Raw genomic sequence first — 47,553 nt, forward strand, 5'->3', positions numbered from 1 at the left:
ACCGGAAAACATAAGTTAGCCTTACTTTTTCCGGTAAATTAATCAGATTATATTCTTTCTGAATACCAACTTTCAGGGGGTAGTTGCATTAACTTATGCAAAGTTGCGTTTAGTTCTGCAACTCACCAGCAGATAGAAAATCTTCTCCATGTCATACTCGATCTTCAAGCCCCTGGTCTGTCTCCTCCAGAATTCATCAAGTCTTAACTCTTTATAGATCCGTTTGAACGCAACATAACCGATATTCCGAACTGCAGATTCTCCAAGGCCGAGCTGCTCATTCAGATTGAGCATGATCGATACCGAAGAAGAATCGCTTTTCAGAGCATCCAGCTTTTCCTGTGCTTTCTGCTTCTTCGTTTCTTCTTTATAGAACTGCCTGAAATGGGCAACAGGATCCTCATACTGAGGAAAGTCACTGACAAGGCCGAGAAACTGAGCAGGCATATTGACCCATCTGCCGTCCTTATACTGTTTACCACGAAGGAAAATAGCGACCTCTCCGTTGGCGTAGGTGGTGGTTTCTACGTACATAAAGGGACCTCCAGAGAAATTATATCATAACTGGGAATAACTGGGAACACAGAATATATAAACTGTTGACAATATAAAAGGCGATATCATCGCCAAAATCCGAATCCTATTGATTATCTGGTATTAAACTCAGGAGGAGCAGGACAGACCGAGTGAAAATTTTCACGGAAAACATTCTGCAAAGCTGCTTGCAATTCCTCCGGAGGTCTGATACTATAGGTAGGCACTGAATTTGATGTGCACATGCGCCGATAGCTCAACTGGATAGAGCATTTGACTACGAATCAAAAGGTTGCGGGTTCGACTCCTGTTCGGCGCACCATTATCGGGATGTAGCACAGCTTGGTAGTGCACTTGATTTGGGATCAAGGGGTCACAGGTTCAAATCCTGCCATCCCGACCATATGCTATGGCGAGGTAGCTCAGTTGGCTAGAGCAATCGGTTCATACCCGGAAGATCGTGAGTTCGAGTCTCACCCTCGCTACCATTCCTGAGTCAGGTTTCAATCGATTGGAACCTTAGCTCAATCGGTTAGAGCTGTCGGCCCATAACCGACTGGTTGCAGGTTCGAGTCCTGCAGGTTCCACTGGACTGGAGGAATACCCAAGCGGTTGAAGGGACCGGTCTTGAAAACCGGCAGGTCATGCAAGTGGCGCCTGGGTTCGAATCCCAGTTCCTCCGCCATCGATTCTGTTACATCCTGATTCAAGTTTTATTTCACATCGCGAGGTAGAGCAGCCTGGTAGCTCGTCGGGCCCATAACCCGGAGGTCGTTGGTTCAAATCCTTCCCTCGCAACCATTGGTCCTGTAGCTCAGTCGGTAGAGCACGGCACTGAAAATGCCGGTGTCGGCAGTTCAATTCTGCCTGGGACCACCATCAGAAAAAGCTGAACATGCATGAAGATGCAGTTCAGCTTTTTTGACACTTCCGGATTTCTGCCTGGAAAAACGTTTCTTGAACCGGAAGATTGCATTCTATAATAAGTAACATGAAAAACGTACTGATGATCGGCGCATCGGCTGCAGATCTTGCAGCTTCGGTAAAGGCGCTTCCGAAAGGCAATGAAGACCTGAATGCAGAAAGAACCTGGCTTAGGGCAGGAGGAGAGGGATATTGTGCGGCAGCAGTATTTCAGTCTCTGAATATGCCATATACGCTCCTTTCGTCTGCAGGAGAAGGGCAGTATGCAGACTTCGTGAGAGAATCCCTCAAAGCAAGGGGAATCACTCCGCCTCTGAAGGTTTCCGGCATCACCGGATGCACGTATACCATGATTGATCCGAAGGGAAATACCGGCATGATGATGGTGCCTGGTTCCGAATACAGCTTTGATGCTTCGGAACTGGAAGGAATTGATGAAAGTGAGATTTCCTGGCTGTATGTAAGCGGGGATCTCTTTGCGCATGAAAGGAAAGACGAACTGTTAAAGGTGCTGAAGAATTGGCGTGGAAAGATCTTCTTAAGGCTGGGCGAGCAGGGTGTGATGATTGATCTTCTGCTCATGAAGGCATTGTATGGGCTGCATCCGGTCATGCATCTGACAGAAGCAGAAGCCTGGACGCTGGCAAGAGGACAGGGAGACAGCCTGATTGCGATCGTGCAGTCGGTGACGAAGGAAACCGGAAATACGGTCATCGTCTATCTGCAGAATGGGGGCTGCCTCTATGCAGAGGGACGTTCCTGCATCTCGATTCCTGCTCCGAAGACGATGAATGACAAGGATCTCTCCGGCAGCGGAGCTGCTCATGCTTCGGCGTTTCTGGCAGCGGTGTGTGCAGGCATGAAGCCTCGTTCTGCTGGCTCATTTGCGGATCTTTATGCCTCCGAAGTAAGATCCTGTGAAGAGAATGTACTGCCCTCAGAAAGCGCGGGCAGAATGCGCCGCAGGATGGCGGAAATGATACTTGGAAAAGAGGTAGCTGATCCGGAATGAGCAGAGGACTGACTCAGAAGGAAGCAGATCGGCTTGCATCAGAAGGAAAGCTGAATCAGTCTCCGGAGCGGATGACAAGAACGTATCCGCAGATTGTGAAGGGCAATGTATTCACGCTGTTCAATCTGATCAATACGATTCTATTGGTTCTGGTTCTCATTACCGGACAGATTTCTAATGCGCTGTTTTATCTGACGATCTGTGCCAATGCCATCATCGGAACTCTGCAGGAATTCAAGGCCAAGCAGGTCATGGACAAGATGTCCCTGCTGGTGGCTGCCGAGATTGAAGTATGCAGGGATGGAAAATGGATCGTGCTTCGTTCAGACCAGCTTGTACCAGGCGATGCGATCCGTCTGAAAAACGGCATGCAGATACCTGCTGATGCAGTTGTGGAAGAGGGCTACCTGGAAGTCAATGAAAGCATGCTGACGGGCGAGTCGAAAGCTTTGATCCGCAAGCAGGGAGACCTGCTCTATGCGGGCACGATCATCACGTCCGGCTCGGCCGAATGCACGGTTCTTCATACTGGCAAAGACAATGCGAGCGAGACGATCATGAAGGACGCCCGCAAGTACAAGCCAGCCAGATCCATGCTGCAGGAAGAACTTCAGAAAATACTGCAGGTGATCACGGCTATCATCGGACCGGTAGGCGCAGCTTTGTTTCTGATTCAATACTTCGTGCTTCATCTTTCGTGGTCAGAGGCGATTCTGAAAACCGTATCCGCATTAGTCGGCATGATTCCGGAAGGACTGGTTGTCTTAACGAGTGTTGCGTTAGCAGTCAGCACGATCCGGCTGAGCCGGAACCATGTACTGGTCCAGGATCTTTATGCCATTGAATCTCTGGCCCGAGTCGATGTACTCTGCCTGGATAAGACCGGAACCCTGACCCAGGGAACCATGAAGGTCCAGGATGTGATTCCGCTGGAAGACGCAGATCTGAATCATATCAATTCCATCATGGGCAGCTATGTCCGGGTATTCTCGGAAGGAAATGCGACCGATAAAGCTCTGCATGATCACTTTGCTGAAAATAAGCTGTATGCAGAAAAAGATATTCTTCCGTTTTCTTCCGATCGCAAATATGCAGGCCTGGTGTTTGCAGGAGAAGGAAGCTTTTATCTCGGGGCTGCAAATTTCCTGTTTCCGGAGGGAATTCCGTCTCTGAATCATCGGCTTGAGGATTTTGCTGCGGCAGGATGCCGGGTTGTGATTCTTGCTCATTCCGTGGAAGACACCATTTCAAAAGATTCCCTGCCGAAAGATCTTGAACCTGTGGCCATGATCACGATCAGGGATGTGCTGCGCCCGAATGCAGAAAAGATCATCCGGTATTTCCATGATCAGGGCGTCAGCCTGAAAGTCATCTCGGGCGATGATCCGAGAACTGTTTCTGCCTTAGCACAAAGCGCCGGCATCGACCGGGCAGACCGCTATGTGGATATGAGCCAGAACCGCCATCGCAATATGAGCGGACTGACGGACTTCACGGTATTCGGCCGAGTGCTTCCGGAGCAGAAGAAGGCAATGGTGAAAGCTCTGCAGGAACAGGGCCATACGGTTGCCATGATCGGCGATGGTGTCAATGATGTGCCTGCCCTCAAAACTGCAGACGTCGGCATCGCAATGGCAGCAGGTTCTTCTGCCGCAAAAGACAGCGCCAACATCGTCCTTCTGACCAGTGACTTCGGTACTATGCCGGACATCGTCAAGGAAGGCCGCAGAGTCATCAACAACATCAGCCGGGCAAGCTCCATGTATCTGGTCAAGACCGGCTTCTCAGTACTGCTGGCAGTGCTTTATACGATCATCGGCCATCAGGAATATCCATTCCTGCCGATTCATCTTTCTCTGATCAGCACCTTCGGAGTCGGCGTCCCGACGTTCATCCTGCAGATGGAACCATCGTTTGAACGCGTGAAGGGAAGCTTTCTTTCCAAAGCATTCCGCAATGCCTTTCCTTCTTCGATTACCGTATTCCTTTCTGCCGTTCTGGTTTCTCTGCTTTCCGATGTATTCCATATGCATGAAGCAAGAGCGGATATGATCTTTGTCCTGCTGACCTGCTTCACGTATCTCTATACCCTGTATAAGGTCTACTATCCTCCGACAAAGCTCAGAGTCGGAGTCATCTGGACGATGGGGGCACTGATCCTGGTCAGCCTCATTCTGTTCCAGGATGTCCTGCAGGTGCAGGCTGAATGGATTGACCTTCTGATTGTCATTCCGGGCGCAATCCTGGTGCCGGTCCTGACTGCTGCAATCAGCCGTGCCTATGACTGGACTGCATCGAAACTGAAACTGCTGAAGAGGAAGAGATGAATCACGTTCTGTTTGCCTATCACATCCGCCATACCATGCGCAGATCGCAGAAGCAGAATACCGGCATCCGCTATCTGTTTCTGGACTTTGACGGCGTCGTGAACGTTCCGCCAAAACCGGATACCGAAGAATTTCAGAAAGCCATCGCAGAGAATCGCTTTGAATTCTTCCGCCCGGAAATTGTTCAGAGAGTCGGACGGCTGTGCCTGGAGTATGATCTCTCCATCGTGATCGCTTCTTCCTGGCGATTCCTCGGCGCTGAAGCATGCATGCAGAAACTGTATGATGCAGGTCTGGACAGATCGGTGAAATCAGCCGGCACGACCCAGGAAGAAGATGCTCCGAGAGAGCAGGAAATCTCTGCCTATCTGGAAGAACATCCGGACTATGAAGCATTTCTGATCCTCGATGATATTCCGATGACGTACCTGAAGCCGTGGGCAATCTCAGTCATCAGCGAAGAAGGATTCACCGAAGCAGATGATCAGAAAGCCAGAGAACTTCTCAGTGATATGCTGAAGCAGAAATGAACTGAGAAGCAAAAGTGTGATACATGCATGAATCAGCCTCTGAATGAACCTCCTCAGAAGCTGATTTTTCTGTGCTGGATGCTCATATCAGAAATCATCTAATAAAGTTAGTCTAAACTGACATTTACATCGCCTGAAGCAGACTGCCGTGGCAGCTTATTTATAGAATCACTTTTTATGAAAGAGAAAAGCGGGAAATCCGGAAATCAGAAAAGAAGAATTCATCCATGCCGCAGAGCAGTTATTCCTGGAGAAGGGGTATGAGCATGTCTCGATCCGCAATGTGCTGGATGCGGTAGGGAATAAGACTGCTTCGCCAAGTGTCTTCTACTATTACTTTTCGTCCAGGGATGTTCTCTATCATGCATGCATCGAAGCAGCTGGGATGCTTATCTCTCGGAATGGAAAGAAGCTTTCTGCAATTCTTCCGGAACCATGGAAGATCTGCTGATTCAGATGACTCTGCTGATGGAGAAGAGCCTGAAACAATACAGCCGGTTTCTGCCTTCAGGAGCTGCTGCTATGGATCGTCTGTTCATCCTGGACGTGCGCAGCCAGGTGACCAGTGCGATGGCAGAGCTCTGGGCAGAATTTCTATATCAGAACGGAATCTGTCCCGAAGCAGAGTATCTTACCCGCGGACAGTTTCTTGCCGGCGGGATCGGGGAACTGATCTTTCAGAATCTGACGGAAGAACAGCAGGATGAAGCATTTCTTCATGCAGTAATGCATTCGATTATCTTCTTTGTCCTTTCGGCCATGAACTTTTCTGAAGAAAAGAGAAGGATGTTGCTTGTAGAACTGGAGAAGAAAAGACAGCTATGGCAAGTCTGACAGAATTTCCGCCGCCGCAAGCCAACGTATTTCAATCGTTGGTTAGGCGGGATAAAATTTGTTAACAATTTAGCTTTTGATAGCATATTACAGCTACATGGCATGCTATACAGAATATATGAAAAAAGACGAATACAGACGCACAAATACGACAGTTTCGCTGCTGAATTATCATTTCGTTTTCTGCCCTCGCTATCGCAGAAAAATATTCGACCTTGCGGACGTAGAAGAATACTTCAGAAACCTGGTGGCAGAAGTGTGCGGGCAGCACGATCTTCAGATCCTTGCAATGGAGTGCCATCACGATCATGTGCATCTGTTTGTTTCTGCTCCGCCCACAACGGCGCCTTATGAAATCATGAAATGGATCAAGAGCGCGACTTCCCGCAAAATCAGAATGCAGTTTCCTGCATTGAAATCGATGTCCGCCTTATGGACGCGAAGCTATTTTGTCTCAACAGCAGGAAATGTGAGTTCTGCCGCGATACAGAATTATGTAGAGACGCAGAAGACAAGACCTTAGGAGAGAGCATTTATGTTCACGGTACGGATTCCAATTGATACAGATAAATCTGCAGAAGCGCATTTCAATAAATGCTTTTTCTATGCATGGAAATCCAGCAATCTCATGGTCTGTTGTGCACAGCAGAGGATGAATGCGCTGAATTCTGATCGTGCCTATCGGAATGCAAGAGAAGAATACGGGCGCAGATTCTCAGGGAAGAAGACAGAAGACCTGAGCAAAGCTCAGAAACGCCGGAAGAAAGAACTTTCTGCGCTAATGCAGGAAAAGCAGAAATCATATGGCCTCTCCAAAACAGATTTTGAAAAATACCTTTCTGTTCAGCAGCACAGATACAGTGCATGGCTTACTTCCCATCAGATGCAGGCGATCGCCGACCAGGTATGGAAAGGAGCTGAATCCGTTCTCTATGGCAAAGGCAGATCCCTGCATTTTAAGAGGCTTACGGATATGGATACCATTCCCCAGAAAGACAATAATGGGATTCGCCTGAACGGATGGAATGATCTTGTGTTTATGAAACGTCACTATGCACTGAAGGCTCCGGATTCGGCATATTTGCAGTCTGTCAGGGACAAAGGCGCCCGGGTGCGCTACTGTTATCTGAAGCGGATCGAATTCAGCAGCGGATGGAAATATTATGCCGTCATTGTATTGGAAGGCGACCCTCCGCATAAAGAAAAAACCAGACAAGGGCACAGAGTCGGCATTGACATTGGGACTTCAACGGTTGCCGCAGAATCGGAAGAAAAAGTGATGCTGGAAAATCTGGCACCGGATTCCATCCGCTATGAGAAAGAGGTCCGGCATCTGCAGGCTCTTCTTGATCATAAGATGCGAATGGCAAATCCGGATAACTATGCAGACGACGGAACTGTCCGAAAAGGTAAAAAGAAATGGCACATCTCCCGGCAGGCAAATCGTCTGAAAAAGAGAATTCGTGTTCTGCACAGAAAAGAAGCTGCTTATATCCTCTGTTCTCATCGGCGGCAGATCAACCGCATTCTGAGCAGCGCGAACGAAGTGATCGTTGAACCGGTCAGTCTGAAGGCAATGCAGAAAAGATCGAAAAAGACCGAACGGAGCGACAGGGGAGCTGCAATAAACGGAAAGATTATCCATAAGTACAAGCGGAAGAAGCGATACGGTCATTCGATTAAAAATCACGCTCCAGGCAGATTCCTTCTGGAGCTGAAGAGAAAAGCAGAAGTTATGGATATCCCGTACTATGAGATTCGGACTTCTGCCTATAAAGCGTCTCAATTCCATCACGATACCGGAGAATATATTCCGTCTCCGGTGAATGAGCGATACAAGATCATTTCCGGTATCACAGTACAGAGGGATCTGTACTCTGCATTCCTGATCCGGCATACGCTTGATACGCTGAATGCGCCGGACATCGATGCATGTATTAACGATTTTGAGAAGTTTGCAGACATTTCCAACCGTGAGCTGGCGGCTATGAAGGCAGCCGGCATAAGCAATCAAGCCTGCTGGGGCTTCTGAATCCAGAAAGATCAACCGTTCCAGACATCGGACGGGCCACACGAAAGTACGCACAGTGTGCGGAAATCCGGCGAAGCCGACTATCTGCGGAGCCTATATGCGACTGGGCGTATGTGAGATATCAAGTGCATACAAGCGGCGCTGAATACTCTGTAAGACAAGACTGTGCAATCTTGATCCGCACAGCAGGAATCCCACGAATTCTATTCGTGGGAGGATGTCAAGGAAGCAGGCTTCCATGATATCCAGACAGATACGAAGAATATCTGGCTGTGCCTGAAAGCAGTGAAGTGACAATACATGCATGAAAGAAGAACGGCCGGGAAAATGACACCGGATCATAGAAGAAAGCACTGAAGACGATACTGTTCATCAGTGCTTTTTATCCGGAGAATATAACAAAAGAACGGCTTATTCAGCCGTTCTCCTATGGTGCGGACAACAGAATTCGAATCTGCACGAGTTTCCCCACTGACCCCTGAAATCAGCGCGTCTACCAGTTCCGCCATGTCCGCATTGCGTTATTTATATTACAACAACAAAAAGAAAAGTCCAGTACTTTTTTTGCATGAGATTTTTAGAAACGAGGGAAAGATATTTTCTTGAGCAGACACGGGACCAGGCCTGCGGTACAATAGCGGCAGAAAACGAGGGAAAATCATTTATGCAGCGCAGTTGCGGAGTTCTTTATCCGATTTCATCTCTGCCGTCTCCTTACGGAATTGGCAGTTTTTCAGAAGAGGCCAGAGAGTTCATCCGGTTTCTGAAACAAGCAGGCCAGAGTGCCTGGCAGATTCTTCCGATCGGTCCGACCGTGTTCGGAGATTCTCCATATGCTTCCATTTCCGCTTTTGCGATCAATCCGTACTTCATCGATCTGGATCAGCTGAAAGCAGAGGGACTGCTTTCCGAAGGAGAACTGCAGGAACGTTTCTGGGGCAGCGATCCGGAGTCTGTGGATTACGGAGCGTTATATCAGAATCGCTATCTGGTTCTGAAGATTGCGGCAGACCGCTTCTTTGAACGAGGCATGGGTCAGCAGGAAGACTATCAGTCTTTCTGCAGGAAAGAGCAGTACTGGCTGGAAGACTATGCACTGTTCATGGCGATCAAGCAGCTGGAACAGGGAAAGAGCTGGCAGGAATGGGATCTGCCATTCAAGACCAGAAATAAGGACGCTCTGGAGCAGGTAGAAGAAGAACAGAAAGAACTGATTTCGTTTATCTTCTTTCAGCAGTTTGAAGCAGAGAAGATGTGGAACAGCCTGCATGAATATGCTGGAGAACATGGCATCGATATCATCGGAGATATGCCGTTCTATGTATCTCTCGACAGTGCAGATGCCTGGGCTCATCCGGATGTCTTTGCGATGAAAAAGGATAGAACGCCCATGGAGGTGGCGGGCTGTGCGCCGGATGCGTTCAGCAGCACCGGCCAGCTGTGGGGGAATCCGGTTTATGACTGGAAGAAGCCGGATCATGCAATGAGCTGGTGGATGCTGAGAATGAAGCGCAGCATGGAATTCTATGATGTGACGAGAATTGATCACTTCCATGGCTTCTCGGAGTATTACGCAATTCCGTATGGCGAGAAGACGGCAGAACATGGAACGCTCCGGAAGGGACCTGGCATGAGCTTCTTCAGGAAACTGAAGGAGGAATGTCCTTTGATTCGGCTGATTGCTGAAGACCTCGGCAATGTGACGGAAGAGAATACGAAGCTGCTGAATGATACCGGGATTCCGGGCATGAAGATTCTGGAATATGCCTTCACGTCCTGGAACAGCATCTATCTGCCGTACCGGTATGATCATCATTGCGTCGTCTATACCGGAACGCATGACAATCCGCCGGTACGGGCATGGATTGAGGAGCTGAATGACGGATCCAGAGACTTCTTGCGCAGGTATCTGAATTCGATGAATTCGGATTACGGCCAGCTGACCTGGGATCTGATCCGGGAAGCGTATCGCAGCACGGCAGATCTCTGCATCATTCCGATCCAGGACTATCTGGTCAAGGGCAGGGAGGCTCAGATGAATGTGCCAGGCACCTCCGGAAACAGCTGGAGGTGGCGCGTGCTGCCGGGGTTCCTGTCAGACGATCTTGCCGGGAGTATGCATGACCTGTCAGCCCTCTACGGAAGGCTCGGATCTTCGGAAAAATAGACGAAAATTGGCCCGGAATGCGGAAAAAGCGTGTCATTTGGGGGTAAATAAGGTAAGATATTCATTGGTTGCGGAGGAGATAGTATGGATTGGAAAGCAATGCTGCCTGGTTTTGATGAGAAATATGCGAAGGTGAAGATTCGCCCGCATAAGAAGTTCGGCGGAAAGGTATATGAAGTGATTTACGGTGCCGTCGACGAAGCTCAGAATCCGGTGATGGCAAGTGAAGAGAAAGAGGACGGACATGGAAGATGGTATGGCATCGAATGCGATGGTACCTTCACGATGTTCTCCTGGAAACATCCGGCATGCGAGGGCGGAGCTCTGGAATACGGAACCGAGTTCAAGGATGATGCACTCGATCAGCTGGAGAATGGAATTGATGCAAAGCAGGAACTCTGCCGCGAAGCAGAAGCAGCTGTGAACAGCAATGCAGCAGATGCAGAAGCGAAGCTGGCAGATCTGAAGGCAAAGTATGATGCGATGCATGACTTCGGAACGCCGAAGGAAAAGGAAAGCAACGAGCGCTTTGCAAAGGCCTGCGAGCAGTTCGGCGTCAGAGCTGAGGCTGCCAAGGCAAATGCGGCTGAGAAGCAGAAGCTGGTCGATAAGGCTGCTGAGCTGAAGGAATCCACGAAGTGGAAGGATACACAGCAGGCATTCCGCGATCTGCAGGATTCCTGGGAGCAGATCGGTTCTGCCGGTGCCCAGGATGATGATCTGTGGCAGGCATTCAGCTCAGCTCGCAGAGAGTTCAATGATCGCCGCAGAGCTTACTTTGACAACCTGGATACCGTCAGAGCAGAAGCGAAGCAGAAGAAGGAAGCGCTGATTGAAGAGGCTAAGAAAGTTGCTGCGAATGTCACCAGCTACAAGGCTGCTGCAGATCAGATGAATCAGCTGATGGACAGCTGGAAGGCTGCCGGATCTGCTGGCCATGATACGGATGAGGAACTCTGGAAGGGCTTCAACGAAGCTCGTCAGGTGTTCTATGATGCGCGCCGCAAGTTCTTCGATGAGCGTGAGGCTGCCCGCAAGGCAAGTGTCGCTGCCAAGAAGAGCCTGATTGCTGAGGCAAAGGAACTGACTTCCAAGGGTGACTACTCCAAGGAGATCACCGAGCGCATGAAGCAGCTGGACAAGGAATGGAAGGCTGCCGGATACTGCGGCAAGGAAGAGGGAGACAAGCTCTGGAACGAATTCAAGACCGCTAAGGAAGCGTTCTGGGATGGCAAGCATTCTGACAGCCAGAAGCGTTTCCAGGATGCCCTGGCCCGCAAGGAAGCCAAGATCGAAGAGACCCGCAGCGAGATCAACAGCCTGCAGGTGAAGTCCTTCGAGACGGAAGATTATGACCGTATTCACAGTCTGGAACGCCAGATTGAAGCGAAGAAAGCTCTGATGGAAAACCTCAAGCAGGATGTCGAGGAACTGAAAAAGAAGATCGAACCTGCTGATGAATCCAGCGACAGCGAAGAAAACTGAAATTCCAATCCGAACCGATAGTGAAAGCCGCAGAATATCTGCGGTTTTCTTGACTGAAGGAGAAGAGATGAACGAATATTTCCGAGAAATAGCACATACGATGAAATACGGCAATGCCGTGAAAGCTGCTGAGATCCAGGAAGAACTGAAGAAACCGGTTCCCTCGTGTCCTGAGCGGAATGCAGTGCTGAACCAGGCGGTATCTGAGCACTGGTCTGCCGTCCGGACTGATCAGGTGCTGAAAGCGAATGATCTGGATCTGCTTGATCCGGAACAGAAAGAAGAAGCGCTGCTCAGAACTGCCCTGGAAGAAGGATGGAGCCGAGATCAGCTGGAATCCTGGAAGCAGAAGCTTTCCGCCCCATCGGATCTTCTGCTGAAGACCAGCAGCGTCCTGGCGATTCCGGCAGAAGGAGCAATGCTGAACTTCCTGTATAAGGCAGAAGCGGAAGTTGAAACAGAGGGAAAGACCTGGTTTCTAAAGGAGATGGTGATTCCGAATACCGTTCCTGTCTTTTCGGCAAGTTCGGTCTACGAAGGACAGGAACCGGGCAGAAAGCCTGAAGAATGCTGGCATTCGCTGATGGAAACTCTTGATAGTCCGTTTGCAGAAGTCTTTCTGCTGATGGATCAGCGCATGGATGAGAAAGCCTCTGGAGCACTGAATGCCGTCTATGACACAAGAGGCTTCGGAACGAGATACGGATTCCGCTATCAGAAAGATGGCAGTGTACTTGGCTACGCCGAACAGTATCGCATCGAAGGAGAGAATCGTCTGTATCTTCAGGTGATCATGGACCATGGCTCCATGCGCTATGAGCTTTCTCATGCGACAAGATTCCTCGGCTTTGAGCTTGGTGATTCGTATCGTCTCTACTGCAATGAAGACGTGCCTGAGGCAGAACAGTCGGAGGCTTCTCCGGAAGCCTATGATGACATGCGCTGCTTTGCTTTCCGGAAACTTGCCCATGAATTATTCCTTGAAGCAGGCAGAAATCAGATCGAGCTGCCGATTCCAGACGATACTGTTTCGCCGATTGAAGTGACGCATGTGCGCATCGGCGTATTGAGAAACGATGAAGGGGTCAGGCATGTTGCGGAAGCAGAGTTCACGGAAGATGGCATGACTTTATATGCAGCAGTCGAGGACCTGAAAGACGGATCCACGATCTGGACCGTGCAGGGAGACAGTGCCTATGACGAAGTCTTCCATGATGCGCCAGAAGAAGCGTATGACCGGATTCTCGAATGGAACCAGTCGCATCAGGAGTCCAGAATGTCCCGCTATGGCGATCTCTTTGCACTATTGGAGAATACTGCCAGAAAGGTATTCCGGAACCAGCAGGACTTCCTGGACTGGAAGCCGGGAGAGGAAGATCTCTATGGCATTATGGGGGGAAGAGAAGAAAACTGATCCTTCTCTGCATGCATGACTCCTGAAAATATCCATTTCGGCCAATCTGTGCATCGGAATTTCCGCTCTCCTGATTATAGTGAAATCAAACACATTCAGAGAAACGGAGGAATTCAATGACTGAAGCATGCTATTTTCATGAGAACACCTGCATTATCGACTACAGCGCGGCCTATATCACCAATGCCCATCAGCTGGTGGATTCCGAGGCATTCACGGAATTTCTGAACCGTTATGTCGTGTATCTTTCTGAACATCACCGGGATCTGTACCACTTTCTGATCAAGGACCACCCGGATCAGGAAAGCATCGTGAAGGATCTGAAGTCCGTGCTCAATCTATTGCTGATCATGAACTTCGACCAGGTCGATGTGCCATATGTGAAACTGCCTCATGTATTCCTGGAAATCGTCGAGGAAGGATATCACTACTGGCGCAGCCTGCAGCGGTATTCTCTGCTCCATGCGAGCCGTTCCAGCAGCTACCGGATTGATGCCTTCATCGATGCGGATAATGAGATCAATTCCATCGCACTGCAGTTCTACCGGGCCATCCAGGAGAAGGTGCAGGGCGGATATTCCAATGTCTACCGCCAGCTTCAGGCCGGCACCAATGCCAGCCTGCTGCTGGAAAGCTATGCATGGCCGATTCCGGAAGGGTATGAAGTGTTAAAGGACATTCCGTTCATCTCGATGGTCATGCTCAGAACTCCGCTGCTCCTGCATCCGAAGTCCAGCAAGCGCACGAACAAGTTCATCGATGCAGACCATAATCCGATTGAAGACTTTTCCGGGCAGAAGAACGAATGGATCTGCTATCCGGCCAGTGTCGGCGAGATGCTGATCTACTGCTACTTCCATCGCAGCTACATCACAAGTGCGGTGAGCTGTTCCAATCTCTTCGCGCTGGCCAGACCGAAAGACTGCATCGGAAAGAAACCAGATGCGATCCTGCTGTTCGGAAACCAGGATGGAACAAAAGACACCGTATTCTATGAAGACAAAGATGCCGGAATGTGGGTCGGAAAGGTCAGCGATGCCCTGGAGATTGATTATTTCGGCTATACGAAGAAAGCAATCCTGACCCTGCATAATCTTGCGATGATGGAGAAGGGCTGGCTGCCGATTCATGGCGCTATGGTCAATCTGTATCTCAAGGACGGAACGAAGAAGGGACTATTGTTCATGGGCGATTCCGGGGCAGGAAAGTCGGAGACGATCGAAGCCCTCAGCATTGCCGGAAAGTATCTGATTGATCATCAGGAGACGGTGTTTGATGATATGGGCACGCTGCACCTCGATGAACATGGCGAAGTGCGGGCCGAAGGAACCGAAATCGGTGCGTTTGTCCGCCTGGATGATCTGGACCGGGGAACTGCCTATAAGGATCTCGATCGTTCGATCTTCTTCAATCCGGAGAAAGCCAATGCAAGAGTCGTGCTGCCGGCTGCTCCGTATTCCGCAATCACGGAAGAACATCCGATAGACTGCTTCCTGTATGCCAATAACTATACCGACAAAAGAGGCCTGGAATGGCTGGATGGCAGCGTTGCGGAAACCGAGAAGCCATTTGTCGAGGGCAAGCGGTTTGCCTTAGGCACCACCCAGGAGAACGGCATCTCCACCACTTACTTTGCCAATCCGTTCGGACCGATGCAGCGGCAGGAAGAATGCCAGCCGATCATCGATAAAATGTTCACGGCCATGAAAGAACAGAATATTCCGATCGGTGAGATCTATACATGCCTTGGTCTTCCGGGGAAAGGAGATCATGGCATTGAAAAAGCAGCGGAAGCGCTGCTTGACTTTGTGATTCATGGAAGAGAAGAGAGCTGATCTCTTCTTTTTTACAGATTGAGATAGCTGCCGCTGAACAGGGAACGGATCATATCAGCGAGGAATTCCTGTGTCGCACTGGCTCCGCTGCTCAGGTAGCAGGACGTGATCGAAGAAAGACCGCCCGCCACAAAGCAGGCAAAATAGCTGCGCTCGCTTGGTCTTAACTGTTCCATGAAGTCCGGACAGTTCATGAAATCCTGATACTGCATCTCCTCGAGGACCCCGAGCAGATGGTTCTGATAGAGCAGCTGAAGCAGTTCCCGGTTGTCGAGAATGTATCTGCTGTAATGTTCTGACAGGGAGTAGAGCGGATTGTCCGAGCAGGAATGCTGGTCGCAGTCATAGCAGCACACGCGTTCCAGCTCATAGCGGATGACGTTTTCCTTGTTCTGAAACAGCGAATAGAAGGTCTGCCTGCTGACGCCTGCTTCCAGACAGATCTCCGATACGGAGATTTCTTCAAACGGGGTTGTTTTCAGGAGGTTCAGAAAAGCATCTCCGATCAGTTTCTGATTTGCAAGGGCAGTCGTATTGGATCCGCAGTACATGTCTTTCCTCCCGATTCCAGATTTTTTATACTATTATGCTTGACAACTGTCAATGTTGGAATCATAATACGGATACAAACTTGACAGGTGTCAAGCGAGTGATCGAAGGGTTTCCTGCTTATTTTTTTACCTTCGATTTAGCACTCTGATTGCTCGAGTGCTTGAAAAAGGAGGATATTACTATGACAGTATTACCAATTCTCAATTCGGCAGTACTTCCGGATTCGCTCATGTTCTTCCCTGCGGATTACTATAAACAGATGACCGGAGCAGACCCTGCGGTCAATGACCGGGTGATCTTCCTGCTGGTCCGGGATGGCCAGCAGATGCCATGGAAAGAAGACAGCTTCTATCCGATCGGCGTAACCGGCGAGATCCGGGAAGTCAATCCGGGCGGATATCTGACGATCCAGAGCGGACCGCGGGTATCTATTGAAGCTGTGACAATCCATGCTGATCACTCTCTGACCGTGAATGCTGCGAGAATGGCAGACGTCGATGATCTCGACGAAGCTGAGGAGCAGAAACAACTCGAGGGCATCAAGAATCTTGTCCGCCAGTATATGTCGAAGTTCCAGTGGGGCAAGATTGCTGAACCGTTCGTGGACGTATGGCACCATGTCAGCGAAGTGCTGGCAACCATGAGCTACTGGATGAAGCTGACTGGAGAACAGCGCTTCCAGCTGCTGCAGATGGACAGCAAGAGAGAGCGCATGGATAAGATGGAATCCATGCTGTATGAGTATCTCGAAATGGCAAATGTCTCAGCCGAGGCAAATACCGCAACCGAAGAAGACTATCAGAAGTCGTATCGGGAAGCTGCGATCCGCAAGCAGATCGACTACCTGCAGAATGAGCTCGATGAGATGCATCCGGAGAATGTCAGCGATGTGCAGCGCTTCGAGAAGAAGATCCGCGAGAGCGATATGAACGACGAAGCCCGCCGCGAAGCCGAGAAGATGCTGAATCGCATGAAGCAGGAGGGCAAGAACAGCCCGGAATACGGAACGCTCTATGACTATCTGGACTTCGTGACTTCGCTTTCCTGGAAGGCACCGGAGGCAGAGACGATCAACCTGAAGAAGGCTGAGAAGATCCTGAATGATCAGCACTATGGCCTCGATAAGGTCAAGCAGCGGATCATCCAGCAGATTGCGGTCATGAATCTGAAACATACGCAGTCTGGTTCGATCCTGCTGTTTGTGGGTGCTCCTGGTACCGGCAAGACGAGCATTGCAAGCTCCATTGCCAAAGCCCTGGATCGTCCGTATGTCAGAGTCGCACTGGGCGGTGTCAGGGATGAGGCAGATATCCGCGGCCATCGCAGAACGTATATCGGCGCAATGCCTGGCAGAATCATGGATGGCATCTCGAAGGCCGGAGCCTCCAATCCGGTCATGGTGCTGGATGAGGTAGATAAGCTCGGGGCTTCGTATAATGGCGATCCGGCTTCGGCTCTATTGGAAGTTCTTGATCCGGAGCAGAATAAGAACTTCACGGATCACTACATGAATGTGCCGTATGATCTCAGCAATGTGATGTTCATCTGCACGGCAAATACGACAGATACGATTCCGGAGCCTCTGCTGAACCGGATGGAGGTCATCCCGTTCAGCGGCTATACCCCGAATGAAAAGTTCGAGATTGCAAGAAGACATCTGCTGCCGAAGTCTCTGGAACTGGCAGGTCTTACCAAGGATCAGCTTTCCATCACCGATGAAGCGATGAAGACGATCATCAGCGACTACACGATGGAGGCTGGTGTCCGCGGTCTGAAGAAGCGCCTGGATACGATCGCAAGAGTCAGTGCGGTCAAGGTTGCAGAGAATCCAGAAGAATCTTTCCGGGTTACTAAGCGCAATCTGAACGACTTCCTCGATCAGAAGCCGATCCATCATGAGACAGTGCTGGAAGAGAAGAAGCCAGGTATTGTGACGGGTCTTGCCTGGACGGCAGCGGGAGGCGAGATTCTCTATATCGAAACGCTGTTCACGAAAGGGAACGGAAAAGTCATCGTGACGGGTCAGCTTGGCGATGTCATGAAGGAATCCGTGCAGATTGCCATCTCCCTCGTGAAGTCGATGTTCCCGGATAAGGCAGAGCTGTTCGAAAAGAATGATCTGCATATCCATGTGCCGGAAGGTGCAGTCAAGAAGGATGGTCCTTCAGCTGGCATCACCTTAACGACAGCAATTGCTTCGCTGGTCATGAACCGTTCGGTTCCGGCAGCGATTGCAATGACTGGTGAGGTTTCTCTGCGGGGTCATGTGATGCCGATCGGCGGTCTGCCTGAGAAGCTGATGGCGGCTCAGCGGGCTGGTGTGAAGCATGTTTTCATCCCTCAGGAGAATGTGGAGGATCTCAAGGATGTTCCGCAGGAAGTCAAGGATAAGCTCGAGATCACCCCGGTCAAGGAAGTGAAGGAAGTGCTGCAGAAGACAGGGGTGCTTGCCCCGGCTGCCTCGCTTCGTTCTTCCAGAGCTGTGAAAAGCGAATTAGCGGCGTAGGAAACAGGAAATTCATCTGTTCGTCCGTGCAGTTTCTGCTACAATGTTGCCTGTCTATTAGAAGACGGAGGCAGAAAGCAGATGAAGGAATTCTCACCGATCAAGGAAGGCAAGGTCCGCGAGATCTATGACACCGGCGATAAGCTTGTCATGGTAGCGACCGATCGTATCTCCGCATTTGACGTCATTCTGAAGAACCCGATTCCTGATAAGGGAAAGGTGCTCACCCAGATGTCGAGGTTCTGGTTTGACTTCACGAAGGATACTGCAAAGAACCACATGGTCAGCACCGACGTCGAAGATATGCCGGAATTCTTCCGGAATGATGCGTACAGAGGCAGATCCATGCTGTGCAGAAAGCTGGAGATGATTCCGATTGAGTGCATTGTCCGCGGCTATATCACGGGCAGCGGCTGGAATTCCTATCAGAAGAACGGAACCGTCTGCGGCATCCGTCTTCCCCAAGGACTGAAGGAATGCGAAAAGCTTCCGGAACCGATCTATACTCCGAGCACGAAAGCAGAGCTCGGCGAACATGATGAAAACATCAGTTTCGAGCAGTCCATTCCTGTCCTCGAGAAGAAGTTCCCGGGTCATGGCAGAGAGTATGCAGAAAAGATCCGCGATCTGACCATTGCGCTTTATCAGAAGTGCGCAGATTATGCGGAAAGCCGCGGTATTCTGATCGCGGATACGAAGTTTGAATTCGGTCTTGATGAAGAGGGCAATGTGGTGCTCGGCGATGAGATGCTCACGCCGGACAGCTCCCGCTTCTGGCCGAAAGAAGGCTATGAGCCCGGACACAGCCAGCCTTCCTTTGATAAGCAGTTTGTCCGGGACTGGCTCAAGGCAAATCCGGACAATGACGGATCGCTTCCGGAAGAAGTGATTGAAAAGACCATTGCCAAATATCGTGAGGCTTATTTCCTGCTGACAGGAAATGAGCTGAACGCCTGAAACGGATTCAGAGTGAGCGGCGGGAACTATTCTCACCGCTTTCTTATTTCCTGGGCATTCTGCAGGACAGTTTGAGGAAACTGCAGTAAGATTGCCATTTGAAAAGGGGGAGACATGACACAGAACATCTGGAATATTCTCGCAGACTCGTTCATGAAGATCCTGATTCCGGGCCTGACGATGACAATCCCGCTTACGCTGCTGGCGTTCGGGGGAGCACTTGTGATCGCTGTCATCACTGCCCTGATTCAGTATGCAAAAGTACCGGTGCTGAAGGATCTGGCAAGAGTCTATATCTGGATCATCCGCGGCACGCCGCTGCTGGTTCAGCTGTATGTCGTATTCTTCGGTCTGCCGTCAATCGGGGTGAAGGTTCAGGCCTTCCCCGCTGCGGTCATCGTGTTTGCAATCAATGAAGGTGCGTATTGTGCAGAGACCATGCGGGCAGCAATTGAAGCTGTTCCGAGAGGACAGTTAGAAGCAGGCTACTGCTCCGGGCTCTCATTCGTGCAGGTCATGTGGCACATCGTGCTGCCGCAGGCCTTCCGGACTGCTTTCCCGCCGCTGTTCAATTCCCTGATCGGCATGGTCAAGGATACGTCTCTGGCCAGCAACATCACCGTGGCAGAGATGTTCTTCGCAGCCCAGCGCATTGCCGGAAGAACGTATCAGTTCATGGCAATCTATCTGGAGCTTGCCTTCATCTATCTGATGTTCTCGACCGTGCTCAGCCGCATCCAGGCATGGGGTGAGAAGAAGCTGGCCAGCTATGGAGGAGTCCGGAAATGAGTGTGATGGAAGTAAAAGACATCCGGAAAGCATTTTCCGGCAATGAGATCCTGCATGGTATCTCGGTAACCGTGGAGCGCGGCGATGTCGTGGCGATTCTCGGTCCTTCCGGATCCGGAAAGACGACGCTGCTTCGGTGCATGAACTTTCTTGAAACACCAGACAGCGGAACGATGATCTTCCATGATCATAACTATGATCTTGCCCATATGTCTCATCACGATATCGCGAAGATCCGCATGCATACCGGCTTTGTGTTCCAGAACTACAACCTGTTCGCAAACCGCACGGCCTTGCAGAACGTGACCGAGGGACTGATCGTAGCCAGGAAGATGCCGAAAGAAAAGGCTGATGAGATCGGCATGAATCTTTTGAAGAAGGTCGGCATGGACAACCGGGCAGACCATTATCCATCGCAGCTTTCCGGCGGCCAGCAGCAGCGGGTTGCGATAGCAAGAGCGCTTGCGACCGATCCGGAGATCATCTTCTTCGATGAACCGACGAGTGCTCTCGATCCGGAGCTGATCGGAGAAGTGCTGAATGTCATGCGGGAACTTGCCGAAGAGGGGATGACGATGATTGTCGTCACTCACGAGATCGGCTTTGCCCGCCATGTAGCAAACCGCGTCATCTTCATGGACGGCGGCAATATCGTTGAACAGAATACCGCTGCGGAATTCTTCGGGAATCCGCAGAAAGACCGCACGAAGGAATTCATCCGTGCAGAAATGAACCGGGATGGTTTAGGAGGAAAGAACCATGAAAAAACAGCTTAGCATTATCGCAGCAGGAGCACTGCTTCTGACGGGCTGCGGATCTTCCGCAGCAGCCGCATCCACTGCTTCCGCTTCTTCTGCTTCTACTGCAGCCGCAGCGGATCATCTTGCCCGCATCAAGGAAAGCGGGAAACTCGTGATCGGTCTTGAAGGAGACTGGCAGCCGTTCAGCTACCATGATGACTCCGATCAGCTGGTCGGCTTCGATGTCGATGTAGCTGCAGGAATCGCAGATTATCTTGGCGTAGAGCCTTCTTATACCGAAGAGAAGTGGTCCGGCCTGTTCACCGGCTTATCTTCCGGTGTGTATGATATTGTCGCAAATGGTGTCGATATCACCGAAGAGCGCAAGCAGACCTATGACTTCAGCGATCCGTATGCCTATGATCATACCGTCTTGGTTGTCCGTGCTGACAACGACGACATCACAAGTTTCGATGATCTGAAGGGCAAGACCACTGCAAACTCCATCGGTTCCACGTATATGGAACTCGGCGAATCCTATGGTGCAACGGTCAGCGGTGTTGAGTCTCTGGCGGAATGCATGGCAATGGTCACCAATGGCCAGGTGGATGCGACCATCAACGCAGAGACCTCTGTTCAGGACTACCTGAAGACCACAGGCGATACAAGCCTGAAGATCGTTGCAAGAAGCGATGACGCAACGGAATATGCAATCCCGCTCGTCAAGGGCGATGACAACGCAACGCTGCTTGCCGCAATCAACGAAGCAATCGCGCACATGAGAGAAGACGGCGACCTGGCAAAGGCTTCCGAAACCTACTTCGGTGCAGATCTGACTTCTGCTGAGTAAAGGAATCGGCAGAACTAGAACATATCGGCAATCACTGAGACAGAATTGTCTTCATGATTGCCGATTTTTGTGTGCCCGGCATGGGCGATAACCAGGTGGTGAAAGACCGCTGCGAACTTGGCAGCAGGAATCGTTAGCCGAAGGCAAGGGTGTCCATCGCTCTGACATGAAAGCGGGCAGAGTACATGAGGCAGCTGCTGCCTTCCGGAAGTTCAGATAAAAGGAGATGGGGTGCAGATCGCTGATTCCGCATTGAGTGAAATAGCAGCTATTCAGCAGTTCGGCAATCCATGAAAAAAGCACTGGCGAACCAGTGCTTTTGTGCCTCATCAGTCTGCAAAGAAACGTTCTACGAGATCTCTGGAGTATTCAGCAACTTCTTCCATGTCACCGAAGCTCATGATCTCGCCGGCATAGAAGGTGTTGTTCTCTCCCTGCATGCCTTCGACTTTCTCATACCAGCCAGCCTGGTAGTCTTCCGTGAAGATGTGCGGGAAGTAGTAGTTCTCGCATTCGAGAATCACGTTTTCTGCCGGGTTGCTCATTGTCTTCAGATCTTCCAGCACCTGCTTCTTCGTACCTTCATAGTCCAGTACTTTCTGGCCCTTGTGATTACGCAGAGTGTAAGTCGTGATCGGCTGGTTCTTGTCGTCGGTCTTCCATCTCTTGTAATAGACCATCAGATGGCCGAGCCGCTCCGGCTGCATGTTCTCGAAGATGTAGTACGAAGTATCCGGAATATTCTCAGGCTTCATCTCGACTGCCATCGAATCATAGCGCTCATAATCGATCTTGCTGAAGAGCTCTTTCTCAGCAGCACTCGCATCTGCATATTCTGCGAAGTAAGGCAGCGGAGTCGTGACGATCAGCTTATCGAATTCCTTCGGAGCTTCATTTCCGGCTGTGATATAGACCTTGCCATCATGACGCTCGACCTTCGTGACTTCCTGATTCAGAAGGGCAGGGTGCTTCAGCTTGTCGTTGAGATGATCCCAGATGGACTGTGTTCCGTCTTTCCATGTCCAGAGTCTCAGATACATGAAGTCCATCATCGTATCGAAGTCCAGATACTTCAGCACATAGGCAGCCGGAATCTCATCAAAGTATCCATATCCGAAGGAAGTATAAGGACCGATCCAGAGATCCTTGACTCCTTCGACCCCATTGATGCGGCAGAACTCATCAAACGGCAGCATCAGATCTTTCAGGTTCGGATTCTCGCCGCTGACCTTCTGATGTTCCTTCGTTGCCGCATAACCATCATAACGGCCCTGGCTGATGCCGCGGTGTCCATTGATGTCATAGCCGACATACTTAGTCTGCAGCAGCTTGCAGAGCTTCTTGACATGATTCTTCATTCTCAGCAGATGCGGCAGATTCAGCACATTCTTCGTGGAGAACGGATCGATGACCTTGCCATCCTTGTTCTTGTATTGACGAACCAGCGCCGGTCCGTCAACTCCGTATCCCGTGAAATCCATGACCTCCTGAACGGCAAAGTACGTAGGGCAGCCCATGATTGCGCCCATCTCATACGCACGTCCATCCTTGTACTTCGGCGAATAGCACTTGCCGCCTACCCGGTTGTTCTTCTCAAATACCGTGTAGTTCTCGTAGCCTTTCTTCTCGAGATACATTGCAGCGGAAAGTCCAGCAGGCCCGCCTCCTAGAATCGCGATTCTCGTATTCCTGTCCATATTGACCCCTTTCAGATTGTTTTGTGATTTTCCTTCACAACTGTGATCATCATATCACAGGTCCCGGAGATTGGAAACGAAAAATTTCACAATGGTTTCCGGGCAAAGAAACGGGCTGTCAGTTCCTTCGCGTATTCTGCCGTTTCTTCCATGTTTCCGAAGCACATCACTTCGCCAGCATAGTAGGTATTGTTCTCTCCCTGCATCGCTTCGACCTGGTCATACCAGCCCTCTGCATAGTCCTTCGGAGAGAGGTGAGGGAAGTAATACCAGCTTGCTTCATTCAGGATCTGTCTGACCTTCACTCCGCAGTGCTCCAGATCTTCCAGTACCAGTGCTTTCGAATCCTCATAGGTCATCTCTTTCTCTTCGGTATGGCAGCGCAGGGCATACGTCACGATCGGCTGTTCCGGTTCTTTGGACCATCTGCTGTAGGCAACCATCAGATGACCAAGCCGCTTCGGAAGCAGATTGTCAAAGAAACAGCTCGAACGGGGAGCAGACGGATCCGTCAGAACGGCCATCGTGTCGTAGGCCTCAGTCCGGATCTTTGCAAACAGCTCCCGTTCTTTGTCACTGACATCTGCATACTTGCAGAACTGATCCAGCGGACTTGTCACAATCAGGGTATCAAATGACTCGGTATTCTCGTTCCAGGCAACCTGAACCTGTCCATCTTTCCTGATAATTTCTGAAACCAGGGCATTGCATACGGCAGGATGCTTCAGCTTCCGGTTCACGCTTTGCCAGATACTCTCTGTTCCATCTTTCCACGTGAGCAGATCATTCCGCATGAAGCTCATCATCGTATCAAAGTCCAGATACTTCAGCACATACGCAGCCGGAATCTCATCAAAGTATCCATATCCGAACCCGGTGAACGGCTCTGCCCATACCTTCTCAATCAGCGGCACTTCATGTTTGGCACACCAGTCCGAGAAAGACAGGGAGAGATCTGACAATGCTTCATTCGTGCCAGATACCCACTGATCCGGCTTCTGGGGCAGAAAGCCTTCATAGGAACCATTCAGAATTCCCCGGTGATTGCACGTATTGTAGCCCTGATACGTTCTCATCAGAAGGAGTCCGAGTTTTCTCAGCTGTCTCTGCAGGTCCTTCAGTTCGGATTCATCTTCCGGATGAAATGGTTCATAGACCGTTCCGTCGATTCGCCGGAAATCGCGCTCCATCTTCGGACCGTCTGCGGCAATGCCGGCAAATGCCATGCATTCCTTCACGGCATGATAAGAGGGAACACCCATGATGGCACCCATCTCATAATGCTTTCCAAGCTGCAGGGGAGAACAGCACTTGCCCCCGATCCGATCGCTCTTCTCAAGGATCGTGACGTGTTCATAGCCAGCCTGTTCCAGATACATCGCCATCGAAAGACCGCTCGGTCCGCCGCCGAGAATGCAGATGCGCTGTCCGGGATTGTATGCCATAATTACCTCCTGCTCTTTACAGTTTCCGTGAATAATTATAAAATTCACAAGTATGAGAAGCAATGACTGCTTCAGGGCAGAAGACTTCCAGGAACTGCTGGACCATAGCCGTAAAGCTTATGGATCGCTTCCTGCCCTGAAATCCGGAACTGAAACGTATTCTTATGGAGAACTGATTTCTGCGATTCATGCCGAGGCAGAACACCTGAAAAATGAACCGGCATTATGCATCGCCATCGATCAGCCGGAAACCGTATCCGGAATCATTTCGCTCTTTGCCTCAGTCCTTGCAGGAAAACGGACAGCTCTGCTTGATTCCCATCTTTCTCAGGAAGGAAAAGAACGCGCCCTGAAGATTGTCCATGCCGAGCTGATTCTTCCAGGCAACAAGAGAACAGAAGAAACGCCGGTACCAGGAGAAGCAGGAAAGCTGCTGTTCTTCTCGAGCGGAACAAGTGCTTCAGAAAAAGCGGTGGTACTCAGCCAGAAGGCATTCTGCTCCAGTGCCTGGAACGGCCAGAGCATGCTCTCATGCGGGCCTGGAGATATCGTCGGGTCTTTCCTGCCGCTATCTCATGTCTTCGGCTTTGTCTGCACGCTTCTCTGGCCGCTTGCCTATGGAGCTTGCGCTGCACTGGGCAGGGGATACCGGCATCTTCTTGATGATGCGTTTTATTACCATCTGACGATCCTGCCGGCTGTTCCGACTCTGCTGTATTTCCTGCATGCACATGGAGCCCTGAATCTGGAACTGAAGACGATTCTCGTCGGAGCAGGCCCTGCTGATCCGGATACGCTGAGATCGCTCAGCCAGTCCGGCATCCAGGTCAGCTTCGGTTACGGCCTCACGGAGACTGCCTCCGGACTAGCAATTTCCACTGGCAAGGAGAATCCCTTTGCGATGGATCTCTGTCCGGATACAAGAGTCAGAATCGGCGAAGACCATACCGTCTATGTGCGTACTGCATGCATGATGGACGGCTACTATGAGAAACCGGAAGAAACTGCAGCAGTACTGAATGATGGAGAACTGGATACCGGCGATCTCGGATCTCTGGATGAACAGAACTGTCTCCATCTGAACGGAAGAAAGAATGAAGTGCTCGTGCTTCCCAATGGCACAAAGGTATTCTGTCCGGAATGGGAAACAGAACTGTCGAAGCGGATGCAGGGTGAGGCAGCCATCACTTCCGAGAATGGAAAGCTGGTCCTGCATGTATATACCGCATTGAGCGATGATGAAGTCAAATCGAATGCGGATGCGTTCAATGATCAGCAGCCAGCCGGAAGAAAGCTGGGCGGGCTGGTCCGTCATAAGAACCATCTTCCGCGCACTGCCACCGGCAAGCTGCAGAGATGGAAACTGAACGAAGAGGGGGTAAACATATGACTGATGAGGAAATTCTGAAGAGGCTGAAGCAGATCATCTCAGAGAATCTGCCGGAGCTGCGCAATCGCGAAATCACGCTGGACACGAAAATCACAAGAGACCTCGGCATCGATTCGATGAGCTTTATTCTGCTCATCTGCAAAGTCGAGGCTGCTTTCGGGGTTGAGATTCCGGATGGCGAATGGGATCATCTTTCCAGCTGCCGCGATGTCATCGCAAAGATCCGGGAACTTCTGCCGGAGAAAGCCAGTGCATGACAAGCACTGAGACCTTCCGGGTATCTGCTGCTTCCTGCGACCGGTTCCGGCGTCTGTCCATGCATGATCTCTTCCTGCATGTTCAGGAAATCTCGGTCCGGGACGTAGAAGCCGCCGGCATCACGAGGAAAGAAACTCTGGATCAGGGGCTGCTCTGGATCGTGGCCAGAATGTCTGCACGCATGGAACGGCCGATTTGCTATGATGAGACCGTAACCATTGAGACTCATGCCGGGAAAAGCCGGCATGTCCTGTTTCCGAGGCATTGTGAGATCCGGGATGAACAGGGCAATGTCATCTTCCGAAGCTGTGCCCTCTGGGTATTGATGGATCAGAAGACGAGAAAGACGATCGTTCCTTCGGAACATGGTATTGCGATTGCAGGTGAAGATCAGGAAGACGATCTTCCGTGGCTGATGAAAATTCCGGAAGTGACGGGAACCTCTGAAACTTTTCTTCATAATGCCTCGTATTCCGAACTGGATCTCAACGGCCATGTCAGCAATCTTTCCTATTATCGCTGGATCGACGATCTCTTTTCAGAAGATGACCACAGGGAAGAGTACTGTTCATCCCTGAAGATCGGCTATCTCCATGAGATCCTGCTGAACGATGAAGTATCTCTGAAGAAGATCGTGTCTGAACATCTCGTAAGGATCGACGGATCTGTTTCGGATCAGCCGGCATTTGAAGCGGTTCTCGAGTGGAAACCAATCTGAAGTATTTCCTGTAAACTGCATCTCTATTGATCCTGTTAGACTTCCTGTCTTTCAGGATCTTTTTTCAATGCGGAAAACTGAAGCAGAGCAAGTCTGATGCCATGGATGCGGATGTTTATAGGCCGTGAAGCGGTACTTCGAAAGCTGAATCATATGTATGAGTCGGAGAAGTATCAGATGCTGGTTCTCTATGGCCGGAGAAGAATCGGGAAAACGACTCTTCTGAACAAGTTCTGCAAGGATAAGAATCCAATTTGCAAACGAACAGGTCGGACGAGACGAATATGAAACACTTGCTGATCGTGCAAGACTGGTGGGACCGTATCATGCAGAAAAAATACTTCTGTTTTCTCTTTCTGGTTTTACCGGGTGGCTCAAGGATCGTTCGGCTCGTGATTCTTCACAGGAACTGATTTCATTAAAAGATCTATATCGCAGAATTGCCTGAAAAATCCATTTCTGCAGAAACATACAATCTCTGAAACGGACTCGTTCCGTTTCTTTCTTCTGCTTTCCGCTATAGTCGGAAACGGAATGAGACTGGTTGCAGAATCAGGGCTGAGAACACTCGGAATCACGGAAGTGCTGACAGCAGAAATGGAACATGTCTTTGTCACTGCAGAGCTTCCGATGGAACTGCAGGTTCTGGAAGAAGTGAGGTTCCGCCATGCGGCAGAAGGAATCCCGACATGCCAGGAAACTGACAAGAGCCTGTATGGCGAACGGGAAATCCTCGAACGCTGCGGAGAAGAACCGTTTACGGCACTGGAACAGCTGAAGGAAGCACTGAGGAATGGGCAAAGACCAGAGAATACGTTTGCCGGAATTCTTGCCTTGAACCTGTTAGAAACAGGGGTATCGTTTCTGGCTCTGAATGAACAGAAGATTGAGCCTCCGCTTGTTCTGACGAGAAGAGATGGGAAGATGATCCTGAAGGATTATTCGGGCGTCCTCGCAGAGAACGGAAGACTGATCCGGAAAGAGGATGAGGTGGAGGCAGGGGTATCAGAAGTGTTTCTGATCTGCTTCGGGAATGCATATCTGTCGTTTGCAGAGCAGGAAGAGGCGCTGCATCATCTGGAAACAGATCTGAGGCTGGCTATGCCGTATCTTTCAATGACCGTCCATCATGAACTCGTTCAGCCGGAGCCCTCATTCTGCTTCTGTTTTCCGGAGGGCTGAAATCATCCGCAATAGAAAGGGGATAACCTATGCCGAAAGAATACCGGGAGAATGGGTCCTATGATGAGCTGACGGGATTATACCGGCGGGAGCGGTTCATCGAAGAAGTGCGCCGACGGCTGATCCTGAATGAAGAAGGTCCGTATGTGCTGGCCGTATCGGATATCCGCAGCTTCAAGCTGGTCAATGATACGTGCGGAAGAGATACAGGCGATCAGGTGCTTGTGAAGATCGCGGAGATCATCCGGAAAGAAGCACCTTCCGGGGTATGCTATGCAAGACTCGAAGCAGATCATTTCGCAGGGTTATTCCCGATAGAGAGATTAGATGTGAACCGGATGGATGAATTAGTCCGTTCGTTCCGGATCGGGAATCGGGAGAACAGTCCGCCTTTATTCCTGCATGTCGGGCTTTATGAGATCATCGATCCATCGACTCCGGTTCTGGTCATGATTGATCGGGCAAGGCTGGCCATTGCGGGTATCCGCAACGAATATGAAATAAGGATTGCCTGGTATGACGAGAAGATCCGCTCCGGCATCCTGTTTGAGCAGAATCTGCTGAGAGCTTTACCGGAAGCTCTGGAGCGCAATGAGATCCGCCCGTATCTGCAGCCGCAGGTCGATGCAGAAGGAAAGGTCATCGGTGCAGAAGCGTTAGCCCGCTGGATCAGCCCGGAAGCAGGCTTTCTCAGTCCTGGTCAGTTTATTCCCATCCTTGAGCGCAGCGGAGCAATTGCCAAGGTGGATCGCCGGATGTGGGAAGAAGCCTGCCGGCTCCTGAAGAGATGGAAGGAACATGGAAGAGAGGATCTGTATCTCTCCGTGAATCTTTCTCCGAAGGATTTCTGCTTTCTGGATCTTCCGGAGGTATTCGGAAGTCTTGCAGAGACGTATGGAATATCACCGCAGAATCTCAGACTGGAGATCACGGAGACGGTATTCATGCAGGAACCAGGTCCCAGAATGAAGGTGCTTGAGAAACTGCAGCAGGCGGGATTCTTGCTGGAGATGGATGACTTCGGCAGCGGCTATTCCTCGCTCAGTCTATTGAAAGATATGCCGGTTGATATCCTGAAGATCGATATGGTGTTCCTGGACGGAACGAAGTCCCCGGAGCGGGCAAGAAGAATTCTGAAATGCGTGATCAGTCTCTCGGATGCCTTGGGCATGGGATCGATCACGGAAGGAGTGGAAACGGTGGAACAGCTGAAGATGCTGAAAGAAATGGGCTGTCAGATGTTCCAGGGATTCTATTTCGATAAGCCGATGAAAGTCCCGGAGTTTGAAGCAAGATATCTCTGAGTATGAAAACGAAGCTTTCTGAAGCAGGCTATTTCCCGTCTTCAGAGAGCTTCTCTTGTTTCTCTTAGAGAAAAGCGGCGTAAACCCCAGGTGCTTTAGCCCCGGGCAGCTCACGTCCGTAATCATCTGATTCCTGGAGTACAAGTCAGGTTCTTACGAAGACAGAGTTTACGTTAAACATTTCTTAAAGATCTGCCTGCTTTTTTCTTAATGCAGTTCTTTTTACAATGAAAACAGAGCAAGGGGAAAAGATCATATGAGTACAGTCCTGATCGTGGATGATGAAAAGGATATTGTTTCAGCATTGAAAATCTATCTGTCCGGCCAGCAGTATGACCTGCTGGAAGCTTATACAGGAAAAGAAGCACTGGATGTCATGAAAGACCAGCCGGTAGATCTTGTCCTGATGGATATCATGATGCCGGAGATGGATGGCATCACGGCCGTGGCAAAGATCCGGGAAACCTCGAATGTCCCGATCATCCTGCTGACGGCAAAGAGCGAGGATTCCGATAAGGTGCTCGGTCTGGATATCGGGGCAGATGACTACATCACAAAGCCATTCAGTCCGGCTGAAGTGATTGCGAGGGTGAAGAGTGCGCTGCGCAGGTATCAGCGGCTTGGCGGGACCGTGCAGCAGAAAGATGTGCTCGAGATCGGACCGATCCGCCTCGATGATGCCAGAAAGGAAGTGACTGCCGATGGCGAGGAAGTATCGCTGACCCCGATGGAATTCGGCATCCTGAAACTGCTCATGAAGAATCCGGGGAAAGTATTCACCTCGGAAGAAATCTACCGGAGTGTCTGGAATGAAGAACCATTAGGTGCAGAAGGCGTGATTGCGGTGCATATCCGCCATCTGCGGGAAAAGCTTGAAATTGATCCGGGCAAGCCCAGATATCTCAAAGTAGTCTGGGGCCAGGGATATAAGATGGAGGACTGCAGAAGATGAAGAAGATCATCGAAAATCCGGTTCTGAACATACTGGGCGTGATCCTGATCGGCGTATTGCTGGCGGGGGAGACGGTGCTTTACCAGGTTCAGCAGGAACAGAGCAGCTATTCTCTGGATACGGTGAATCCGGCAGGTACTTATTATGAGACGAATGCCTGCTACGTGAACATGCTGGAAGAAGCAGAATCGGTGGCAGAAACATATATGGGCGAAGGAACCCGCTTTGAGAAGCTGCAGGGTCTCAATGATCGCTTTTCTCCTCAGAAATCCAATTCCCGCTATCAGATTGAAAGCGCGGATGGAAAGCTGGTCGGCAATAATTTCCGGGAGAGCGAGACATACGGAATCACCGTGAAGTTCCCGGTCTCCTTCATGGAGGAATCTGCTTTCATCGCATCCGATTCCGAAGATGCGCTCTGGTTCGTGACGATCGGGGTGACGGATCCGATCACCGTAAACGATCGGTATATGGCCAGCTATTCAGAATTCCTGCGAATCTCTAAGCTGCCATCATGGCGGGTGCTGTCATTTGTCAGGATTGCGGTCTATGGCCTGGTCATTGCCCTGCTGGTATGGGAATGCTGTGCGGCCGGACACCGGAAGGGAAAAGAAGGCATCACGATCTCGTGGCTGGATCGGATTCCGTATGAGTTCGCTCTGCTTGCCCTCGTGATTCTGATGTTCCTCTGGAATGGAAATTACAGCAATCCGATCATCACCGGAATTGCCGGCATCTTCTTATCGGTCTTCGTGATCTCGACGGCCACCCGCATCAAATCCGGAACGCTTTACTCCGGCATGATGCTTTCTCATCTGATCCATCTGCTGCAGACCGGGAATACCGGACTGAATGTTCTGATCGTGATCTGTCTGTTGATGATGTATGTGCAGACTTTCTATCTGGCCAGGACGTATTTCATCGATGCCGCCGCAGTCATTCTCCTGATCGCTGCCGATGCGGTTCTGACCTATCATCTGATGATGACTCTGTATGGCACCCGGGTGCTCTCTGAGGCGGCAGATCAGCTCGCCTCGGGAAATCTCGAATATCGGATTGAGGAATCCTCGAAGAAGAGACTCTTCGGTTCCATGCATCAGCTGGCCGATTCTCTGAATTCGATCGGGGAAGGCATGAAGATCGCTGTCCGTGATCAGATGAAGGCTGAGCGCATGCAGGCAGCTCTGATCACGAATGTGAGCCACGACCTGAAGACTCCGCTGACTTCAATCATCAGCTATGCAGATCTGCTGCAGAAGGAACATACGGCAGAACAGGAAAAGGAGTATCTTGAAGTTCTCAGCCGGCAGTCTCAGAGGCTCAAGCGATTGAGCGAAGACATCGTCGAAGCAAGCAAGGCTTCTTCCGGCATGATCCGGGCAGAGATCACGGATGTCTCCCTGAAGGAGCTTTCTGAGCAGGCGGCTGCGGAGTATCAGGAAAAGCTTGAACAGGCTGAAGTGGAGCTGATCATGGATCTGAAACCGGAGAATCCGGTGGTCAAAGCAGATGGAAGGCTTTTATGGCGGGTGCTTTCGAATCTTCTGAGCAATGTGGTAAAGTATGCTCAGCCAGGCACAAGATCGTATTTTTCCAGCCGGGAAGAAATGCCAGGAATGATCACGATTTCGCTGAAGAATACGAGCAGAGAGCAGCTGAATATCGAACCGGAAGAACTCATGGAACGCTTTGTCAGAGGAGATAACTCCCGGCATTCCGAAGGATCCGGCCTCGGTCTCAGCATTGCCCGTTCCCTGACTGAGACGATGGGCGGAACCTTCCGCCTTTCGATCCAGGGAGATCTCTTCATCGCAGAGATCACGCTGCCGATGGCAGAAAGGAAGGCGGCATGAACCGCAAGCGCAGGTATTATTTCGGAAAACGGAAACCAGTGAAGAAGCCGGCBGAACAGCTGAGCGAGGAAGAACGGAAGAAGATTCTGAAGGAATCTCCCCTCTATCAGAAGTCCCTGCTCGTGAAGCCTCATAAAGAACCAGGAAAAAAGTGATTTCATGAAGCACTGTGCATAACCAGGTACAGTGCTTTTTTATGATGCTTCGATAATAAGGCCATGGAGGTGCTGAATATGAATCTGATCAGAAGTCAGGGACTCGAAGAGCTGAGCCCGGAACAATGCTTTGTATTGCTGAAGGAATGGGAGAATCATCAGAGTGCTTCAGAGACTGCCGCAATGCTCGGGGTTTCAAGGAGTCATGCGATGAGATGCCTGCAGGAGATCAATCAGATCCTGGAAGGGAGAACGGAACATGCTGACGCGTACCGGGCGTAGACTGCTGGAGGAAGATCCGGAAGGAGCTGCCAGAGCGATTGCCGCAGCGGACCAGGAACTGAAGGAACATGCTGACCTGAGCAAAGACAAAGCCCAGGTGCTGAAAGACTGCTGGGTGCAGAAGACAGATATGGATTCTGCGGCTAGAAAGCTTGGCATGAAACGGGAGACCGTGCAGATGTGGTATTATCGCTTTGCCATGATGGAAATGCGGCAGGCGATTCAGGAATGCAGGGTATCCTGATCTGGTAAGCGCTTGCAATGGGGTTCCGGAAAGCTGATAATAGAACAAGACAGAGGCGTTTCCGGAGAATCATAGATCTGCTGCAGCATGGTTTTTCGGATCGCCTCAGAAGAATGACAGGAGTGAAGAAAGAACATGCGTTTTGTAGATTCCATTGAAAAGAAAGAAGACGGCGGAAAGCTCACGAAAGAAGAAATCCAGTCCATGGTGACCGGATATGTCGATGGCTCGATTCCGGATTATCAGATGTCTGCCATGATGATGGCGATTCTCCTGAAAGGGATGGATGCGGAAGAAGCGACAGAGCTCACGATGGCGATGATGCATTCCGGAGATGTCGTGGATCTCAGCGATCTGCCTGGCGTGAAGCTTGATAAGCACAGCACCGGCGGCGTCGGCGATACGACGACACTTGTGGTTGCACCGCTTGTTGCAGCATGCGGCGGAACCGTGGCGAAGATGAGCGGCAGAGGACTTGGCCATACGGGCGGAACCCTCGATAAGCTGGAATCAGTACCTGGCACATGCATTGAGCAGCCAATGGATCGGTTCAAGGAAATCGTCCGCCAGAATGGCGTATGCGTCATCGGTCAGTCAGGCAATCTCGTTCCGGCTGATAAGAAGATGTATGCATTAAGAGATGTCACGGCGACAGTTCGCTCAATTCCGCTGATTGCGTCCTCGATCATGTCGAAGAAGCTGGCAGCTGGTGCAGATGCGATTGTCCTCGATGTGAAGACCGGAAGCGGTGCCTTCATGCGGACGAAGGAAGAAGCGTTTGAGCTTGCCAAGCTGATGACGAACATCGGCAAGCTGGCCGGAAGAGAAGTCAGAGCAGTCGTTACGGATATGAACCAGCCGCTCGGCATGGCAGTGGGCAATGCCCTCGAAGTCCAGGAAGCAGTGGAACTGCTCAGCGGCATGATTCCGGAAACAGATCCGCTTTATGAAGTATGCATGCTGCTGGGAAGCCAGATGCTGCAGATGGGGAAGCTGGCTGCAGATGATGCAGAGGCTAAGGCAATGCTGAAGACTCATATCGAGGATGGCAGCGGCCTTGCAAAGCTGCAGAATATGTTCCGTCTCTTAGGCGGCGATGCTTCTTATGTCAGTGTCGAAGGCATGAAGAAGCTGGTTGCTGTGAAGAAAAACATTGATGTATGCGCAGATCGTGATGGCTATATTTCGTCCATGGCAGCAGAACAGATCGGTACTGCAGCTCAGCTGCTTGGTGCCGGCCGTGCTAAGAAAGAAGACAAGGTCGATCCGGCGGTGGGTCTGGTCATGAAGGTGCGCTGCGGCAGAAAGGTTCAGAAAGGCGATCCGCTCTGTACGCTGTATGTCAATGAGGAAAAGAACCTCGATGATGCAATCGCGCTCCTCAAGCAGGCGATTCACATCACCCCGGAACTTGGCGAAGTAGAACCGATGGTCTACGGGCTTGTGACTGCTGACTGAAACAAAGGTGTCTGTCCAGAAAGGATGGACACTTTTTTCTGCAGACTTCCTGGCATTTTTTCCGGCTCAGCTGTTTCCGGAACATCTGATCCGAAGCGACCATGATTCATAAGTGTTCTGTAAATCCTTGAGATTTCATAAGCATGATAGAACTGTACATTCATATCTGTCCGGAACCAGGTTCAGGCTCCCTCCCTAAGACTCCGGAAACGAGAGATCCGTTTGATCTTCTGAAGGAATTCGTTCTGATGATCGGATCCCTCGCTCTCTTCCTTTCGACATGGAGTCAGCTGAGAAAACGCCGCGAATAAGATGCTGCATCTGTCTTCTGATTGAGGACAGGTGTTTTTCTTTCATATGCAGAACCTTTCTTTCTTCAATGATGGTATGATGAAACACACACAGGAGGAACGAACCCATGCGCAGTGACATGTACGATCAGGAAGTGATGAATCTGATTCATGAACTGAGAACCTCCGGGTCTCCCTCCGAGAAATCTGCAGAGCGTCTATTGCAGATCGGCCGCAGTATGCAGGAAGAGCATCTGCTTGGCATCGCTCTTTACTTCAAGGCAAGAATTCATTTCCAGAAATCGCTGGAAATGGATGAGACGCTCGCAGAGCTGACTGAAGCTGCAGTTCATGCGGAAGCTGCGCATGATTTTGATACGCTTTGTTCGGCGTATATCCTGCTTGGCATCGTTTCAGATCTGCATTGCAACTATCCGCTGGCTGCAGCGTATTTCATCAAGGCAAGAAGCTATTGTTCCGAGACCGAGCAGAGTCAGCGCTATTATGCCGTGGTGGCTGCCAATATCTGCCATATCTTCTATGAGGTTCATGAATACGAGAAAGCAGCGTTCTACAACCAGATTTCCATTGAGAAGCTGGAACAGATGCCGGATGATCCGCAGCGTTCCCAGGATCTTTCATCCTGTCATGTCATGGCGGCTGCACTGGCCATTGAGAATGGCGCGGATATCTGCAAGGCGGAAGCGGAATGCGAGCAGGCAGAATCGTTTCGCGGAAAGCCAGGCTGGGATGAGATCAGCGACCTTGATGTGCTGATCACAAAGATCCAGATTGCCGGAGCTAAGAATGATACGGGAGAAGTAAGAAAGCTGTTCCGGGAATTCCTGCCGAGACAGAAGAAGTTTCCGGTCACTGCCGATTCGGTTGATAATCTGCTCTCGCTGATTTCTCTTCTGATCCGTCTGAAGGAGATGGATGCGTGCAGCGAGCTGTTTGCGTATCTGGATCAGAATATGGCTACAGAGATTCCGGGTGTCCTGATGAAGTTTGATGATCTGCGGATGCAGTTTGCCAAAACACTTGGCGATCAGGCAGAAGAAAACCGGATTGCCATGAAATACTATGAAGAAAGCTCCCGCAAACTTCAGGAAGAAGACCGGGCAGCAGTGATAGCTGTAGAAGGGTCTCTCTCAGGGGCAAGACTTGCCGAAGAGAATGTGCGGTTATTGAAAGAGGCAGAGGCCGATGCTCTGACGGGTCTTGCCAACCGGTATGCCCTGAACCGCCATGGAGAAGAAGCGTATGAACGCTGCTATCGCAATCAGCAGAATCTCGGTGTTGAGATTCTCGATGTCGATTACTTCAAGGAGTTCAATGACTCCTATGGCCACCAGAAGGGCGACAGCTGCCTGCAGGCGGCTGCCGAAGTGCTGAAGCAGCTGGCGGAAGAAGATCCGCGCATGTATCCGGCAAGATACGGCGGCGATGAGATAGTTGTCATCTATGAGAATATGACCGAAGCAGAGATGCAGGACAAAGTGAAGCTTATTGCGGAACGGATCGGTGCATTGAAGATTCCGCATGCAAAGTCCCAGGTTTCTTCATATGTCTCAGTATCGCAAGGCGTATACTGGCATGTGCCGCTGCCGGTCAACCGTTTATGGGACTACACGTCCGGTGCGGATTATGCCCTGTATTATGTGAAAAATCATCATAAGGGCAGCTGGTTCATCACGAGACACTCCATCCGCAAGGGCGTGGAGCCCGTCGGTGCGAAGGGCTGGGAAGAGACATGCTGAATATCATCGGCGTGATTCTGATCCTCGTGCAGTTCCTGATGGACGGCATCAGTCTTGCGCATGGCGGCAGAGTATTTGCAGAAGGAATCGACCTTCTGAAGTGGTATGCACCAGGATTTTCCGGAGTCGTTCTCCTGCTGATTTTCCAGGCAGTGCAGAACCACCGGATCCGGGCGGCAGAACAGAAAGCAGAACACAGATTATGACAGAAGTCAGCATTCTTTTCGGAATTGAAGGAGCGAAGCAGGCACAGGGAACCGCAGTGATCATCGATGTGTTCCGGGCCTTCACGCTGGAAGCGTATCTGTATGCATTCCATGCAGAGAACATCTATGCGGTCGCTTCCGTCGAAGAAGCACTTGCATGGAAACAGAAAGATCCTTCCGTACTCTTATGCGGAGAACGTGACGGGAAGATCTGTCCCGGCTTTGACTTCGGCAATTCGCCGGGATCCATTGCCGGAAAGGACTTTTCCGGAAAGACGATCATCCATACGACGACCAATGGCGTCCAGGGCATTGCCTCCTGCGAGAAGGCTTCTGAGGTGCTGACCGGTTCGCTTGTCAATGCGAAAGCAACAGCAGACTATATCCGCAGCCATAATCCGCAGCTCGTGAGCCTGGTATGCATGGGCTGGAAGGGCAGGCAGACGGAAGAAGATCAGCTGTGTGCAGACTATCTGAAAGCACTGATCGAAGGAAAGCCTTTCCCGCAGCTGGAAGAACGTGCTCTTGCCCTGAAAGGGCAGGAAGGGAAGAAGTTCTTCGATCCTGGCCAGCAGGACGTATTCCCGGAGGCGGATTTCTGGATGTGCATTAAGCATGACCTTTTCCCGTTTGTCATTCAGGCAGTGAAAGAAGGAAGCTGCTGCCATAACCGGAAACTGGAGGTATGAATGCCCAGAAAATACTTCTTCTTTGATATCGACGGCACGCTGACCGACGATGAGACGCATAAGATCGTGCCGAGTGCTGAGCGCACGCTCCATGCCCTGGAGGCCAATGGCCATTTTGTCTCCATTGCGACCGGGAGAGCACATTATAAAGCCCAGGGATTTGCGGATTCGATCGGAATCAGGAATATGGTATGCAATGGCGGCGAATGCCTGGTGCTGGATGGAAAGGTCATCGAGAACCGGCCGCTGGATCATGAGACTGCAATGTTTCTGGTGCATCATGCCGAGAAAGCAGGCCTTGGCTATCTGCTCATGACGGATGACAGCGACCGTGTGCTCATGAAGGATACCCGCTTTCTGGAACAGGCCGGAAGAAGGACGGAACTGACCACGTATGTGCTGGATCCGGACCTTGTTCCTGAAAAGATTCCCCAGATCTTCAAAGTCTATATCGCGATGACAAAGGAACAGGAACCAGATAATCCATGGATTCAGAAGCAGGGACATCTGCGCATGGGTCCAGGCTATCTGAACTTCCAGCACGATGCCAAGAAAGACGGCATCCTGAGAATGCTGAAAGCAGTAGACGGAAACGAATCAGACGTCGTTGTCTTCGGGGATGCGGTGAATGATCTGGTGATGTTCGATCCCCGCTGGACGAGCATTGCCATGGGCAATGGCATGCAGGAACTGAAAGACAAGGCAGACTATGTGACGGCAGCCAATATCGATGATGGCATTGAGAAAGCATGCAGGAGGTTCGGATGGATCTGAAAAAGACAGCGAGATGGGAAGCGGCGATCTTCTTCGTGATGATGCTCGTTTCTTCCTGGTCGGAAACAACGGTTTCTTCCGGGGCGTTCTATATTTTCGCACTGATTGCGGCGGGTATTTCCGTGCTGGTCTACTTTGCCGGCATGCGTTTTCTGCCGAAGCTTCATGAAAAGGGAACCAGCTGGAAGCTGGTTCTGGCCGGCGGGATTGCCGGTGCGCTTGCTGGTCTGTTCATGGCGATTGCCTCAGGCAGTTTCTCAGCGGCCGGTGCACTCATGCTGGTGATGTTTCTGGGCGGCATCCTGTTCGGATTTCTGTACTGGATCGTGAATCTGCAGATCCTGAAGTACCTGGAGTCTTCCGGTACTTCCTGGAAAGAGTAGTTTTCTATGTGGCTGGATCTTCTCGTTTTCGTGATTGCCATCCTGCTGCATCATGCGGGCGTGTTCTGAAAAAGCGCTTGATGACCTTGCTTTCTGGTGATACTATATACAGGCGCCAAAACGCAGCCACTGTTCCGCTGGCCGCATCGGGACTATGAGCAGATCGGCGAAAACGATAAAGGAGAATAGACATGAGACTCGATTTAGTAGACAAGATCACAAAAGATCAGATCCGCAACGACATTCCTGATTTCCGTCCGGGCGATACGCTCAAGGTATTTGTCCGTATCCGTGAAGGTGAGAAGTCCCGTATTCAGCTGTTCGAAGGTGTTGTAGTAGGCATGCAGAACGGCGGCATCGGCGAGACATTCACCGTCCGCAAGATTTCTAACGGCGTCGGCGTTCAGCGTACATTCCCGAAGAACAGCCCGATCATCGATCACATCGAAGTGGCTCGCCGTGGTAAGGTCCGCAGAGCTAAGCTCACCTACCTCAAGGGACGTTCCGCAAAGAATTCCCGTATCAAGGAAGATCGTTAATCAGATCAGAAAGTGCCGCAAGGCACTTTTTCTTCTCCTTCCATGGTATAATCAGTTTCCAGAGGTACATGCATGGCCGAGAAGAAACAGGAGAAGAACACCGGGCTGAAGGTCATCCTGGTGATCCTGATTGCTGCAATCATCGGGTTATTCGGGTATTCCCGCATCAAGACCAAAGTGGTGAAGCAGGCCGCCGAAGTCGTGGTCAGAGACCAGCTGAAAAACTATGGCATCACCGACAGCCAGATTGATTCCGTCCTGAATCAGATTGATGAGCAGGATCAGGAAACCATCACGAACATCGTCAGCGATCATGTGAGTGTCTCTTCCATCCAGGAAGTGCAGAAGTATGTCGCATCCGGAGACCTGCAGGGACTGACCGAATATGCTGAGAGCGAGCTCTCTGATACGGAGAAGCAGGAACTGACAGACCTGGCAGCAAAGTATAAGAACCAGATCGTTCTTCCGTAATAAAAGCCTCATTGCTGAGGCTGATAGATGATTGAAACTGTGCGATAGCTGCACAGTTTTTTTTACGAATGGCACTCTTCCTGAAGCCGTTCCTTGAACCAGGCAGTGCGGTTGTCCATCGATTCAATTGCGTTGATCAGCTCCTGATCATGGCGCACATTCAGCTTGAACACATATCGCTTCACGAACTGCTTCTGGTAGGATTCATTGTATTTCATGCGTTTCTGCCGGGTATCCGGTCTTTTCTTTCTGCCCATTTTCCTGTTCTCCGATCTGATTGGTATACCAATCATTATAAAACAATGATGGCCGGATGGCAATTCCTCTCTGAACTTTGAGATATTGAAAACTGAGGTATAATGAGCGAATGAAAGCAGGTGTCATATATGGATAGCGAAGAAACGAAAAACGAGTCTGAAGTACCGGAACCGAAGAAAAGTTCGTTCTGGTCCGAGACCTGGGATTTCATCCGGACACTTGTGATCTCGATGATCTGCGTGTTCCTGGTGGCGCACTTCCTGGTGCGGCCGATCCGGGTGCAGGGCAATTCGATGTATCCGACGCTGGAATCCGAGTCCGTCGGTCTCGCCAATGTGCTTAGCGTCGAAATGGGAGATCTGAGCCGGTTTGATATTGCAATCATCTATCTGCCGGAGAAGAAGGAATATCTGGTCAAGCGCATCATCGGTTTACCAGGAGAAACGGTTTCCTATACCGATGGCCAGCTTTATATCAACGGAGAACCTGTGGATGAACCATTCCTGAATGCGGACTATACGTCTCAATGGGGTGATGAGTTCATGAGCAATGTGGAACCCATCACCTTAGGTGAAGATGAATATTACTGCCTCGGCGACAATCGTCCGAACAGCCGTGACAGCCGCTACTACGGACCATTCACGAATAGCCAGATCATTGCCAAAGGTGCATTGATTCTCTGGCCTTTCTCTGATTTCGGAGTGAAGTCATGGTAGCCATTCAGTGGTATCCGGGCCATATGGAAAAAGCCCGCCGGGAGATGAGCGATCAACTTAAGGCGGTGGACATGGTCATTGAATTGCGTGATGCCAGAATCCCGAAAAGCTCCCGCAACCCGATGCTGGATCAGATGGCGCAGGGAAAACCGAAACTGATTCTGTTAAGCAAAGCAGATCTAGCCGACCCCGAAGAAACGGAGAAGTGGCTGAAGAGCCTCGGAACCAAGCCGGATCAGAAAGCGATGGCCCTCGATCTTCAGAAAGACAATTCGTATCGGCAGAAGATTGTTTCTGCCTGTCTGGAACTGACTGAGCCAAAGCGGCAGCGGATGATCCGCAGGGGCATTCATCCCCGGCCGATGCGGGCCATGGTATGCGGCGTTCCGAATGCTGGCAAGTCCACGCTCATCAACCGCATTGCCGGAAAGAACCAGGTCAGAACTGCCGATAAGCCAGGCGTGACCAGAAAGCTCGTCTGGATCAAGGCAGACCCGAATCTTGAAATTCTGGATACGCCAGGGGTCTTATGGCCGAAGTTCAGCGATCCGAAGACCGGATCCTTATTAGCCGCAACGGGTGCGATCAATGAAGACATCCTGAACCTGGAAGAAATCGCCATGGATACGATTCATACGATCCGTTTGAGATATCCGGGCGTTCTGGAAGCAGCATATGGAGCAGAGGAAAACATCAGAACCGATGTGATGCTTGATCAGATTGCCGTATACCGGCATCTGGCTGCGGCAGGGGAACAGCCCGACCGCAAGCGCGCAGCGGGATTGTTTCTGCATGAGATGCGCCGGGGCAGACTCGGCCGCTTTACCCTGGAGTCGCCTGATGAAAATGAAAACAGCACATCTGTGTCCGAATGAATATGAACACGCCTTCTGGACAGAAGGAAAACTGGTCATCGGTCTCGATGAGGCCGGAAGAGGACCGTTAGCCGGTCCTTTAAGTGTGGCCGGTGTCATCTTTCCGATCGGCTATGAGAATCCGGACATCTATGATTCCAAAGCTCTCAGCGAGAAAAAGAGGGAAAAGCTGTATGACCAGATTCTTGAAGATGCGCTGTGGGCAGAGGTCATTGAAGTCTCTCCGGCAGACATTGACCGCTATGATATCTATCACGCTGATATGCGGGCAATGGAGCAGATTGCTGCAGAAAGCGGCGTTTCGTGCATCCTGACCGATGCGATGCCGTTTCAGAACGGAACGGAAGTGATTTCGTTAGTCAAAGGGGACCAGAAGAGCATTTCCATCGCCGCTGCGAGCATCCTTGCCAAGGTAACAAGAGACCGGATCATGGTTCAGTATGATCAGGAATATCCGCAGTATGGCTTTGCCAAGCACAAGGGCTATCCGACAAAGCAGCATCTCGAGGCCCTTCGGAAATACGGCATCACCCCCATCCATCGCAGAAGTTTCAGACCGGTCGCAGTGCAGCAGGAACAGCTCGATCTGTTTCCGGATGAGAAATAGGCAGGAACGCATATGCCATTGATGCTGATTGCATTTTCCATGCACTGCATCATTTCGGACTGATCTGAAGGAACCAGGGATTTCTTCTGCTATAGAGAGGCAGGAGGAGTTTCTGGTTTATGACAAGTGAACGTGCACTGCTGGCGGCATATGCCGTGCGCTATCGAGGCGAATGGAAGAAGATTGCCGCAGCTATCGCAAGGAAGGAACCTGTATCCATTCCGGAGGTGAAAGAGACTTATCTGACGATTGCCGATGAGGCATATCCGGCTTCGCTCAGAAGACTGCGCTTTCCGCCCTGGGTATTGTTTTATGAGGGAAATCTCGAATTGCTGAGGTATCCGGCCGTGACCATCATCGGCTCCCGGGAGATGCATGCCTATGGCAGAGCGATGACGGAACTTGCGGCTTCGATTCTGTGCGAGCATTATGTGCTTGTGTCAGGACTTGCAAAGGGAGTGGATGGAACGGTGCATCGCACAGCCCTCGAACATGGGGGTCATACGATCGGGGTGATCGGCTGCGGGCTGAATGTTGCCTATCCCCGCTGCAACCAGGATCTTTATCAGCGCATGTCAGAAGACCATCTGATCCTGAGCGAATATCCCCGTGATACGATGCCGGAATCCTGGCATTTTCCATGGCGCAACCGGATTCTGGCAGCGCTGGGCGAAGCGGTGATCGTCACCGAAGCAAGGCGGACGAGCGGCACGATGCATACGGTGAATGAAGCCATTGCCCTGAGCAGGGAGGTATGGTGTGTTCCTTATCCATATGGAGCAGAAGAGGGAGAAGGGTGCAACCTTCTGATCTCAGAAGGTGCGAATCTCTTAGTGAATGAGGATTCCCTGAAAGACCTCACGAATGCCGCAAAGGACAGAAGGCTTGCAGAAAACTGCGGAAGTGTTGTATAAACAGGTAGTATTTTGAGGTAGCAGAGCATATGAAAGATCTCGTGATAGTAGAGTCTCCGTCCAAATCGAAGACCATTCAGAAATATCTGGGAAACGGATATGAAGTAGTTTCCAGCAAAGGACATATCCGCGACCTGGCAATCCGCGGAAAAGACGGACTCGGGGTTGACATTGAGGATCACTTCAAGCCGACTTATGAGATTTCCAAGGACAAGGAAGAAACCGTCAAGGAGCTTCAGAAGCTCGCTTCCCATAGTGACAAAGTGTATCTGGCAACCGACCCGGATCGTGAGGGAGAAGCCATTTCCTGGCATCTGGCTCAGGTGCTGGATTTACCGGAAGATGAAGTAGACCGGGTGACGTTCCATGAAATCACCCATGATGCCGTCCAGGAAGCATTTTCCAAGCCGCGGACCATTGACATGGACCTTGTCCATTCCCAGGAAACCCGCAGAATTCTGGACCGCATCATCGGTTTCAAGCTTTCCAAGCTATTGCATAACAAGATCCGTTCCAAGTCAGCCGGCCGCGTGCAGTCTGTCGCGCTGAAGCTGATCGTCGAGCGCGAGAAGGAGATCCAGGCATTCGTTCCGGAGGAATACTGGACCATCGATGCGAAATTTGCCAAGGATGGCAAGGAATTCACGGCCAGCCTTTCCAAGATCAATGGCCAGAAGGCAGAACTCCATAATCAGGAAGAAGCAGACAAGGCCTTTGAGCAATGCCAGGGAGAATTCACCGTCACTGCCATCAAGCCGACTTCCAAGAGCACGGCAGCGTTCAAGCCGTTTATCACGTCCACCCTGCAGCAGGAAGCTTCGACGAAGCTCGGCTTCTCGGCAAAACGGACCATGGCGATTGCTCAGCGTCTCTATGAAGGCATCGATATCGGCAATGGTCAGGAAGGTCTCATCACCTATATGCGTACCGACTCGACGCGTCTGTCTGATGTATATATGAAGGCAGCTCATGAACGGATCGGTTCGTTATACGGAAAAGAGTATCAGGGCTTCTATCATGCCAAGAATGATGCCAATGCTCAGGATGCTCATGAAGCAATCCGGCCGACGAATCTCGACAATGATCCGGAGAAGATCAAGTCCTATCTGACCAATGAGCAGTACCGCCTGTATAAGATGATCTATGCAAGAGCGCTGGCTTCCCAGATGGCGAATGCGAAGTTCTCGGGCGAATCACTGGTGCTTTCCAGGAATGGCTATGACTTCACGGCGAGTGGCAGCCGCATGGTATTCGATGGCTGGCTGAAAGTATACGGAGATTACTATTCCAGCAAGGATACGCTGTTACCGGAACTGAGCGAGAATGAGAAGCTCACTCCGACAGAGATCAAGCCGAATCAGCATTTCACAGAACCGCCGGCTCGCTATACCGAAGCAAAGCTGATCAAGGAGATGGAAGAAGAAGGCATCGGCCGTCCTTCTACCTATGCCATGATCATCGATACGATTCAGGCAAGAGGCTATGTCGAGCTGAAGCGGGCAACCGAGAAGTCCAAGACCAAGGTTTTCTTCCCGACGGAACAGGGAGAACTGACCGTGGAGAAGCTGGATGAATTCTTCTCGAGCATCATCAATGTCCGCTATACCGCAGACATGGAGACGGACCTCGATGAGATCGCCGAAGGCAAGGCAGATGAAGTGGAAACGCTGACAGCGTTCTGGAAGAAGTTCTCGCCGCTGCTGGATGAGGCCTATGAAAAGATGGAGAAAATCCAGCCGGAGAAGGTCGGAGAGAAGTGCCCGGAGTGCGGAGGAGATCTGGTCTACCGCAATGGCCGGTTCGGCAAGTTCATCTCGTGTTCCAATTTCCCGAAGTGCCGCTATACGAGACAGCTCGACGGCAAGGAGAAAGAGAAGCCGGAGCCGACCGGGAAGATCTGCCCGGAGTGCGGAGGCGAGCTGCTGAAGCGCAAGAGCCGCTTCGGGACGTATTTCCTCGGCTGTTCGAACTTCCCGAAGTGCCGCTATATGGAAAACCTCGACGGCGAACGCATCCTTTCGAAAAAAGAACGCTATGCGAAGAAGCAGGAAGAAAAAGCGGAAGCAGCACCGGCCGAGAAGAAAACCGCCAGGAAAACTACGACGAAGAAGACTGCAGCGAAGAAGACTGCAGCAAAGAAGTCTCCGGCAAAGAAAACCACCACGAAAAAAACAGCCGCCCGGAAGAAAACCGCAGCGAAGACGGAATCAGCAGAGTAGCATCAGACCGGGGCAATTCCCGGTTTTTTATCAGAAGAAGCACCAGGAAGCAGAAGAATCAGACAGTCTGAGAGTGAATGATGGAAAAACATGCAGCAATCATCGGCGCCGGCCTAGCCGGATGCGAGGCAGCTTATCAGCTGACCAGGCGGGGAATCGCCGTGGATCTCTATGAGATGAAACCCGTGAAAAAGACCCCGGCCCATAGTGAAGATACGTTTGCAGAGCTGGTCTGCTCGAATTCTCTGAAGAATGAAGCGCTGACCAATGCCTGCGGTCTATTGAAACAGGAGATGAGAACGATCGGTTCTCTGATCCTGGACAGTGCGGAGCATCATAAAGTACCGGCAGGAGCAGCCCTGGCCGTTGACCGGGAAGGATTCTCTGCCGAGATCGATGCCTGGATCCGCCATTGTCCGTTGATCACGATTCATGAAGAAGAAGTCACGGAGATCCCGGCAGGACCGTGTATCATCGCCACCGGTCCATTGACCAGCGATGGACTGATGACGGCGGTGAAACAGCTGTTTCCGGAAGAAGACTGCTATTTCTATGATGCGGAAGCACCTATCGTGACCAGAGAGTCCATTGATTTCTCCATTGCCTACCGCAAGTCCAGATATGACCGCGGGGAGGCCGATTATATCAACTGCCCGATGACTGAAGCAGAGTTTGATTCCTTTTATGATGCCTTGATGAAGGCAGATACGGTACCGCTGCATTCGTTTGAGAAAGAAGTCTACTTCGAGGGCTGCATGCCGTTTGAAGTCATGGCCAGAAGAGGAAAGCAGACGCTGCTCTACGGTCCGATGAAGCCGGTCGGGCTGAGAAAGCCGGATGGCACAAGACCATATGCGGTCGTGCAGCTGCGTCAGGATGACGCGGCTGGAACGATGTACAACATCGTCGGCTTCCAGACACATCTGACCTGGGGTGCCCAGAAACAGGTGCTGCGGATGATTCCGGGACTGCAGAATGCAGAATTCGTGAGATACGGGGTCATGCACCGGAATACGTATCTCAATGCCCCGAAGCATCTGCTGCCGACGTTTCAGACGAAAGTGCGTCCGGACCTGTTCTTTGCCGGACAGATCACCGGGGTAGAAGGATATGTGGAGTCCGCTGCCAGCGGCATGCTGGCAGGGATCAACCTGGCTCATCTCCTGAAGGAAGAACCGCTGGAGACATTGAGCAATCATACGATGCTCGGCTCTCTGACCACTTATATCACGCAGGCAGATCCGGAGCATTTCCAGCCGATGAATGCCAATTTCGGCATTATGCACCTGAATACAGCAGTGAAGAAGGCAGACCGCAAGGAAGCCTATGCAAAGCAGTCATTGCCCATCATTGAAGAAGAGGTCCGCAATGGCAGACTTTGAAGCATCCCTGCAGGGATTCCTGAATCATATTGCGATCAGCCGGACGGGATCGAAAGATACCCGTGACGCCTATGGCAGAGACGTGAGGAGGTTCCTGGACTATCTCACTTCCATCGGCATCACGGATTTCGAAGACGTCGACCGTCTGATAGTCAGCGATTATCTGACGAAGCTGCGTTCCGGCGAGATCGGCGGAAAGCCCTTGAGCAATGCCAGCTATTCGCGCAACCTTTCAAGTCTCCGCTCTTATTTCCGCTATCTGAATAAATATGAAGGCGTACAGCAGAATCCGGTGAGCTTATTCAAAGGCGCAAGCAGTCATCGGAAGCTGCCGGAATATCTGACGTTTGATCAGATGGAGCAGCTGCTGAATTCGTTTGATCTCTCGGATCCGATCCAGGTGCGCAACCGCTGCATGATCGAGGTCATGTATGCATGCGGACTCCGGGTCAGCGAATGCGCCGGTCTGAAGATCGAGGATATCGATCTTTCCAGCCGGACCCTGAAGGTATTCGGAAAGGAATCCAAGGAACGCATGGTTCCGTTCTATCCGCGCTGCGGACAGCTGATTGAGCTGTATCTGAACGAGGCAAGACCTCAGTTCGTGAAAACAGAACATCCGTATCTCTTCGTCAATACGAGAGGGAAGAAGGTCAGCTCCCGTTCCATCGAGCAGATGGTTGATCAGGCAGCCATCAATGCAAATCTCCCGATGCATGTGCATCCGCATATGATCCGCCATTCGTTTGCGACGCATCTGCTCGATAATGGGGCAGATTTAAGAGTGGTGCAGGAGCTGTTAGGACATGAGAACCTCGGCACGACCCAGATCTATACGCATGTGACCCAGGATCGCATGCGCAAGGTGGTGGACAAGGCGCATCCGTTCTCAAGACATGCTGAATAGCCTGGAAGAAGGTGAATTGAAAAACTGAACGCAAGTTTTACGAAGTTATCGCAAGCTGTGTGTGACAAGGAATAGTGAGAGACCGGTTCTGAAGTAATTCCGGTCTCTTTTCTATGGATTTTCTGCCTGAAATGATA

General features: G+C 51.0%; 47 protein-coding genes and 8 tRNA genes. 49 read left to right on the forward strand and 6 right to left on the reverse strand.

Translation table 11 applies throughout. From position 1 onward, the window contains the following. Positions 1-93: 93 nt before the first annotated feature. Complete coding sequence (locus FYJ51_RS09560) at positions 94-534, reverse strand: hypothetical protein (RefSeq protein WP_154505281.1); 441 nt, start codon at positions 532-534, stop codon at positions 94-96. 245 nt (positions 535-779) lie between these two features. On the opposite strand from FYJ51_RS09560, the gene FYJ51_RS09565 reads away from it, so the two are divergent. The 13 genes from FYJ51_RS09565 (at position 780) to FYJ51_RS09630 (ending at position 8,193) form a co-directional block, all read left to right on the forward strand. Then, positions 780-856: transfer RNA gene (locus tag FYJ51_RS09565), tRNA-Arg, on the forward strand. 4 nt (positions 857-860) lie between these two features. Then, positions 861-937 (forward strand) — tRNA-Pro (locus FYJ51_RS09570). An 8-nt stretch (positions 938-945) separates the two neighbouring features. Then, positions 946-1,022, forward strand: a tRNA-Met gene (locus FYJ51_RS09575). A 25-nt stretch (positions 1,023-1,047) separates the two neighbouring features. Further along, positions 1,048-1,121: transfer RNA gene (locus FYJ51_RS09580), tRNA-Ile, on the forward strand. A gap of 7 nt (positions 1,122-1,128) precedes the next feature. Further along, a tRNA-Ser gene (locus FYJ51_RS09585) sits at positions 1,129-1,219 on the forward strand. A gap of 39 nt (positions 1,220-1,258) precedes the next feature. Further along, a tRNA-Met gene (locus FYJ51_RS09590) sits at positions 1,259-1,335 on the forward strand. A 2-nt stretch (positions 1,336-1,337) separates the two neighbouring features. Next, positions 1,338-1,413 (forward strand) — tRNA-Phe (locus FYJ51_RS09595). Positions 1,414-1,525: 112 nt separating this feature from the next. Further along, positions 1,526-2,470, forward strand: coding sequence for a PfkB family carbohydrate kinase (locus FYJ51_RS09600; protein ID WP_154505283.1), 945 nt, complete (start codon positions 1,526-1,528; stop codon positions 2,468-2,470). Further along, positions 2,467-4,797: an HAD-IC family P-type ATPase gene (locus FYJ51_RS09605; protein ID WP_154505285.1), complete on the forward strand. Its 2,331-nt coding sequence runs from the start codon at positions 2,467-2,469 to the stop codon at positions 4,795-4,797. Before FYJ51_RS09600 ends, FYJ51_RS09605 begins: the two co-directional genes overlap by 4 nt. After that, a complete protein-coding gene (locus FYJ51_RS09610; RefSeq protein ID WP_105304119.1) occupies positions 4,794-5,327 on the forward strand; it encodes an HAD domain-containing protein in 534 nt (177 codons plus the stop codon). Before FYJ51_RS09605 ends, FYJ51_RS09610 begins: the two co-directional genes overlap by 4 nt. A 366-nt stretch (positions 5,328-5,693) precedes the next feature. Continuing rightward, entirely contained in the window at positions 5,694-6,161 is a 468-nt protein-coding gene (locus tag FYJ51_RS09620; RefSeq protein ID WP_154505287.1) for a hypothetical protein, read from the forward strand. Between the two features lie 118 nt (positions 6,162-6,279). Further along, positions 6,280-6,684, forward strand: a complete 405-nt coding sequence (gene tnpA / locus FYJ51_RS09625) for an IS200/IS605 family transposase (protein WP_154505332.1) — start codon at positions 6,280-6,282, stop codon at positions 6,682-6,684. Between the two features lie 12 nt (positions 6,685-6,696). Further along, on the forward strand, positions 6,697-8,193 hold the full coding sequence (locus FYJ51_RS09630) for a hypothetical protein (RefSeq protein ID WP_105304115.1): 1,497 nt from the start codon (positions 6,697-6,699) through the stop codon (positions 8,191-8,193). 430 nt (positions 8,194-8,623) lie between these two features. Here the strand turns inward: FYJ51_RS09630 and FYJ51_RS09635 are convergent. Continuing rightward, a tRNA-Leu gene (locus FYJ51_RS09635) sits at positions 8,624-8,708 on the reverse strand. Between the two features lie 149 nt (positions 8,709-8,857). Between FYJ51_RS09635 and malQ the strand changes: the two genes are divergently transcribed. The 4 genes from malQ to FYJ51_RS09655 all read left to right on the forward strand — a co-directional run bounded on the left by malQ (position 8,858) and on the right by FYJ51_RS09655 (position 15,094). After that, positions 8,858-10,360, forward strand: a complete 1,503-nt coding sequence (gene malQ / locus FYJ51_RS09640) for a 4-alpha-glucanotransferase (RefSeq protein WP_154505289.1) — start codon at positions 8,858-8,860, stop codon at positions 10,358-10,360. An 84-nt stretch (positions 10,361-10,444) separates the two neighbouring features. Then, a complete protein-coding gene (locus tag FYJ51_RS09645) occupies positions 10,445-11,845 on the forward strand; it encodes a DUF349 domain-containing protein (RefSeq protein WP_105304113.1) in 1,401 nt (466 codons plus the stop codon). Between the two features lie 67 nt (positions 11,846-11,912). Next, positions 11,913-13,259, forward strand: a complete 1,347-nt coding sequence (locus FYJ51_RS09650) for a hypothetical protein (protein WP_154505291.1) — start codon at positions 11,913-11,915, stop codon at positions 13,257-13,259. 116 nt (positions 13,260-13,375) lie between these two features. Continuing rightward, on the forward strand, positions 13,376-15,094 hold the full coding sequence (locus FYJ51_RS09655; protein ID WP_154505293.1) for a phosphoenolpyruvate carboxykinase (ATP): 1,719 nt from the start codon (positions 13,376-13,378) through the stop codon (positions 15,092-15,094). Positions 15,095-15,105: 11 nt separating this feature from the next. Here the strand turns inward: FYJ51_RS09655 and FYJ51_RS09660 are convergent, their stop codons facing one another. Then, a complete protein-coding gene (locus FYJ51_RS09660) occupies positions 15,106-15,645 on the reverse strand; it encodes a TetR/AcrR family transcriptional regulator (protein ID WP_105304110.1) in 540 nt (179 codons plus the stop codon). Positions 15,646-15,827: 182 nt separating this feature from the next. On the opposite strand from FYJ51_RS09660, the gene lon reads away from it, so the two are divergent. The 5 genes from lon (at position 15,828) to FYJ51_RS09690 (ending at position 21,488) form a co-directional block, all read left to right on the forward strand. After that, positions 15,828-18,152 carry an endopeptidase La gene (gene lon, locus FYJ51_RS09670; RefSeq protein WP_154505295.1) on the forward strand — a complete coding sequence of 775 codons (2,325 nt, stop codon included), beginning with the start codon at positions 15,828-15,830 and terminating at the stop codon, positions 18,150-18,152. Between the two features lie 81 nt (positions 18,153-18,233). Then, positions 18,234-19,109: a phosphoribosylaminoimidazolesuccinocarboxamide synthase gene (locus FYJ51_RS09675; protein ID WP_154505297.1), complete on the forward strand. Its 876-nt coding sequence runs from the start codon at positions 18,234-18,236 to the stop codon at positions 19,107-19,109. Between the two features lie 114 nt (positions 19,110-19,223). Then, a complete protein-coding gene (locus tag FYJ51_RS09680) occupies positions 19,224-19,898 on the forward strand; it encodes an amino acid ABC transporter permease (protein WP_105304107.1) in 675 nt (224 codons plus the stop codon). Next, positions 19,895-20,674 carry an amino acid ABC transporter ATP-binding protein gene (locus FYJ51_RS09685; RefSeq protein ID WP_105304106.1) on the forward strand — a complete coding sequence of 260 codons (780 nt, stop codon included), beginning with the start codon at positions 19,895-19,897 and terminating at the stop codon, positions 20,672-20,674. The genes FYJ51_RS09680 and FYJ51_RS09685 overlap by 4 nt, the downstream gene beginning before the upstream one ends. Next, the gene (locus FYJ51_RS09690; protein WP_105304105.1) at positions 20,658-21,488 is read left to right on the forward strand and encodes a transporter substrate-binding domain-containing protein; all 831 of its coding nucleotides are present in this window, start codon (positions 20,658-20,660) and stop codon (positions 21,486-21,488) included. The genes FYJ51_RS09685 and FYJ51_RS09690 overlap by 17 nt, the downstream gene beginning before the upstream one ends. A 329-nt stretch (positions 21,489-21,817) precedes the next feature. Here FYJ51_RS09690 and FYJ51_RS09695 read toward each other — a convergent pair whose 3' ends face one another. Together FYJ51_RS09695 and FYJ51_RS09700 are read right to left on the reverse strand one after the other, a co-directional pair. Then, the gene (locus FYJ51_RS09695; protein ID WP_154505299.1) at positions 21,818-23,185 is read right to left on the reverse strand and encodes an FAD-dependent oxidoreductase; all 1,368 of its coding nucleotides are present in this window, start codon (positions 23,183-23,185) and stop codon (positions 21,818-21,820) included. Positions 23,186-23,271: 86 nt separating this feature from the next. Continuing rightward, positions 23,272-24,630, reverse strand: coding sequence for an FAD-dependent oxidoreductase (locus FYJ51_RS09700; protein WP_154505301.1), 1,359 nt, complete (start codon positions 24,628-24,630; stop codon positions 23,272-23,274). 52 nt (positions 24,631-24,682) lie between these two features. Between FYJ51_RS09700 and FYJ51_RS09705 the strand changes: the two genes are divergently transcribed. The 20 genes from FYJ51_RS09705 to FYJ51_RS09800 all read left to right on the forward strand — a co-directional run bounded on the left by FYJ51_RS09705 (position 24,683) and on the right by FYJ51_RS09800 (position 39,538). Next, positions 24,683-26,020, forward strand: a complete 1,338-nt coding sequence (locus tag FYJ51_RS09705; RefSeq protein WP_154505303.1) for a class I adenylate-forming enzyme family protein — start codon at positions 24,683-24,685, stop codon at positions 26,018-26,020. Next, on the forward strand, positions 26,017-26,277 hold the full coding sequence (locus FYJ51_RS09710; protein WP_167836552.1) for an acyl carrier protein: 261 nt from the start codon (positions 26,017-26,019) through the stop codon (positions 26,275-26,277). Before FYJ51_RS09705 ends, FYJ51_RS09710 begins: the two co-directional genes overlap by 4 nt. Then, positions 26,274-26,996 (forward strand): acyl-[acyl-carrier-protein] thioesterase, encoded by a 723-nt coding sequence (locus tag FYJ51_RS09715; RefSeq protein ID WP_205946285.1) that lies wholly within the window; start codon positions 26,274-26,276, stop codon positions 26,994-26,996. Before FYJ51_RS09710 ends, FYJ51_RS09715 begins: the two co-directional genes overlap by 4 nt. A gap of 111 nt (positions 26,997-27,107) precedes the next feature. Then, positions 27,108-27,284, forward strand: a complete 177-nt coding sequence (locus FYJ51_RS09720) for an ATP-binding protein (protein WP_154505334.1) — start codon at positions 27,108-27,110, stop codon at positions 27,282-27,284. A 246-nt stretch (positions 27,285-27,530) separates the two neighbouring features. Next, positions 27,531-28,178 (forward strand): hypothetical protein, encoded by a 648-nt coding sequence (locus tag FYJ51_RS09725; protein ID WP_154505307.1) that lies wholly within the window; start codon positions 27,531-27,533, stop codon positions 28,176-28,178. Between the two features lie 29 nt (positions 28,179-28,207). Continuing rightward, complete coding sequence (locus tag FYJ51_RS09730) at positions 28,208-29,482, forward strand: putative bifunctional diguanylate cyclase/phosphodiesterase (RefSeq protein WP_154505309.1); 1,275 nt, start codon at positions 28,208-28,210, stop codon at positions 29,480-29,482. Between the two features lie 256 nt (positions 29,483-29,738). After that, positions 29,739-30,434 carry a response regulator transcription factor gene (locus FYJ51_RS09735; protein WP_105304096.1) on the forward strand — a complete coding sequence of 232 codons (696 nt, stop codon included), beginning with the start codon at positions 29,739-29,741 and terminating at the stop codon, positions 30,432-30,434. Next, on the forward strand, positions 30,431-32,287 hold the full coding sequence (locus tag FYJ51_RS09740) for a HAMP domain-containing sensor histidine kinase (RefSeq protein WP_154505311.1): 1,857 nt from the start codon (positions 30,431-30,433) through the stop codon (positions 32,285-32,287). Before FYJ51_RS09735 ends, FYJ51_RS09740 begins: the two co-directional genes overlap by 4 nt. Further along, positions 32,284-32,442: a hypothetical protein gene (locus FYJ51_RS09745; RefSeq protein WP_154505313.1), complete on the forward strand. Its 159-nt coding sequence runs from the start codon at positions 32,284-32,286 to the stop codon at positions 32,440-32,442. Before FYJ51_RS09740 ends, FYJ51_RS09745 begins: the two co-directional genes overlap by 4 nt. Positions 32,443-32,520: 78 nt before the next feature. Continuing rightward, entirely contained in the window at positions 32,521-32,724 is a 204-nt protein-coding gene (locus FYJ51_RS09750) for a hypothetical protein (RefSeq protein WP_105304094.1), read from the forward strand. Beyond that, positions 32,702-32,968, forward strand: a complete 267-nt coding sequence (locus tag FYJ51_RS09755; protein WP_105304093.1) for a hypothetical protein — start codon at positions 32,702-32,704, stop codon at positions 32,966-32,968. The genes FYJ51_RS09750 and FYJ51_RS09755 overlap by 23 nt, the downstream gene beginning before the upstream one ends. A gap of 135 nt (positions 32,969-33,103) precedes the next feature. After that, on the forward strand, positions 33,104-34,426 hold the full coding sequence (locus FYJ51_RS09760) for a thymidine phosphorylase (RefSeq protein WP_105304092.1): 1,323 nt from the start codon (positions 33,104-33,106) through the stop codon (positions 34,424-34,426). Positions 34,427-34,569: 143 nt separating this feature from the next. Next, positions 34,570-34,737 carry a hypothetical protein gene (locus FYJ51_RS09765; protein WP_154505315.1) on the forward strand — a complete coding sequence of 56 codons (168 nt, stop codon included), beginning with the start codon at positions 34,570-34,572 and terminating at the stop codon, positions 34,735-34,737. A 107-nt stretch (positions 34,738-34,844) separates the two neighbouring features. After that, complete coding sequence (locus tag FYJ51_RS09770; protein WP_154505317.1) at positions 34,845-36,476, forward strand: GGDEF domain-containing protein; 1,632 nt, start codon at positions 34,845-34,847, stop codon at positions 36,474-36,476. After that, complete coding sequence (locus FYJ51_RS09775; protein ID WP_154505319.1) at positions 36,470-36,682, forward strand: hypothetical protein; 213 nt, start codon at positions 36,470-36,472, stop codon at positions 36,680-36,682. The genes FYJ51_RS09770 and FYJ51_RS09775 overlap by 7 nt, the downstream gene beginning before the upstream one ends. Next, a complete protein-coding gene (locus tag FYJ51_RS09780; RefSeq protein WP_154505321.1) occupies positions 36,679-37,371 on the forward strand; it encodes a 2-phosphosulfolactate phosphatase in 693 nt (230 codons plus the stop codon). The genes FYJ51_RS09775 and FYJ51_RS09780 overlap by 4 nt, the downstream gene beginning before the upstream one ends. Beyond that, positions 37,372-38,145, forward strand: a complete 774-nt coding sequence (locus tag FYJ51_RS09785) for an HAD-IIB family hydrolase (RefSeq protein WP_154505322.1) — start codon at positions 37,372-37,374, stop codon at positions 38,143-38,145. After that, on the forward strand, positions 38,136-38,528 hold the full coding sequence (locus FYJ51_RS09790; protein ID WP_154505323.1) for a hypothetical protein: 393 nt from the start codon (positions 38,136-38,138) through the stop codon (positions 38,526-38,528). Before FYJ51_RS09785 ends, FYJ51_RS09790 begins: the two co-directional genes overlap by 10 nt. Positions 38,529-38,719: 191 nt before the next feature. Then, entirely contained in the window at positions 38,720-39,067 is a 348-nt protein-coding gene (gene rplS, locus FYJ51_RS09795; protein WP_105304086.1) for a 50S ribosomal protein L19, read from the forward strand. A 72-nt stretch (positions 39,068-39,139) separates the two neighbouring features. Then, positions 39,140-39,538, forward strand: a complete 399-nt coding sequence (locus FYJ51_RS09800) for a hypothetical protein (RefSeq protein ID WP_154505324.1) — start codon at positions 39,140-39,142, stop codon at positions 39,536-39,538. Positions 39,539-39,600: 62 nt separating this feature from the next. Here the strand turns inward: FYJ51_RS09800 and FYJ51_RS09805 are convergent, their stop codons facing one another. Further along, positions 39,601-39,795 (reverse strand): hypothetical protein, encoded by a 195-nt coding sequence (locus tag FYJ51_RS09805; protein WP_105304084.1) that lies wholly within the window; start codon positions 39,793-39,795, stop codon positions 39,601-39,603. Positions 39,796-39,924: 129 nt separating this feature from the next. Between FYJ51_RS09805 and lepB the strand changes: the two genes are divergently transcribed. The 7 genes from lepB (at position 39,925) to FYJ51_RS09840 (ending at position 47,416) form a co-directional block, all read left to right on the forward strand. Then, positions 39,925-40,512, forward strand: a complete 588-nt coding sequence (lepB, locus tag FYJ51_RS09810; RefSeq protein ID WP_154505325.1) for a signal peptidase I — start codon at positions 39,925-39,927, stop codon at positions 40,510-40,512. After that, positions 40,506-41,387: a ribosome biogenesis GTPase YlqF gene (gene ylqF / locus FYJ51_RS09815; protein ID WP_154505326.1), complete on the forward strand. Its 882-nt coding sequence runs from the start codon at positions 40,506-40,508 to the stop codon at positions 41,385-41,387. The genes lepB and ylqF overlap by 7 nt, the downstream gene beginning before the upstream one ends. Then, complete coding sequence (locus tag FYJ51_RS09820) at positions 41,359-41,994, forward strand: ribonuclease HII (protein WP_105304081.1); 636 nt, start codon at positions 41,359-41,361, stop codon at positions 41,992-41,994. Before ylqF ends, FYJ51_RS09820 begins: the two co-directional genes overlap by 29 nt. Positions 41,995-42,113: 119 nt before the next feature. Continuing rightward, the gene (gene dprA / locus FYJ51_RS09825) at positions 42,114-42,908 is read left to right on the forward strand and encodes a DNA-processing protein DprA (RefSeq protein ID WP_154505327.1); all 795 of its coding nucleotides are present in this window, start codon (positions 42,114-42,116) and stop codon (positions 42,906-42,908) included. Between the two features lie 29 nt (positions 42,909-42,937). Then, on the forward strand, positions 42,938-45,127 hold the full coding sequence (topA, locus tag FYJ51_RS09830; protein WP_154505328.1) for a type I DNA topoisomerase: 2,190 nt from the start codon (positions 42,938-42,940) through the stop codon (positions 45,125-45,127). A gap of 80 nt (positions 45,128-45,207) precedes the next feature. Further along, positions 45,208-46,509 carry a methylenetetrahydrofolate--tRNA-(uracil(54)-C(5))-methyltransferase (FADH(2)-oxidizing) TrmFO gene (trmFO, locus tag FYJ51_RS09835; protein WP_204378671.1) on the forward strand — a complete coding sequence of 434 codons (1,302 nt, stop codon included), beginning with the start codon at positions 45,208-45,210 and terminating at the stop codon, positions 46,507-46,509. Next, positions 46,496-47,416 (forward strand): tyrosine recombinase XerC, encoded by a 921-nt coding sequence (locus FYJ51_RS09840; RefSeq protein ID WP_154505329.1) that lies wholly within the window; start codon positions 46,496-46,498, stop codon positions 47,414-47,416. Before trmFO ends, FYJ51_RS09840 begins: the two co-directional genes overlap by 14 nt. The last annotated feature ends 137 nt before the right edge of the window (positions 47,417-47,553 follow it).

Origin of the sequence: Stecheria intestinalis (assembly GCF_009696165.1) — a bacterium.
In the GTDB taxonomy this organism is placed as follows: domain Bacteria; phylum Bacillota_I; class Bacilli_A; order Erysipelotrichales; family Erysipelotrichaceae; genus Bulleidia; species Bulleidia intestinalis.

Bases quoted from the DNA above. Each gene is read 5' to 3' on its own strand.
- FYJ51_RS09610 (WP_105304119.1), top strand. From the start codon at position 4,794: ATGAATCACGTTCTGTTTGCCTATCACATCCGCCATACCATGCGCAGA.
- FYJ51_RS09560 (WP_154505281.1), bottom strand. From the start codon at position 534: ATGTACGTAGAAACCACCACCTACGCCAACGGAGAGGTCGCTATTTTC.
- FYJ51_RS09805 (WP_105304084.1), bottom strand. From the start codon at position 39,795: ATGGGCAGAAAGAAAAGACCGGATACCCGGCAGAAACGCATGAAATAC.
- FYJ51_RS09660 (WP_105304110.1), bottom strand. From the start codon at position 15,645: ATGTACTGCGGATCCAATACGACTGCCCTTGCAAATCAGAAACTGATC.
- FYJ51_RS09695 (WP_154505299.1), bottom strand. From the start codon at position 23,185: ATGGACAGGAATACGAGAATCGCGATTCTAGGAGGCGGGCCTGCTGGA.
- FYJ51_RS09645 (WP_105304113.1), top strand. From the start codon at position 10,445: ATGGATTGGAAAGCAATGCTGCCTGGTTTTGATGAGAAATATGCGAAG.
- FYJ51_RS09840 (WP_154505329.1), top strand. From the start codon at position 46,496: ATGGCAGACTTTGAAGCATCCCTGCAGGGATTCCTGAATCATATTGCG.
- ylqF (WP_154505326.1), top strand. From the start codon at position 40,506: ATGGTAGCCATTCAGTGGTATCCGGGCCATATGGAAAAAGCCCGCCGG.
- malQ (WP_154505289.1), top strand. From the start codon at position 8,858: ATGCAGCGCAGTTGCGGAGTTCTTTATCCGATTTCATCTCTGCCGTCT.
- FYJ51_RS09735 (WP_105304096.1), top strand. From the start codon at position 29,739: ATGAGTACAGTCCTGATCGTGGATGATGAAAAGGATATTGTTTCAGCA.
- trmFO (WP_204378671.1), top strand. From the start codon at position 45,208: ATGGAAAAACATGCAGCAATCATCGGCGCCGGCCTAGCCGGATGCGAG.
- FYJ51_RS09780 (WP_154505321.1), top strand. From the start codon at position 36,679: ATGACAGAAGTCAGCATTCTTTTCGGAATTGAAGGAGCGAAGCAGGCA.
- lon (WP_154505295.1), top strand. From the start codon at position 15,828: ATGACAGTATTACCAATTCTCAATTCGGCAGTACTTCCGGATTCGCTC.
- FYJ51_RS09770 (WP_154505317.1), top strand. From the start codon at position 34,845: ATGCGCAGTGACATGTACGATCAGGAAGTGATGAATCTGATTCATGAA.
- FYJ51_RS09655 (WP_154505293.1), top strand. From the start codon at position 13,376: ATGACTGAAGCATGCTATTTTCATGAGAACACCTGCATTATCGACTAC.
- FYJ51_RS09680 (WP_105304107.1), top strand. From the start codon at position 19,224: ATGACACAGAACATCTGGAATATTCTCGCAGACTCGTTCATGAAGATC.
- FYJ51_RS09760 (WP_105304092.1), top strand. From the start codon at position 33,104: ATGCGTTTTGTAGATTCCATTGAAAAGAAAGAAGACGGCGGAAAGCTC.
- FYJ51_RS09750 (WP_105304094.1), top strand. From the start codon at position 32,521: ATGAATCTGATCAGAAGTCAGGGACTCGAAGAGCTGAGCCCGGAACAA.
- FYJ51_RS09620 (WP_154505287.1), top strand. From the start codon at position 5,694: ATGCATCGAAGCAGCTGGGATGCTTATCTCTCGGAATGGAAAGAAGCT.
- FYJ51_RS09755 (WP_105304093.1), top strand. From the start codon at position 32,702: ATGCTGACGCGTACCGGGCGTAGACTGCTGGAGGAAGATCCGGAAGGA.
- FYJ51_RS09600 (WP_154505283.1), top strand. From the start codon at position 1,526: ATGAAAAACGTACTGATGATCGGCGCATCGGCTGCAGATCTTGCAGCT.
- topA (WP_154505328.1), top strand. From the start codon at position 42,938: ATGAAAGATCTCGTGATAGTAGAGTCTCCGTCCAAATCGAAGACCATT.
- FYJ51_RS09800 (WP_154505324.1), top strand. From the start codon at position 39,140: ATGGCCGAGAAGAAACAGGAGAAGAACACCGGGCTGAAGGTCATCCTG.
- rplS (WP_105304086.1), top strand. From the start codon at position 38,720: ATGAGACTCGATTTAGTAGACAAGATCACAAAAGATCAGATCCGCAAC.
- FYJ51_RS09820 (WP_105304081.1), top strand. From the start codon at position 41,359: ATGAAAACAGCACATCTGTGTCCGAATGAATATGAACACGCCTTCTGG.
- FYJ51_RS09690 (WP_105304105.1), top strand. From the start codon at position 20,658: ATGAAAAAACAGCTTAGCATTATCGCAGCAGGAGCACTGCTTCTGACG.
- FYJ51_RS09685 (WP_105304106.1), top strand. From the start codon at position 19,895: ATGAGTGTGATGGAAGTAAAAGACATCCGGAAAGCATTTTCCGGCAAT.
- FYJ51_RS09700 (WP_154505301.1), bottom strand. From the start codon at position 24,630: ATGGCATACAATCCCGGACAGCGCATCTGCATTCTCGGCGGCGGACCG.
- FYJ51_RS09630 (WP_105304115.1), top strand. From the start codon at position 6,697: ATGTTCACGGTACGGATTCCAATTGATACAGATAAATCTGCAGAAGCG.
- FYJ51_RS09775 (WP_154505319.1), top strand. From the start codon at position 36,470: ATGCTGAATATCATCGGCGTGATTCTGATCCTCGTGCAGTTCCTGATG.
- FYJ51_RS09650 (WP_154505291.1), top strand. From the start codon at position 11,913: ATGAACGAATATTTCCGAGAAATAGCACATACGATGAAATACGGCAAT.
- FYJ51_RS09790 (WP_154505323.1), top strand. From the start codon at position 38,136: ATGGATCTGAAAAAGACAGCGAGATGGGAAGCGGCGATCTTCTTCGTG.
- FYJ51_RS09785 (WP_154505322.1), top strand. From the start codon at position 37,372: ATGCCCAGAAAATACTTCTTCTTTGATATCGACGGCACGCTGACCGAC.
- lepB (WP_154505325.1), top strand. From the start codon at position 39,925: ATGGATAGCGAAGAAACGAAAAACGAGTCTGAAGTACCGGAACCGAAG.
- FYJ51_RS09675 (WP_154505297.1), top strand. From the start codon at position 18,234: ATGAAGGAATTCTCACCGATCAAGGAAGGCAAGGTCCGCGAGATCTAT.
- FYJ51_RS09705 (WP_154505303.1), top strand. From the start codon at position 24,683: ATGAGAAGCAATGACTGCTTCAGGGCAGAAGACTTCCAGGAACTGCTG.
- dprA (WP_154505327.1), top strand. From the start codon at position 42,114: ATGACAAGTGAACGTGCACTGCTGGCGGCATATGCCGTGCGCTATCGA.
- tnpA (WP_154505332.1), top strand. From the start codon at position 6,280: ATGAAAAAAGACGAATACAGACGCACAAATACGACAGTTTCGCTGCTG.
- FYJ51_RS09765 (WP_154505315.1), top strand. From the start codon at position 34,570: ATGATAGAACTGTACATTCATATCTGTCCGGAACCAGGTTCAGGCTCC.
- FYJ51_RS09720 (WP_154505334.1), top strand. From the start codon at position 27,108: ATGTTTATAGGCCGTGAAGCGGTACTTCGAAAGCTGAATCATATGTAT.
- FYJ51_RS09730 (WP_154505309.1), top strand. From the start codon at position 28,208: ATGCCGAAAGAATACCGGGAGAATGGGTCCTATGATGAGCTGACGGGA.
- FYJ51_RS09715 (WP_205946285.1), top strand. From the start codon at position 26,274: ATGACAAGCACTGAGACCTTCCGGGTATCTGCTGCTTCCTGCGACCGG.
- FYJ51_RS09725 (WP_154505307.1), top strand. From the start codon at position 27,531: ATGAGACTGGTTGCAGAATCAGGGCTGAGAACACTCGGAATCACGGAA.
- FYJ51_RS09740 (WP_154505311.1), top strand. From the start codon at position 30,431: ATGAAGAAGATCATCGAAAATCCGGTTCTGAACATACTGGGCGTGATC.
- FYJ51_RS09710 (WP_167836552.1), top strand. From the start codon at position 26,017: ATGACTGATGAGGAAATTCTGAAGAGGCTGAAGCAGATCATCTCAGAG.
- FYJ51_RS09605 (WP_154505285.1), top strand. From the start codon at position 2,467: ATGAGCAGAGGACTGACTCAGAAGGAAGCAGATCGGCTTGCATCAGAA.